The 56,570-nt window shown below is 34.5% G+C and carries 65 protein-coding genes and 3 pseudogenes (2 of these 68 cut by a window edge); 23 read left to right on the top strand and 45 right to left on the bottom strand.

Annotated features, from left to right (window positions below; translation table 11 throughout):
- On the bottom strand, positions 1 to 1,507 hold the 5' end (the start) of the coding sequence (locus MKY70_RS10900) for a nitrate reductase subunit alpha (protein WP_341024189.1). The gene continues 2,177 nt to the left of window position 1, outside the view; the window shows 1,507 of its 3,684 coding nt (coding positions 1-1,507); the start codon lies at positions 1,505 to 1,507; its stop codon lies off the left edge, out of view.
- Between the two features lie 710 nt (positions 1,508 to 2,217).
- Here MKY70_RS10900 and MKY70_RS10895 point away from each other — a divergent pair.
- From MKY70_RS10895 to MKY70_RS10885, 3 genes are read left to right on the top strand one after another with little or no spacing between them, the layout of a single operon-like run.
- Positions 2,218 to 3,180, top strand: a complete 963-nt coding sequence (locus MKY70_RS10895; RefSeq protein ID WP_341074508.1) for an AAA family ATPase — start codon at positions 2,218 to 2,220, stop codon at positions 3,178 to 3,180.
- Entirely contained in the window at positions 3,180 to 4,394 is a 1,215-nt protein-coding gene (locus MKY70_RS10890; protein ID WP_341026376.1) for a DUF58 domain-containing protein, read from the top strand. Before MKY70_RS10895 ends, MKY70_RS10890 begins: the two co-directional genes overlap by 1 nt.
- Entirely contained in the window at positions 4,391 to 6,619 is a 2,229-nt protein-coding gene (locus MKY70_RS10885) for a transglutaminase TgpA family protein (RefSeq protein ID WP_341024187.1), read from the top strand. The genes MKY70_RS10890 and MKY70_RS10885 overlap by 4 nt, the downstream gene beginning before the upstream one ends.
- A 96-nt stretch (positions 6,620 to 6,715) precedes the next feature.
- Here MKY70_RS10885 and bsaA read toward each other — a convergent pair whose 3' ends face one another.
- Positions 6,716 to 7,198, bottom strand: a complete 483-nt coding sequence (bsaA, locus tag MKY70_RS10880; RefSeq protein ID WP_341024185.1) for a glutathione peroxidase — start codon at positions 7,196 to 7,198, stop codon at positions 6,716 to 6,718.
- Between the two features lie 225 nt (positions 7,199 to 7,423).
- On the opposite strand from bsaA, the gene MKY70_RS10875 reads away from it, so the two are divergent.
- The 4 genes from MKY70_RS10875 (at position 7,424) to MKY70_RS10860 (ending at position 9,774) form a co-directional block, all read left to right on the top strand.
- A complete protein-coding gene (locus MKY70_RS10875; RefSeq protein ID WP_002127081.1) occupies positions 7,424 to 7,633 on the top strand; it encodes a DUF3925 family protein in 210 nt (69 codons plus the stop codon).
- Positions 7,634 to 7,729: 96 nt separating this feature from the next.
- Positions 7,730 to 8,701 carry an MBL fold metallo-hydrolase gene (locus MKY70_RS10870; protein ID WP_341024182.1) on the top strand — a complete coding sequence of 324 codons (972 nt, stop codon included), beginning with the start codon at positions 7,730 to 7,732 and terminating at the stop codon, positions 8,699 to 8,701.
- Between the two features lie 85 nt (positions 8,702 to 8,786).
- Positions 8,787 to 9,221 carry a hypothetical protein gene (locus MKY70_RS10865; RefSeq protein ID WP_078181557.1) on the top strand — a complete coding sequence of 145 codons (435 nt, stop codon included), beginning with the start codon at positions 8,787 to 8,789 and terminating at the stop codon, positions 9,219 to 9,221.
- Positions 9,222 to 9,531: 310 nt separating this feature from the next.
- The gene (locus tag MKY70_RS10860) at positions 9,532 to 9,774 is read left to right on the top strand and encodes a hypothetical protein (protein ID WP_131246654.1); all 243 of its coding nucleotides are present in this window, start codon (positions 9,532 to 9,534) and stop codon (positions 9,772 to 9,774) included.
- Between the two features lie 54 nt (positions 9,775 to 9,828).
- Here MKY70_RS10860 and MKY70_RS10855 read toward each other — a convergent pair whose 3' ends face one another.
- Together MKY70_RS10855 and MKY70_RS10850 are read right to left on the bottom strand one after the other, a co-directional pair.
- A complete protein-coding gene (locus MKY70_RS10855; RefSeq protein ID WP_341024180.1) occupies positions 9,829 to 10,509 on the bottom strand; it encodes a DUF3600 domain-containing protein in 681 nt (226 codons plus the stop codon).
- Positions 10,506 to 11,084 (bottom strand): sigma-70 family RNA polymerase sigma factor, encoded by a 579-nt coding sequence (locus MKY70_RS10850; protein ID WP_002165914.1) that lies wholly within the window; start codon positions 11,082 to 11,084, stop codon positions 10,506 to 10,508. Before MKY70_RS10850 ends, MKY70_RS10855 begins: the two co-directional genes overlap by 4 nt.
- Positions 11,085 to 11,290: 206 nt before the next feature.
- Between MKY70_RS10850 and MKY70_RS10845 the strand changes: the two genes are divergently transcribed.
- Both MKY70_RS10845 and MKY70_RS10840 read left to right on the top strand, forming a co-directional pair.
- Positions 11,291 to 12,277 carry a quinone oxidoreductase family protein gene (locus MKY70_RS10845; RefSeq protein ID WP_341074505.1) on the top strand — a complete coding sequence of 329 codons (987 nt, stop codon included), beginning with the start codon at positions 11,291 to 11,293 and terminating at the stop codon, positions 12,275 to 12,277.
- Between the two features lie 29 nt (positions 12,278 to 12,306).
- Positions 12,307 to 12,945 (top strand): zinc dependent phospholipase C family protein, encoded by a 639-nt coding sequence (locus MKY70_RS10840; protein WP_002135913.1) that lies wholly within the window; start codon positions 12,307 to 12,309, stop codon positions 12,943 to 12,945.
- 44 nt (positions 12,946 to 12,989) lie between these two features.
- On the opposite strand, the gene MKY70_RS10835 is transcribed toward MKY70_RS10840, so the two are convergent.
- From MKY70_RS10835 to MKY70_RS10810, 6 genes are all read right to left on the bottom strand, one after another.
- Positions 12,990 to 13,373, bottom strand: a complete 384-nt coding sequence (locus tag MKY70_RS10835; RefSeq protein ID WP_341024177.1) for a VOC family protein — start codon at positions 13,371 to 13,373, stop codon at positions 12,990 to 12,992.
- A gap of 70 nt (positions 13,374 to 13,443) precedes the next feature.
- Entirely contained in the window at positions 13,444 to 14,238 is a 795-nt protein-coding gene (locus MKY70_RS10830) for a sugar phosphate isomerase/epimerase family protein (protein ID WP_113734591.1), read from the bottom strand.
- 229 nt (positions 14,239 to 14,467) lie between these two features.
- Positions 14,468 to 15,637 (bottom strand): DEAD/DEAH box helicase, encoded by a 1,170-nt coding sequence (locus MKY70_RS10825; RefSeq protein WP_002012513.1) that lies wholly within the window; start codon positions 15,635 to 15,637, stop codon positions 14,468 to 14,470.
- A 19-nt stretch (positions 15,638 to 15,656) separates the two neighbouring features.
- Positions 15,657 to 16,184: a hypothetical protein gene (locus tag MKY70_RS10820; RefSeq protein ID WP_002065080.1), complete on the bottom strand. Its 528-nt coding sequence runs from the start codon at positions 16,182 to 16,184 to the stop codon at positions 15,657 to 15,659.
- Positions 16,185 to 16,274: 90 nt separating this feature from the next.
- A complete protein-coding gene (locus MKY70_RS10815; RefSeq protein ID WP_002031556.1) occupies positions 16,275 to 17,963 on the bottom strand; it encodes a formate--tetrahydrofolate ligase in 1,689 nt (562 codons plus the stop codon).
- A 93-nt stretch (positions 17,964 to 18,056) separates the two neighbouring features.
- Positions 18,057 to 18,737, bottom strand: a complete 681-nt coding sequence (locus tag MKY70_RS10810) for a class I SAM-dependent methyltransferase (RefSeq protein WP_341024174.1) — start codon at positions 18,735 to 18,737, stop codon at positions 18,057 to 18,059.
- A gap of 359 nt (positions 18,738 to 19,096) precedes the next feature.
- Here MKY70_RS10810 and MKY70_RS10805 point away from each other — a divergent pair, with 359 nt between their 5' ends.
- Positions 19,097 to 19,435: a hypothetical protein gene (locus MKY70_RS10805; protein WP_001253195.1), complete on the top strand. Its 339-nt coding sequence runs from the start codon at positions 19,097 to 19,099 to the stop codon at positions 19,433 to 19,435.
- 30 nt (positions 19,436 to 19,465) lie between these two features.
- On the opposite strand, the gene MKY70_RS10800 is transcribed toward MKY70_RS10805, so the two are convergent.
- The 4 genes from MKY70_RS10800 to ytfJ form a co-directional block, all read right to left on the bottom strand.
- The gene (locus MKY70_RS10800; RefSeq protein WP_002012518.1) at positions 19,466 to 19,678 is read right to left on the bottom strand and encodes a hypothetical protein; all 213 of its coding nucleotides are present in this window, start codon (positions 19,676 to 19,678) and stop codon (positions 19,466 to 19,468) included.
- A 69-nt stretch (positions 19,679 to 19,747) separates the two neighbouring features.
- Positions 19,748 to 20,068 (bottom strand): hypothetical protein, encoded by a 321-nt coding sequence (locus tag MKY70_RS10795; RefSeq protein ID WP_341024172.1) that lies wholly within the window; start codon positions 20,066 to 20,068, stop codon positions 19,748 to 19,750.
- Positions 20,069 to 20,119: 51 nt separating this feature from the next.
- Complete coding sequence (locus MKY70_RS10790; protein WP_002085994.1) at positions 20,120 to 20,896, bottom strand: hypothetical protein; 777 nt, start codon at positions 20,894 to 20,896, stop codon at positions 20,120 to 20,122.
- Positions 20,897 to 21,056: 160 nt separating this feature from the next.
- On the bottom strand, positions 21,057 to 21,482 hold the full coding sequence (gene ytfJ / locus MKY70_RS10785) for a GerW family sporulation protein (protein WP_002127061.1): 426 nt from the start codon (positions 21,480 to 21,482) through the stop codon (positions 21,057 to 21,059).
- Between the two features lie 131 nt (positions 21,483 to 21,613).
- Between ytfJ and MKY70_RS10780 the strand changes: the two genes are divergently transcribed.
- On the top strand, positions 21,614 to 22,399 hold the full coding sequence (locus tag MKY70_RS10780) for a GNAT family N-acetyltransferase (RefSeq protein WP_002141436.1): 786 nt from the start codon (positions 21,614 to 21,616) through the stop codon (positions 22,397 to 22,399).
- Between the two features lie 211 nt (positions 22,400 to 22,610).
- Here MKY70_RS10780 and MKY70_RS10775 read toward each other — a convergent pair whose 3' ends face one another.
- The 14 genes and pseudogenes from MKY70_RS10775 to MKY70_RS10710 form a co-directional block, all read right to left on the bottom strand.
- Positions 22,611 to 22,802, bottom strand: coding sequence for a hypothetical protein (locus tag MKY70_RS10775; protein ID WP_000476179.1), 192 nt, complete (start codon positions 22,800 to 22,802; stop codon positions 22,611 to 22,613).
- Positions 22,803 to 22,957: 155 nt separating this feature from the next.
- Positions 22,958 to 23,146, bottom strand: a complete 189-nt coding sequence (locus MKY70_RS10770) for a hypothetical protein (RefSeq protein ID WP_000516426.1) — start codon at positions 23,144 to 23,146, stop codon at positions 22,958 to 22,960.
- Between the two features lie 50 nt (positions 23,147 to 23,196).
- Positions 23,197 to 23,445: a DUF4176 domain-containing protein gene (locus tag MKY70_RS10765; RefSeq protein ID WP_000771626.1), complete on the bottom strand. Its 249-nt coding sequence runs from the start codon at positions 23,443 to 23,445 to the stop codon at positions 23,197 to 23,199.
- A 172-nt stretch (positions 23,446 to 23,617) separates the two neighbouring features.
- A complete protein-coding gene (locus tag MKY70_RS10760; protein ID WP_000477204.1) occupies positions 23,618 to 23,812 on the bottom strand; it encodes a hypothetical protein in 195 nt (64 codons plus the stop codon).
- A gap of 4 nt (positions 23,813 to 23,816) precedes the next feature.
- Positions 23,817 to 24,690: pseudogene (locus tag MKY70_RS10755) on the bottom strand (WXG100 family type VII secretion target).
- A 294-nt stretch (positions 24,691 to 24,984) separates the two neighbouring features.
- Positions 24,985 to 25,176, bottom strand: coding sequence for a hypothetical protein (locus MKY70_RS10750; RefSeq protein ID WP_001182258.1), 192 nt, complete (start codon positions 25,174 to 25,176; stop codon positions 24,985 to 24,987).
- Positions 25,177 to 25,291: 115 nt separating this feature from the next.
- The gene (locus tag MKY70_RS10745) at positions 25,292 to 25,471 is read right to left on the bottom strand and encodes a hypothetical protein (protein ID WP_000701193.1); all 180 of its coding nucleotides are present in this window, start codon (positions 25,469 to 25,471) and stop codon (positions 25,292 to 25,294) included.
- Between the two features lie 89 nt (positions 25,472 to 25,560).
- Positions 25,561 to 25,751: pseudogene (locus tag MKY70_RS10740) on the bottom strand (hypothetical protein).
- Positions 25,752 to 26,114: 363 nt separating this feature from the next.
- Entirely contained in the window at positions 26,115 to 26,483 is a 369-nt protein-coding gene (locus MKY70_RS10735; RefSeq protein ID WP_341024169.1) for a cupin, read from the bottom strand.
- A 12-nt stretch (positions 26,484 to 26,495) separates the two neighbouring features.
- Complete coding sequence (locus tag MKY70_RS10730; protein ID WP_002127033.1) at positions 26,496 to 26,981, bottom strand: GNAT family N-acetyltransferase; 486 nt, start codon at positions 26,979 to 26,981, stop codon at positions 26,496 to 26,498.
- A complete protein-coding gene (locus MKY70_RS10725) occupies positions 26,978 to 27,538 on the bottom strand; it encodes a 2'-5' RNA ligase family protein (RefSeq protein ID WP_341024168.1) in 561 nt (186 codons plus the stop codon). The genes MKY70_RS10730 and MKY70_RS10725 overlap by 4 nt, the downstream gene beginning before the upstream one ends.
- A 6-nt stretch (positions 27,539 to 27,544) precedes the next feature.
- Complete coding sequence (locus MKY70_RS10720) at positions 27,545 to 28,111, bottom strand: GNAT family N-acetyltransferase (protein WP_088032674.1); 567 nt, start codon at positions 28,109 to 28,111, stop codon at positions 27,545 to 27,547.
- Between the two features lie 231 nt (positions 28,112 to 28,342).
- The gene (locus MKY70_RS10715; protein ID WP_341024167.1) at positions 28,343 to 29,470 is read right to left on the bottom strand and encodes a metallophosphoesterase; all 1,128 of its coding nucleotides are present in this window, start codon (positions 29,468 to 29,470) and stop codon (positions 28,343 to 28,345) included.
- A gap of 150 nt (positions 29,471 to 29,620) precedes the next feature.
- Complete coding sequence (locus MKY70_RS10710; RefSeq protein ID WP_088032670.1) at positions 29,621 to 30,043, bottom strand: GNAT family N-acetyltransferase; 423 nt, start codon at positions 30,041 to 30,043, stop codon at positions 29,621 to 29,623.
- Between the two features lie 131 nt (positions 30,044 to 30,174).
- On the opposite strand from MKY70_RS10710, the gene pdxR reads away from it, so the two are divergent.
- Positions 30,175 to 31,575: a MocR-like pyridoxine biosynthesis transcription factor PdxR gene (gene pdxR, locus MKY70_RS10705; protein WP_341024166.1), complete on the top strand. Its 1,401-nt coding sequence runs from the start codon at positions 30,175 to 30,177 to the stop codon at positions 31,573 to 31,575.
- 46 nt (positions 31,576 to 31,621) lie between these two features.
- Here the strand turns inward: pdxR and MKY70_RS10700 are convergent, their stop codons facing one another.
- Complete coding sequence (locus MKY70_RS10700; RefSeq protein ID WP_098775941.1) at positions 31,622 to 32,479, bottom strand: YitT family protein; 858 nt, start codon at positions 32,477 to 32,479, stop codon at positions 31,622 to 31,624.
- Positions 32,480 to 32,648: 169 nt separating this feature from the next.
- The gene (locus MKY70_RS10695) at positions 32,649 to 33,857 is read right to left on the bottom strand and encodes a macrolide family glycosyltransferase (protein ID WP_002141425.1); all 1,209 of its coding nucleotides are present in this window, start codon (positions 33,855 to 33,857) and stop codon (positions 32,649 to 32,651) included.
- 383 nt (positions 33,858 to 34,240) lie between these two features.
- Between MKY70_RS10695 and MKY70_RS10690 the strand changes: the two genes are divergently transcribed.
- From MKY70_RS10690 to MKY70_RS10680, 3 genes are read left to right on the top strand one after another with little or no spacing between them, the layout of a single operon-like run.
- Entirely contained in the window at positions 34,241 to 35,119 is an 879-nt protein-coding gene (locus MKY70_RS10690; protein ID WP_002086010.1) for a phosphotransferase, read from the top strand.
- Between the two features lie 23 nt (positions 35,120 to 35,142).
- The gene (locus tag MKY70_RS10685) at positions 35,143 to 36,030 is read left to right on the top strand and encodes a GNAT family N-acetyltransferase (protein WP_088032662.1); all 888 of its coding nucleotides are present in this window, start codon (positions 35,143 to 35,145) and stop codon (positions 36,028 to 36,030) included.
- Entirely contained in the window at positions 36,023 to 36,736 is a 714-nt protein-coding gene (locus tag MKY70_RS10680; protein ID WP_002189385.1) for a class I SAM-dependent methyltransferase, read from the top strand. Before MKY70_RS10685 ends, MKY70_RS10680 begins: the two co-directional genes overlap by 8 nt.
- 20 nt (positions 36,737 to 36,756) lie before the next feature.
- Here MKY70_RS10680 and alr read toward each other — a convergent pair whose 3' ends face one another.
- Entirely contained in the window at positions 36,757 to 37,932 is a 1,176-nt protein-coding gene (gene alr / locus MKY70_RS10675; protein WP_002141421.1) for an alanine racemase, read from the bottom strand.
- Between the two features lie 171 nt (positions 37,933 to 38,103).
- On the opposite strand from alr, the gene MKY70_RS10670 reads away from it, so the two are divergent.
- The gene (locus MKY70_RS10670) at positions 38,104 to 38,565 is read left to right on the top strand and encodes a DinB family protein (protein ID WP_088039262.1); all 462 of its coding nucleotides are present in this window, start codon (positions 38,104 to 38,106) and stop codon (positions 38,563 to 38,565) included.
- 7 nt (positions 38,566 to 38,572) lie between these two features.
- Here MKY70_RS10670 and MKY70_RS10665 read toward each other — a convergent pair whose 3' ends face one another.
- From MKY70_RS10665 to MKY70_RS10645, 5 genes are all read right to left on the bottom strand, one after another.
- Positions 38,573 to 39,349: a Cof-type HAD-IIB family hydrolase gene (locus MKY70_RS10665; protein WP_113734611.1), complete on the bottom strand. Its 777-nt coding sequence runs from the start codon at positions 39,347 to 39,349 to the stop codon at positions 38,573 to 38,575.
- 6 nt (positions 39,350 to 39,355) lie between these two features.
- Entirely contained in the window at positions 39,356 to 39,946 is a 591-nt protein-coding gene (locus tag MKY70_RS10660; protein WP_113734612.1) for a histidine phosphatase family protein, read from the bottom strand.
- Between the two features lie 90 nt (positions 39,947 to 40,036).
- The gene (gene spoIIP, locus MKY70_RS10655) at positions 40,037 to 41,059 is read right to left on the bottom strand and encodes a stage II sporulation protein P (RefSeq protein ID WP_341024161.1); all 1,023 of its coding nucleotides are present in this window, start codon (positions 41,057 to 41,059) and stop codon (positions 40,037 to 40,039) included.
- 207 nt (positions 41,060 to 41,266) lie between these two features.
- Positions 41,267 to 42,229: an SPFH domain-containing protein gene (locus MKY70_RS10650; protein WP_113734613.1), complete on the bottom strand. Its 963-nt coding sequence runs from the start codon at positions 42,227 to 42,229 to the stop codon at positions 41,267 to 41,269.
- A 2-nt stretch (positions 42,230 to 42,231) separates the two neighbouring features.
- Positions 42,232 to 42,660 (bottom strand): NfeD family protein, encoded by a 429-nt coding sequence (locus MKY70_RS10645; RefSeq protein ID WP_113734614.1) that lies wholly within the window; start codon positions 42,658 to 42,660, stop codon positions 42,232 to 42,234.
- A gap of 351 nt (positions 42,661 to 43,011) precedes the next feature.
- Between MKY70_RS10645 and MKY70_RS10640 the strand changes: the two are divergent.
- A pseudogene (locus tag MKY70_RS10640) lies at positions 43,012 to 43,137 on the top strand (MFS transporter); the annotation flags it as partial.
- 224 nt (positions 43,138 to 43,361) lie between these two features.
- On the opposite strand, the gene MKY70_RS10635 reads toward MKY70_RS10640, so the two are convergent.
- Positions 43,362 to 44,837: an amidase family protein gene (locus tag MKY70_RS10635; RefSeq protein ID WP_341024160.1), complete on the bottom strand. Its 1,476-nt coding sequence runs from the start codon at positions 44,835 to 44,837 to the stop codon at positions 43,362 to 43,364.
- A gap of 253 nt (positions 44,838 to 45,090) precedes the next feature.
- Here MKY70_RS10635 and MKY70_RS10630 point away from each other — a divergent pair.
- Positions 45,091 to 46,286 (top strand): IS3 family transposase gene (locus MKY70_RS10630; protein ID WP_340780769.1). Its coding sequence is split into 2 segments (ribosomal slippage): positions 45,091 to 45,397 and positions 45,397 to 46,286, totalling 1,197 coding nucleotides; the frame shifts between segments, so codons are not numbered across the junction.
- A 58-nt stretch (positions 46,287 to 46,344) separates the two neighbouring features.
- On the opposite strand, the gene MKY70_RS10625 is transcribed toward MKY70_RS10630, so the two are convergent.
- The 4 genes from MKY70_RS10625 to spoIIP (MKY70_RS10610) all read right to left on the bottom strand — a co-directional run bounded on the left by MKY70_RS10625 (position 46,345) and on the right by spoIIP (MKY70_RS10610) (position 49,485).
- On the bottom strand, positions 46,345 to 46,791 hold the full coding sequence (locus tag MKY70_RS10625; protein ID WP_002141412.1) for an NUDIX hydrolase: 447 nt from the start codon (positions 46,789 to 46,791) through the stop codon (positions 46,345 to 46,347).
- Positions 46,792 to 46,814: 23 nt separating this feature from the next.
- Positions 46,815 to 47,555: a M15 family metallopeptidase gene (locus MKY70_RS10620; protein ID WP_002031537.1), complete on the bottom strand. Its 741-nt coding sequence runs from the start codon at positions 47,553 to 47,555 to the stop codon at positions 46,815 to 46,817.
- Positions 47,556 to 47,566: 11 nt separating this feature from the next.
- The gene (locus MKY70_RS10615; RefSeq protein ID WP_002141410.1) at positions 47,567 to 48,064 is read right to left on the bottom strand and encodes a GNAT family N-acetyltransferase; all 498 of its coding nucleotides are present in this window, start codon (positions 48,062 to 48,064) and stop codon (positions 47,567 to 47,569) included.
- Between the two features lie 266 nt (positions 48,065 to 48,330).
- On the bottom strand, positions 48,331 to 49,485 hold the full coding sequence (gene spoIIP / locus MKY70_RS10610; protein ID WP_088032658.1) for a stage II sporulation protein SpoIIP: 1,155 nt from the start codon (positions 49,483 to 49,485) through the stop codon (positions 48,331 to 48,333).
- A gap of 89 nt (positions 49,486 to 49,574) precedes the next feature.
- Between spoIIP (MKY70_RS10610) and MKY70_RS10605 the strand changes: the two genes are divergently transcribed.
- Together MKY70_RS10605 and MKY70_RS10600 are read left to right on the top strand one after the other, a co-directional pair.
- A complete protein-coding gene (locus MKY70_RS10605; RefSeq protein WP_044444214.1) occupies positions 49,575 to 49,871 on the top strand; it encodes a hypothetical protein in 297 nt (98 codons plus the stop codon).
- Between the two features lie 4 nt (positions 49,872 to 49,875).
- A complete protein-coding gene (locus MKY70_RS10600; protein ID WP_080466632.1) occupies positions 49,876 to 50,181 on the top strand; it encodes a permease in 306 nt (101 codons plus the stop codon).
- On the opposite strand, the gene MKY70_RS10595 is transcribed toward MKY70_RS10600, so the two are convergent.
- The 4 genes from MKY70_RS10595 to cbpA all read right to left on the bottom strand — a co-directional run bounded on the left by MKY70_RS10595 (position 50,154) and on the right by cbpA (position 53,523).
- Entirely contained in the window at positions 50,154 to 50,720 is a 567-nt protein-coding gene (locus MKY70_RS10595; RefSeq protein WP_088032654.1) for a DUF1572 domain-containing protein, read from the bottom strand. The two genes, MKY70_RS10600 and MKY70_RS10595, sit on opposite strands and share 28 nt — an antisense overlap.
- Positions 50,701 to 51,030: a chaperone CsaA gene (csaA, locus tag MKY70_RS10590; RefSeq protein ID WP_001263027.1), complete on the bottom strand. Its 330-nt coding sequence runs from the start codon at positions 51,028 to 51,030 to the stop codon at positions 50,701 to 50,703. The genes MKY70_RS10595 and csaA overlap by 20 nt, the downstream gene beginning before the upstream one ends.
- Positions 51,031 to 51,096: 66 nt before the next feature.
- Positions 51,097 to 52,434 (bottom strand): branched-chain amino acid transport system II carrier protein BrnQ4, encoded by a 1,338-nt coding sequence (brnQ4, locus tag MKY70_RS10585; protein ID WP_407707244.1) that lies wholly within the window; start codon positions 52,432 to 52,434, stop codon positions 51,097 to 51,099.
- Positions 52,435 to 52,875: 441 nt separating this feature from the next.
- Positions 52,876 to 53,523 carry a cyclic di-AMP binding protein CbpA gene (cbpA, locus tag MKY70_RS10580; protein ID WP_002186059.1) on the bottom strand — a complete coding sequence of 216 codons (648 nt, stop codon included), beginning with the start codon at positions 53,521 to 53,523 and terminating at the stop codon, positions 52,876 to 52,878.
- A 389-nt stretch (positions 53,524 to 53,912) separates the two neighbouring features.
- On the opposite strand from cbpA, the gene MKY70_RS10575 reads away from it, so the two are divergent.
- From MKY70_RS10575 to MKY70_RS10565, 3 genes are all read left to right on the top strand, one after another.
- Complete coding sequence (locus MKY70_RS10575; protein ID WP_088032652.1) at positions 53,913 to 54,782, top strand: hypothetical protein; 870 nt, start codon at positions 53,913 to 53,915, stop codon at positions 54,780 to 54,782.
- A 209-nt stretch (positions 54,783 to 54,991) separates the two neighbouring features.
- Positions 54,992 to 56,299 (top strand): hemolysin family protein, encoded by a 1,308-nt coding sequence (locus MKY70_RS10570; RefSeq protein ID WP_088032650.1) that lies wholly within the window; start codon positions 54,992 to 54,994, stop codon positions 56,297 to 56,299.
- Position 56,300: 1 nt separating this feature from the next.
- Positions 56,301 to 56,570: the 5' portion of a DUF456 domain-containing protein gene (locus MKY70_RS10565; RefSeq protein WP_000217328.1), read on the top strand. Its footprint extends 213 nt past the window's final position; the window shows 270 of its 483 coding nt (coding positions 1-270); the start codon lies at positions 56,301 to 56,303; its stop codon lies off the right edge, out of view.

Below are 56,570 nucleotides of genomic sequence, written 5' to 3'. Positions count from 1 at the left end.
CGGTCATTTTCTCTTGCCATGCAGGTGTAAACGGTACATCATCATTGAAATCTTTCGGTTCTTGCCCGCCAAGACCTCGGTTCACACCGTAATTTGCTAACGTTAAGTCATATACAGTTGTAACGCACACTTCGCCTTCTTCTGTCATAACTTTTTTCACTGGAATTGTACGTTCTAATATTGTATTTCCATCATCAGAGAAGTACGGAATTTGCACTGTTTCAACACTATCTTCCATTCCAAGTAAAGAAAGACGCGGATTAATCGTTTCACCTGTCTGTTCATCTTCTAAACGCAAGTTCCATTTCTTCTCGTTATCCCAACGTGATCCCATTGTGCCGTGAGGTGTTGCAAAATCATTCGTATTCTCGTTCCAAATTACAGGTTTCCATTCCCCTAACTTCGTTTCGCGTCCAATATCAGAAGCATTTAAGAAACGATCAGCAACGAATTGATCTCCTTTTTCTTTCAATGTGACAAAGAAAGGAAAATCAGTATATTGCTTCGCATACTTTGTGAAGTATTCCACTTGATTATCTACGTAAAATTCTTGTAAGATCACATGCCCCATTGCCATCGCAAGTGCACCATCTGTACCTTGTTTCACACTAATCCAATCATCTGCAAACTTTGTAGACTCGGCAAAGTCAGGACTTACAGAAACGACTTTCGTTCCTTTATATCGAACTTCGGCTAAAAAGTGTGCATCTGGCGTTCTCGTCATCGGTACGTTTGAACCCCATGTCATAATGTAACCAGAGTTATACCAGTCACTACTTTCTGGTACATCAGTTTGATCACCCCAAATTTGCGGAGAAGCTGGTGGTAAATCTGCGTACCAATCATAGAAACTAAGCATTGGTCCACCCATAAGTTGCATAAAGCGGCTACCAGCTGCATGACTTAACATCGACATTGCTGGAATTGGTGAAAAACCAACATTTCGGTCTGGACCGTATTTAATTACTGTGTATAGTAATGAAGCAGAAACGAGTTGTAATACTTCATCCCAATTCGCACGAATGAATCCCCCTTTACCACGCGCCTGCTTATACGTACGTGCTTTTTCAGGGTTTTCCACAATGCTTTTCCAAGCGTCTAGTGGTGACTCGTTATTTTGTAGTTCCTCTTGCCACATACTCCATAGAACACCACGTACATACGGATATTTCACACGAAGCGGACTGTAAATGTACCAAGAAAAACTTGCTCCACGTGGGCATCCTCGTGGTTCAAAATCAGGCATATCAGGACCTGTAGTCGGATAGTTAAGCTCCTGCCCTTCCCAAGTTACAATTCCATCCTTCACATATATATTCCAACTACATGAACCAGTACAGTTCACGCCGTGTGTAGAACGAATTACTTTATCATGCTGCCAACGCTTTCTGTACACATTCTCCCATTCGCGATCTTCATATGTTTCTTGTGTATGATTATCGTTATAACGATCTATTGGTGAAAAATATTTTAAACGTCTCATTAGTGCTGAAGGTTTCTTCTTCATACTGTTCACTCCTTTAATACGTCTCTCTTACATACCCTTACTATAAGAGAGGTTGTAAAATACAGATGTGACATTTCGCACAGTTCAAGAGATTGTCATAAATTCATTTGGAAATCGGTTTAAGGAGAAACATTTATAAGTAAAGATTACTTTGTTTTGTTGTGAAGATTTCGGTCAGCGGTGGGCTTATTAGGAGAATAGTATTTGGAGGATTCACCTTTTTTTGCATAAGAAAAAACGCAGGAGAAATTCCTACGTTTTTATATAAATATATTAAAAAGAGTCTTGATACTACTTCAATAATGCTATAAGGAATTTACTTTTCTGCAACGATACTATTATCAAGACATATTTTATATAAAGTGAAACTTTAATCAGCCCGCAAATAGAGGGATAAAACTACAAATCATTATTTACTGTATTGCCCTTAATTACGGAAACAATTATACTAGATGTTATCTACATGTATAATCTGAATATTCATAAAATTACGAGTAGGATTTCCTTTGGGGACATAGAAATTATAAAGTATATCACCATGATTTTTTAACATTTAAGTTTTTCCTATTTATATAAGTTCTCAATATGAACTTATATAAACCATTCCTACTTACCTCTTAGATTACTATTATACTGCATTAAAATGAAGGAACTCCTTTTCTTTAACATAAAAATGAATTAGAAAAGATAATAAAATTAGGAGGATTACGATGCCCCAGCTTGATTCATTACATCCCATAGTAGAAAAAATAATCACCAATATTGAAAAATTAATGGTCGGAAAACGAAAAGAAACACTCTTAGCTTTGACAGCTCTTTTAGCTGAAGGTCATGTACTATTAGAAGATGTTCCCGGTGTCGGGAAAACAATGCTAGTACGTGCTCTTTCTAAATCCATTGATGCCGATTACAAGCGTATTCAATTCACACCTGATTTACTGCCGTCAGATGTAACAGGTGTTTCTATTTATAATCCAAAAGAACTCCAATTTGAGTTCAAGCCTGGACCGATTATGGGGAATTTTGTACTTGCTGATGAAATTAATCGTACATCTCCAAAGACACAATCTTCCTTACTTGAAAGTATGGAAGAAGGCACTATCACAATAGATGGCATTACAAGATCGTTACCAAAACCTTTCTTTGTAATGGCTACACAAAATCCGGTCGAATATGAGGGAACATATCCTTTACCAGAAGCTCAGCTCGATCGTTTCTTGTTGAAGCTAAGAATGGGATATCCTACACCAGAAGAAGAATTTGAAATTTTAAACCGGATGGAAAAAACAAACCCACTCTCCCATTTACAAGCTATTACAACAATCAAAGAATTACTTTATTTACAACAAAGCGTACGGGAAGTAAGCATGGACAAAGCAATCAAGCATTACATTGTAAAGCTTGTTAGTCAGACTCGTTCTTATAGTTCTATACAGCTAGGTGCAAGTCCACGCGGCTCAATCGCTTTAATGAAAGCTTCACAAGCTTATGCATTCATCCATGGCAGAAATTATGTTATTCCAGACGATGTTAAATTTTTAGCTCCTTACGTTTTAGCTCACAGACTCATTCTAAAAATGGAAGCAAGATTTGAAGGAATAACAGGAGAACAATTTATCGCCAAAATCGTTGCACGAACTACCGTGCCGACTCAAAGGACGAAAAACCTTTGATGAAACGACTACTACGAGCACTATATCACGTTACGAAGTTATTGCTAATACCTTTATGCCTAGTCTTAACATTTGTATACGCTATGCTTCAAGGAGGATTTGTAAGTTGGTTTTTGTTTTACAGTACGATTCCTATTGGCCTTTATTCACTACTACTTCCCTTCTACGCTTTACGAGACGCTGAAGTAAAACGAATAACAAACCAAAATGAATATGCAGCAGGAGAACAATTTTTAAGCACTATTACAATAAAAAGAAGATTTCCTTTTCCCTTACTTTATTTAATTATAGAAGATGAACTGCCATCACAATTTACAAATTGTAGACAAACGAAGGTGAATAAGGTAATACTCTTTCCAGGATTGAAACGAGATATTTCGTTTCAATATGTTATTGACACAATCCCTAGAGGAGAGCACACTTTTTCAAGCGTACGTGTCAAAACTGGTGATCTATTCGGTATGATGGAGAAAGAAGTAACTTTTTCAGTTCCAGATACATTTTTAATCTATCCCCAGTACGTAGATATAACGTATCGACAATTGGAAAATCATTTCGAACAAGGAGCGCTTTCAGCAAATATAAATTTAGCAAAAGACTCTACAATCTCTGTCGGTGTCAGAGACTATAAACCTGGTGACCGCTTTTCATGGATTGATTGGAAAGCAACTGCCCGAACAAACAATATTATGACGAAAGAGTTTGAACAACAGCGCAGCCATAATATCATGATATTCATGGATAGAACTGAGTCCCCTCTATTCGAATCAGTCGTAACATTTTCCGCCTCTATTGTAAGGGCTGTATTGAAGCAAAATTCACCAGCGTCATTCGTGTCTGTCGGAAAAGAACGAACTTTTTTCCCTTTAGACAATGGAGATAGTCAGTTGCATCAAATCTTTTGTCATTTAGCGAAAGTGCAAGCAGACAGTGTATTCCCACTCTCCCGGAGTGTAGAAATGGAATTAAGAAAAATTTATGAGCCCGTAACGATTATACTCGTAACAAGCGATCTTTCTCCCGATATTCAAAAGGCGGCTGACTATGCCGCTATTAAAAATAGAAAATTAATGGTGTTTGTCGTGAAAGAAAAAGCGAATCAACTCTCTCATCGAGAACTAAGTATACTAGAAACGCTACAAAAACGAAAAATATTTGTAAATGTGGTTTATGAAAACCGGTATACAAACGTGTTTTTTGAGGTGAGCAAATGATAACATTACGAACAAAATACAAATGGGATATGAGCAGATTCTTCATGCATGTATGTGCACTTCTACTTTTACTAGAATGGCTAAGACCCCTTATAGGTATTACAAACGTAGGTAGATTAGATATTTTTGTAATATTTATAGGAATTTGCTTCACTCTCTCTTTTTTTCAAACAAGGTGGCAGATTCCAATAAAGATTGTCACGATCTTATTCATCATTCATTTCCTGTATTATAAAAATGCTTTTATAAATCCATCTTGGCTAACAAAATTTTTTGCTGATATTTCTCGAAATTCCTCTCTGTTTTTCCAGGGGGATTTGCTAGATATTTCTCCAGTTTTTCCAACACTTTTATTTTTTTTATCCTTTTGGTTTTTGAGTGCTTTCATCTCTTTTTGGATGATTCATAAAAAACGTGGGTTGTTATTTCTTATATTGACTATTATTTATATCACCATTTTTCATAACTTACATTTATACAATGCAAACTACGCTATTATTCGTACTATTGTCATCGGCTTTTTTATGCTTAGTCTTCTTCAAATAGAACGAATAAAAGAGATTGAACACTTACAAAATTATGCTAGAGTAATCTCAAAATTACTTAGACCTCTTACAATATTTATTGTATTGTCAGCAACCATCGCATACTTCGCTCCAAAATTTGGCCCTCAATGGCCAAACCCAATGAATTTTTTAAAATTCAACACATCTGAAGCAAGTAAAGAACAAGAAGTTTCTAAAATTGGGTATGGTTTATATGACTCGCAATTAGGTGGCCCTTTTAAGGCCGATAATACAATTGTTTTTACAGCACAAACGCAAAACAAACAATATTGGAGAGTAGAAACAAAAGATTTTTATACAGGAAAAGGCTGGGAGGTTTCTGAAAACCCGAAAAAGGTTTCTTTTAAAAATAAAAACGACGTCGTGAGTTGGTACGAACAAAATACAAAAACGGCGACAACCGAAGCAACAATCACCATGCAAAAAAGTTATCCTCACCTTACCTATCCAGCAGGATTAGTATCTGTTGATGCTTCTACTGATGTATCATACAGTGTTGACCCATTTTCAGAAAAAATCTATACGATGCATGGAGACTCTTCTACTACTTTAAATTCGTATAAAGTAACATATGAGATCCCGGAGTTTTCCATAGAAAATTTGAAAGCTGTAAAAACGAATGGAGGTCATGAAACAAGTTCTTATTTCATGACAAAGTACACACAACTTCCCGAATCATTACCGCAGCGAGTAAAAGACTTGGCTGTCAATCTTACAAATGATAAAGACAACCGATATGATAAAGTATTAGCTATTGAAAATTACTTTACAGACAATTCTTTTGTATACGAAACAATGAATGTCTTATACCCTGCCAAAAACCAAGACTATGTAGATCAATTCCTTTTCGATACAAAAAGCGGTTACTGCAATAATTTTTCGACATCTATGATCGTGTTACTTCGTTCTGCCGGGATTCCTGCTCGCTGGGTAAAAGGATTTGCAGAAGGAACTCTGGAGAATACACTTGCTAGTACAGAAGGTGAGAATGTTTATAAAATCGCGAACAATAACGCACACTCTTGGGTCGAAGTATATTTCCCAGGATACGGATGGATTCCATTCGAACCAACAAAAGGATTTACCAATCCCTATAATTTTACAAATAATACTCCTGCTTCTACTTCACAAAATAACGAAATAAATAATTCTAATAACGAGCCAATACACCAACGGAACAATGAAGCAAAGCTCAAAAGTTTAATAGAAAATACAGAAGAAGCCTCTACTAAAAAGATCACAAATTCCAAAAATGATTTTTCTTGGTGGTACGTATTCCTCTCTACGATACCGATTAGTATCATCGGATACATTCTCTTCACCACTAGAATGAAATGGATTACATTTTTTATTATTCTTTTCTATAAATACCGAAAAGATGATGCTGTTTATCAAAAAGCTTACGGTGCACTTTTAAAACAATTTGCGAGAATTGGCATACCACGGGGTGAAAGTCAAACATTCCGAGAATACGCTCTCCACATCGATACACTTTACAATTCGGCCGATATGCAACAACTTACTTTCAGTTATGAGAACGCTATGTATCAAAAGGAACAGGCCGCAGCCGAATGGAAGACATCCGTACACTTATGGGAAGTGCTTATGAAAAAAGCAGCTTCTCTGCCTAAATCAAACGACTACGATAGAGTGATTTAATCTTGATAATGTGAGTTTAAAGAAAACACCTCAAAGAGCTACTTTGTTCTTTGAGGTGTTTTTTAGTAAACATAATAAAAGATAGCTAACTCCTAATTATTCCCCAAGCACCTTCTCAATCTCAACCTCTAAATCCACCGGCTTCGTCTGCGGTGCAAAACGCCCTACTATTTTCCCGTCTTTTCCAATTAGAAACTTAGTAAAGTTCCATTTCACTGCTTTCATACCGAGTAAACCTGGTGCTTGTTCTGTCATGTATGTATAAAGAGGATGAGCCTTATCACCTTTCACATCAATCTTCGCAAACATTGGGAAGTTCACACCGTAGTTCAATTCACAAAAACTAGTAATATCAGCTTCTGTGCCTGGTTCTTGTCCCCCAAATTGATTACAAGGGAAACCGAGTATTTCTAGTCCTTCGTCTTTATATTTATCATATACTTCCTGTAACCCTTTATATTGTGGTGTAAATCCACATTTACTAGCTACATTTACAATAAGAAGTGCTTTTCCTGCGTAATCTTTTAACGATTTTTCTTCTCCTGTTATTGTTTTAGCTGAAAAATCATAAACTGTCATTGTTCCTACCCCTCTCTTCACTATCATTCTATGTTTATACTATACTACATTCGTGAATATACAGCTTTTATTACGTACTCACATACCGGAATGATAGCGCTTTATTTCCGTTCGAAAATTCGACACAATATACTAGACTTTTATGATGGAAAGTTTTACAATTAATTTGTGAACAAAATGTGACAGTTTATATTTCCATTATAATAGAAAAGGATGGTGTTCATTATGAAAACTGCACAACATGAAACGATTTCAAATCGCGAGTTTTATTTCGTACTATATATGATGTTATTGTATGTTATTGGCTGGGTAATCGATGTAAATGGTTTATTTTTAAGCTCCTACTTTAATTTAGCAGGAGAAATTATGCTTCCTATCGTTGGTGGCATTGTTGGACTGTTCGTTATGTCTATCAATAAAGAACAAACGAAATAACTACATTACAAAAGGGCAGAAGACGAGCTTTCGTTTTCTGTCTTTTTCTATTTTTAGCGTATAATAGATACATACCGTATATAAGGAGTGGTAAGTATGAAAAAAGTAGAACAACTATCTTCTCATCTATATCTTATTGATGATTATGACTTACAACATGATGAACGCACAGGTACATACGTTTTATTAGGTGACGATATTACTTTAATTGAAACTTGTGCGGCCCCTTCTCTTCCCTATATTTTAGACGGCTTACAGCAATTACATATTAATTTAAATGATGTAAAAAACATTATCGTTACACATGTTCATTTAGATCACGCAGGCGCAGCAGGGTTAATGATGGAAAAGTGCCCAAATGCTACTCTATTTGTGCATCCGCGCGGGGCTCGTCATATGATTGATCCAACAAAACTAATTCTTGGCGCAAAAGCTGTGTACAAAGAAGATTTTGATAAACTTTTTGATCCAATTCTTCCAATTGAAGAAGAACGTGTTCATATTGTACAAAATGGTGATACATTACAAATTGAAGAAGACCGTACACTCACATTTTATGATACACCGGGACATGCGAAGCACCATATTAGCATTCACGATTCATTAACAAACGGCATTTTTACTGGCGATACAATAGGAATTTATTATAGAGAACTCGCAGACCTTGATGTAGAACTATATCTACCATCAACGTCTCCTTCACAATTCCAGCCAGATGCGATGATTGCCTCTAAAAATCATATTCAAAGTATGAATATAGATACTATTTATTTCGGTCATTACGGCGCATCATCCAATGTTACAGAAGTATATAACCAACTTGAACATTGGTTACCTGTTTTCGTTCATACTGGTAAAGAGGTCTTTGAAAAGTATAATGATTTCGATGAGGCCACTAAAGCATTACAAACTTTATTAATGGATAAAATCTCTTCTCATCTTACAAAGTTAAATGTTCCATCCAATCATTCTGTTTATAACATTTTACATCTTGATTTAGAAATTAGCGCGATGGGAATTATAGATTATTTCACGAAGCAAGAAAAAGCAAACTCCACTATTAAATAACCTTAAAAGAAGAGATATACAACAGTAGTTATTGTATATCTCTTCTTTTTTTGAATATATTTTGAGTAAAGGATGGTGGAATGTAATGCAAAAAGTGATGCTATATCTCTGCTTCACCTTATTTATCGTCTTATTATTATTTGTCGGAGTGAAAATTCAATTTTATTTAGATACAGACGCGCAGGTGAACTTTAACGTTTATCCAAGATTATTCTACTTTACACTCTTCCCTCTTATAGTTGGCATTTTATTACGATTCCTTCAATCCATTAATCGCGAAACGAGTAAACAAAACTGGCGCTTTCAACCGGATAAATTTATCGCGATTACGTTGCCGACGCTATTCATTTCCTTTTCTCCAGCTCTACTCTTTTCACCAGTTGGTGCATACCTACCTTATTTAGCTAATATTATTCTTATAAATACAACTTTTGTTACGATAATAAGTTTAATAGCTGGCTATTCTCTTTTAGATTGTTTTATACAAAAAGACAAAGAGAATAGTAAGGAATATAACTAAGTGATTTCCCACTTTCACTTTATTAAGCAAATCAAGATAATTCTGCCCTGACATGTATGCAAAAGAACCTAATGTTCAATTTTTAAGTTTTGTTGGTTATGATAGTTTATTTATAAGTGTCATACTCCTTGTAAGAGTTGCTATACATGCGGTAAGGAAATTTAAGTAATAACAAAACGAGTATGAAATCGCATAGATTTTATACTCGTTTTTTATTGTTCATATATTTAATTGGTAATAGGAAATTTATGTTAAACTAAAGAAAGTCGCGCACTAAATCAAAATACATTTCAAACAAGGGAGACTTATTATGAAATTAGGGACTTTCTCGTTTCTAACGTTTATCACAAGTATATGTTCTTTCTTTATTTTAAGAGGACCTAATGCAAATTTAACATTAATTATTGTGCTTCTAAGTATTCTTTCATTACTCGGTATTATTTTTGCGATCGCATCAAAGAATTGGCTATTTAAAATAGTTGGTACGACATTAAATGGAGTCATAATAATATTTGTATATTTCTTATTGCTAGCAAAAGGAATAGGTGGTTAATATATTTACGTTTCAATAAGAAAAGCTCACAGCTTAAGCTATGAGCTTTTTTACTTATCTCACCTTTTCATCTACATACTCCATAAACTGTTCTGCTTTAATAAATCTTTCTTTATACGCTTCAGGTACTTCTTCTACTGTTATCCCACCACTCGATTTCGCTTTTACTAATACAGTTTGATATGACATTAACGCTTCCATATATCGTTCATACTCTTCTGAAGTTAATACTTCTTTACTAGATTTATGGCCATTTAATTTATCAAAATACGGCTGAAGTTCCATTTCTACCTTTTTCATTTCCTCTTTTTTAGCTGGTGATAATTGATCATAATCAATATTACCGTTCGAATCCCCGTACTCAAGCTTTGCATTTGTTAATTTCTTTAGTTCTTTTGTAAACTCTTCATATTCCTTCGCACCCATTTCGTCTTTCGCTTGTGATAACTTTGCATTAAAACGCATGTATCCTTCTAATGTTATAGCTCCGGCATGTTTTTTTAAGTTCTCAAAAGATCCGTATATACCCTCCGCCATAATAGATTGGTAAGCAAAACCAGTCGTTGGGATTAAAAATGCGGCTGCAAGCACTCCTGCGATAAGGCGCTTCTTCCTTTTACTTCCCCCGCTCTTCATTTTTATTTGAACAATTACTTTTTCTTTTAACTCCGGCGGGGCAATAATCCCCTTCGCTTCTTCTTGTATAGATTCTCTAACTCTATAATCTAAGCTCATTTCACATTCCCTACCTCTCCTAAAAAGATTTCTTCTACTTGCTCTTTTTGACGTAGTTTCTTTAATGCCGCATGAATTCTAGACTTCACTGTACCGATTGGAATATGTAATATTTGTGCTACTTCTTCTTGAGAGTAATCGTGTAAGTATCTTAAGATAATAACTTGTTTCAATTTATACGGTAACTTATGAATGAGTTCGATTAATTTTTGATTTGATATTTTACTTACAACATCGCTAGAAAAATCAATTTGTACTGGTTTTCTTTGCTCTTCTGCTTTTTTTACAATTCGTAGTCGCATCCACCTCTTTCTTCTATAAGAATGAATTTGTTTAATCGCAAGTCCAATTAGCCAAGGTCTAAATGGCTTCTCGCTATCATATTTACGAAGCGATTCATATAGCTGTATGTATATTTCTTGAACGACATCATCTACATCTGCTTTGTCTTCTATTAAAAAATGTGCTGTCTTATATATTTCTTGAATTGTTTTATCATACAATTCGCTATATGCTTCTTTATTGCCTGATAAAGTTAATTGGATTAAATCTGAATACACTGTTTCACCCTTCATGTACCATCCCTCCTTTGTCCTACACTATATATTGGCAAGTAATTGATATTTCGTTCGATTTTTTCAAAAAGTTTTTTATATACATTAATACAATGATCCAATGACTTCATAAGCTTCACTTATAACCTTGCATAACAATTATATAATTTTCCAATTTCTAATAAAGATTTAAAATAATATATATATTCAAATTTAGGAGGATGTATATGAAAGCTATCGTTGTAACTTCGTTCGGTGGTCCTGAAGTGATGAAATATACAGATGTGGATATGTCGACTATTTCAGACAATCAAGTGTTAATACGCGTTGTTGCTACTAGTGTTAATTTTGCCGATATTAAATCACGTTATGGCAAAAAAGGAAACAAAGCCTTACCTTTTATCCCAGGGATATATGCAGCTGGTATTGTAGAACGCGTAGGTTCTCATGTAAAAAACATTTATCCTGGCCAACGAGTCATTGCTTTTCCTCAAAATGGTTCATACTCTGAATATGTTGTCGCGAACGAAAATCTTACTTTTGTATTACCTGATGAAGTTGATTTCCAAACTGCAGCCGCTTGCCCTATCGTATCTTTTACAAGCTACAATTTACTTGCAAATGTTGCAAGACTTCAACAAGGTGAATCTGTTCTAATTCATGCAGCTGCTGGAGGAATTGGTACTACAGCGATTCAACTTGCAAAACTATTAGGGGCTAAAAAAGTTATCGGTACTGTTGGAAGTGAAGCGAAAAGAAAAATCGCTTTTGATGCAGGAGCCGATTATGTTATTTGTCATCAAGATGAAGATTTTGTAGAGAGGGTAAATCAGCTTACAAACGGAGAAGGCGTTAATATTGTTTTAGATTCTATTTCTGGTACTGTGTCCGAAAGAAGTTTAGAATGCCTTGCTTATTACGGTCGTCTCGTCCAATTCGGCAATGCTAGCGGAGAAGTTGGTATTTTTCAAACGAAAGATTTACACGCAAGTTGCCGTTCTATACTCGGTTTCAGCTTTGGCACTACACGGAAAAAACGTCCTGAATTGCTTCAAGAAACTGCGAATCAAGTTTTCCGTTATTTACGCGATGGAAGTTTACAAATTAAAGCTACGAAATCTTTTCCTCTTCAAGATGCAGGGAAAGCACATGAATGGGTCGAAAGTAGACAAAGTACAGGGAAAGTAATACTCCACGTTCAGACAGCTCCCTAAAATGAATACATGAAATAGAGGTGTTATTCATGGGATCACGAATTATGCATATCATTATCGCGAGCGGTATTGCAGAGAAACTATCTATTCAAGATAAAACTTCTTTCTTACTTGGCGGTGTAGCTCCTGATGCTGTTCATTCAAAAAAAGAAAAAGGAACTTCACATTTTTACGCTGGTACAACGAAGAACTATACGAGAAGAATAGATTATGATTCATTTATTCATAAATACGAAGATCATCTGGATTCCCCTTATATTTTAGGTTATTATACCCACCTCATTGCCGATGATAATTGGCTAAGCGGCTTTTTTCTACCTTGGCTTAAAAACAGAATAGAAAACGACGAAACTATCGCACCTATGTACTATAACGATTTTAAATTATTGAACGCACAATTGTTGCATCATTATGATAAAGAACAGCAGCTCTTCGCCCTACTTAATCAAGAGGCTAACATTGTGAATATAGAGGAGATTTCTAGAAAGAATGTTTTAGCTTTTCGGCAATATATTTTTGAAGATATGCTATATCCTGAGCAACACTTGCACGAAAACTTACAAGTGTTTTCATTTGATCAAATCGTTGGTTATATTGAGACTGCAATTGAAAAAGGAACATTTTTTATAGAACAACTCGTTAATAAAAAATTGACTTCAAATATTTAATCCCCCTCATTATTTACGAGGGGGATTTTCACATAACTATATAATTATTTATTTTTTCCCATTACTGCAAAGTAATTCCCTTCACTATCAGCAAAGTTAAACAATTTACCAGAAGGCATAGTTACCATTTCTCCAACAGTAACATTTTTATTTGTTAGCTCTTTATATAATTGATCAAGATTTTCTGAGAAGAACATTAAGGACGGTGTACCAAGATTTAATTCTGGGCTCATGTTCGAAATAACTTCTTTATTATGTAGTATAATACTCGTTTCTGCACCCTTAGTCGGAGCGATTTCAATCCATCTCATTCCTTGCTTGTTATCTTCCTCTGCAATTACATGAAATCCTACTTTTTCCTTCCAAAAATTTACTGCCTCATCTTGATTATTTACGTATAACATAATTTGTCCAACTTTATGGATCATTTGTTTTCCCCCTAATGGTTTTTATATTCTATGTAGGTTTCTACAAGTGCTATTGTTATTCCTTTTGAGTTTATATGTACCTCTTCACAAAATTTATCGACTGATTCATCCCGTCAAGTTCGTTAAAATAATCATTTCTTTCAATCATGTAATAACCGTCGAATCCGATTTCATCTAATGCCTTGAAGAATATATTGAAATCTACTTCACCGTTTCCTGCTGCGACTTCTATATACTTACTTGAACTATCGCTTTTCAATTCTTTACAGTCTTTAATATGCGTTTGTACTATATAATCTTTTAATAGGAATAAACTTTCTATCGGATTTTCATTTACATCACTTATTAAATTCGCTGGGTCAAAGTTAACTGCTAGTCCTTTTGAGTTTATATTTTCTAAAAATCTTTTTAACACTATTGCTTTTTCAGATCCCGTCTCAATAGCAAAGACTCCCCCTAATTTTAATGATAAATCCCCTATCTCATAACAAGCCCTTTGCATCTTTTCATATCGCTCGCTCTTTTCAACATCTGGAATCTTTCCAATGTGAGCCGTTATTATGTTTGCTCCTAATTCTAATCCCTTATCAGCAACACGTTTCAACTGCTCTATTACACTTTCATCTTCCGCCCCTACAATTCCACTTTCTCCAAAACTAATTGCTAATGATGGGACTTTAATCCCATTAAAAGATAAGCTATCCTTTAAAGTAATCCATTCTAACTTTGAAATATTAGCTAAATTGAAATTCTCATTCATAGCATATAGTTGAATATATTCTAAATCCCATTCTCTCGCCTTTCTTATTCCTTCGTTTACTTCAATATGTTTCGTATTTAAAAACATTCCTAATTTCCTAGCCATACATGTACCTTCTTTTTATTATTTCGTATCATGTTAATATTCGACTCTTTTTATGTTACTTCCTTGTACAAACTAAACTAGAAATGCTACACCTTTATCAATATTCCCTGTAGAATCGTTAATATTTTTAAAGTTACGATAGATGAAATTTTAATAGTCGTTAATAAAATTCCATCTATTATTCCACAAAAAAAGACGTAACTACGCATAGTTACGTCTTCCCAATTATTTATCTAGGCTTTTTCTTACCAGTAAAAGCTGGTTTCTTTTTCTTTGGTGCTGGTGGTTTCGATTCTACAAATGTTCCTTTGAACATTTCTTGTTTCGTAAACACGATACCTAATTTTTTCGCAAATTGAAGTAATTTACGCTCTTCTTGTTCTGTTACAAGAGAAACAACTGTTCCTTCTTTACCCATACGTCCAGTACGTCCTGAGCGGTGAATATATTGGTCTACTGTGTCTGGTAACTCTAAGTGGATTACGTGTGTTAAATCATCGATATCTAATCCACGTGCTGCAATATCAGTAGCAAGTAATATTTCTAATTTCCCGCTACGGAACGCGCGCATCGTTACTTCACGCTCTTGTTTGCTTGCCTCTGCATGAAGTGCTGCTGCTTTCATTTTACGGAACTTCAGTTTTTGAGTAATTTCATCTAAACGGAATGGATCATTTAAGAAGGCAACTGCTTTTACATTTCCCATATGCATAACTCTTCTAATATAATCATTTTTTTCACGACGCTCACAAACGATATACGTATGTTCAACTAGGCTCTGTGCCTCTGAACGTGTTACACGTACTAATTGTGGTTCAACTGTCAAATCACGTGCCGCATCTTCTGCAGCTTTTGTTATTGTCGCCGAGCAGAACACTAATTGACGATCGCGCATCGTTGATTTAATTACATCAAGTACAGCACCCATCATCTTTTGTTTTACAATTTGATCAAACTCATCAAATACAATCGTTTTCACTTCATGCATCTTTAATTTTTTCATGCGAATCAACTCTAAAATACGTCCTGGTGAACCGACAATAACTCTCGGATGTTTCTTTAATTTTTCAACTTGGCGCTTAATATCCGCACCACCAATTAAAGACGCACCTGAAATATCCGTTCCTGCTGTAAACTTTTGAACCTCTTCATGAATTTGCATAACAAGTTCACGAGTTGGCGCTAAAATTACAACTTGAGGTTGTTTAACTTCAGGATTAATTTTATGTAAAAGTGGTAATAAGTACGCTAATGTTTTTCCTGTTCCAGTTGGAGATTCAGCAATAACGTCTTGTCCTTCTAAAATAGTTGGAATCGCTTGTTTTTGAATTTCAGTAAATTCTTTAAAACCAGCCTTTTCCCAAGCTTGTTGTAAAAATGGTTGCATATCTTTTATCATTTGTTTTTCTCCTTTATCTCTATTTTTGAAGAAAATGTTGTATTGTTCGCACCGTTTCTATCATGTGTGAAATAACAGCTATTAAATCATCAACATGGTCTTCTGTAATCGATTTTTGAAATAGAACCTCTACCTTATTATGATATGAAATCGCTTGCTTATTATATTCGTATGAAATTTTTTGCGTAATCATTCGCTCTTTTCCCCATATAGAATGCAATAAAGTTTCAATTTCTTCGCATCCTATCTCTGGTTGCTCCATTTCGAACGAGAATTCCAGCTTCATTTCACAACCTGGTATAAACTGAGGTACTTCTAATATTTCACCTGATAAATTCTTTGCATCAACAGATAGTGAAAATGTCGCCTCTACCATCGTTTTAAATGTTTCTGTTAGTTGAAATGAAATACTATACATACGACTTAATGAAGCAAGGTCCATCACATCTTTTCGATCCGTTACGAGAATATCACCGTGTAAATCGAAATCATAGACAGCTCCTTCCACAATTACCTTTAAATTTTCAAAAGCAGTTGGATCAAACATAATTTCCTCCAAAAAACAGGCGCCTTTCGATGGAAAGGCGCCACTTGATGTATATATAGTTTACAGATAAACGAGATGAATTACAACCTTTTAGAATAAACCTACTGCTTTTCCATCTTCATTTACATCCATTTGCAGCGCAGCTGGCTGTTTTGGAAGGCCTGGCATTGTTAACATTGTTCCTGTTAACGCAACGATAAACCCTGCACCGATAGATGGTTTTAATTCACGAATTGTAACGATAAAGTCAGATGGGCGACCTAATTTTGTTGCATCATCTGAAAGAGAGTATTGTGTTTTCGCCATACAAATCGGTAGGTTACTCCAACCTTCTCCCTCATATTGAGCTAATTGCTTACGTGCTTTCGGAGCAAATTCAATATCTTTTGCGCCGTACACTTTTTGAGCAATTGTACGAATTTTTTCTTCTAATGGTAATTCTAATTCATAAAGTGGTGCGTAGTTGTTTTCACCTTTTTCAATTTCTTTTAACACTTTCTCAGCAAGGTCAACTCCGCCTTGGCCACCTTTCTCCCAAACTTCTGTTAAGGATACTGCATAGCCACGCTCATTGCACCATTCTTGTAAGTATGCAACTTCTGCATCTGTATCAGTAATGAATTTGTTAATGGCAATTACGAAAGGAACACCGAAGCTTTGAATTGTTTCAACATGCTTCTGTAAGTTCTCCATACCTTTTGCTAACGCATCTACATTTTCTTCTTTTAATTGATCTCTCGCCACACCACCGTGCATTTTAAGCGCACGAATAGTCGCAACAATAACTACCGCTTCTGGTTTAATACCAGCTGCACGTGCTTTAATATCTAAAAACTTCTCGGCACCTAAATCTGCACCGAATCCAGCTTCTGTAATAACATAATCACCTAATTTTGCTGCCATTGTCGTAGCGATAACGCTGTTACAACCGTGAGCGATATTCGCAAATGGTCCGCCATGAATGATAGCTGGTGTATTTTCTAATGTTTGTACTAAGTTCGGTTTTAATGCATCTTTTAATAGAAGTGTTAACGCTCCTTCTACTCCTAAATCTTTAACTGTTACAGGTTGATTTGAAAAATTATAAGCGACAACAATGCGAGATAGACGTGATTTTAAATCTTGAATATCTGTTGCAAGGCAGAATACGGCCATAATTTCAGATGCTACTGTAATATCAAAACCGTCTTCACGTGGTACACCTTGAACCGGTCCACCAAGGCCAATTACTACGTTACGAAGGGCACGATCATTTAAGTCAACACAGCGTTTCCAAACGATTTTACGCGTATCAATTCCAAGTGTGTTTCCTTGTTGGATATGATTATCAATAAACGCTGCTAATGCGTTATTGGCAGTTGTAATCGCATGAATATCTCCAGTAAAGTGAAGGTTAATGTCTTCCATTGGTACTACTTGAGAATAACCGCCACCTGCTGCTCCGCCTTTTAATCCCATTGTTGGTCCAAGAGATGGTTCGCGAAGTGCAATTACTGTTTTCTTACCAATTTTATTAAAAGCTTGACCTAAACCAACTGTTACTGTTGATTTACCTTCTCCTGCTGGAGTTGGGTTAATCGCTGTTACTAAAACAACTTTACCGTCTTTCTCATCTTGTAAACGCTTAAAAATATCAAGAGATAACTTGCCTTTATAATGTCCGTATGGCTCTAGTTCTTCTTCTAAAATATTTAAATTAGCTGCAATTTCTTGAATCTTCTTCATACTTGCTTCTTGTGCGATTTCAATATCAGATTTAACTGTTGTAGTAGTTGTCATATACCCTAGTCCCCCTTTAATTGATTCTGATGATATTGTATCAGTTTTTTGTATTTTCTGCACTTATTTACCTCCTAAAATTCTTCTATTTCGTCATACGCTTTTTAACATAAATACCCATAAAAATGTTAACGCTTGTTGTAACTCTGTAGGTAGCTGACCTAACATCTTCTCATTTACTCCGCGCTTATATACGCCGGTACCATCTACAACTTCAAATCCTTGTTCTTTTGCTAACTGTTCAAATTCCCAAGGCATCATCGTATTGCAAACAACGTCTTTGCCATATAGGCGTGGATAACTGTTCTCTCTCGGTTTTGCTGTCGGTCCTAAAATTGCAATACATGCGTATCCATCTTTCTTTAAAACACGCTTTATTTCATTTAATGCTCGCAACGGCTCCTCGGTCCATTCTAAAGAATTAATTGCCATAATTGCTTCAAATTTCTCATTTTCAAATGGTAATGAAGAAAGATCACCTTTTATAAAAGATAAGTTTGGGTCTTCTCCGCGCTCCTTACCCTTTTGAATCATAACTTCCGATAAGTCCACCCCAACCGCTTTGTAGCCAGTAAGACTTAATTTATATGTACCATACCCATCACCACAGCCAACATCTAACACTTGTACTTCCTTTTCCACGTACTGCTCAAAAAATGGAATGATTGTACTCCTGCTCCCGCTATCCCACATTTCTTGACTATTTTGATTCCAAAACTCTGCATTGTTATCCCATTTTTTCTCTGCCGATTCATGCCAATTAAACTTCGCCATACATTCCCCTACCTTCACGTATTATCATTCATTTCATTCTACATCATGTTCCAAAATCCCTGTTTATCTTCATAAGGAGATAAAGTGAAACTTTAATCAGTGGGGGTGTTTGTTCGTCCCCCACTGATTATTATTTGAACCAATCGGGCTTTTACTGGCAGCCCGACTCCCATCTAACTTCTTTGCTCCAGCCGAATTTTGAGGTGGGGGTCTTACTGCACGGCAAATAGCGGGATAAACAGGATAACAACGGAATCTATTTTCTCCAATTTTTGCTTTACTTGGGTTTAACTCATACTCATGTTCTGCTCCTTATGAAAGATACTATAGATACACCCAATTGAAAGAGAGGGATGTACATGCGAAGAAAGAGAAATCATCATTTTAAAAGTGGTGAAAAAAACGAAGAGTATGCAGCTGAAATATCTCCGGCTGGTATTCCGATTAGACATGAGCGCAAAGAAATTGCAAATGAAATAGAAGGTACAAATACCGGTGCAATGATCGGCTATGTCGCATTATTTCTTTCGTTATTCTCCATTGCTTTTTATCCTGTTACACTCGGCTCCCTTGCTATTTTAGTTGGCTTATTAGCTGTCAATTTTGGAGCGAGAACACTTGGATATACCGCAATTGGTTTTGGTAGTTTTTCTGTTTTATTTACTTTACTCTATCCGCTTGCTTTGTCAGCGTTTTAAAAAAAACACACCAAGTTATACTTGGTGTGTTCATTCGTGATACAACATAATATGACCGCATCCACAACAATGCTTCGCTGTAATTTCTTGAAAAACTGGATAATTTTCTTCATCTCTATGCTCAATAAACACCTTTTCAAATCGGTACATGTTTGGCGCATATGCCCAATCTTGTTTCGTACGTGCATATAATGTTGAAGAAAAAAACTCCTCACCACCACAAACGATACATCCCTTCTTCATCAATACCCCTCCTATGCTTGTCTTACTTCATCTATATGAACATAAGCATAAAAAAAAGACCTTCTATTACTAGAAAGTCTTCTCTGAAACAAAAAGAAATGTACCGAATATACCTACTCCGCTATATTCTTTCGTAACACCAGCTTCTGTTTTATACGTTTGCTTTACAGTCATAAAGAAAACACCATTTCGTGCATCAATACTTTCAAACTGTAATTTCTCTTTTTTTTCATCTACATTTTGCGTGCATTCAAAGCTACTCTCGTCACATTTTAATGCATACTTATCCTCTAAATACAATTTAAAATCTGATTCTTTCGGACAAGTTATAAGTAATATTGCCACGAGAATAATACTTATAATACCCACAATTGTATAATATTTCTTCATTTGTTCTCCTTTCAAAAGACAAGAAAACTTGACTTCATGCGCCAAGTTTTCTTAGTCTACAACCCATTGCCACTCTTGTTCTTTCTTATCAAAAATGAGCCAACCCGTTTCTGTTGCTTCCGCTTTCAATTCATCGATATTATCTAGTACCTCATCCGTACTTTCGAATGATCCTACTACATATACCGGAATTTCAAGACCTCTTCTCGACTCAATTTTCCCCGCTAAATCAATGTATAATCCATCTTCCATTAACGGCATAAGCCCAAGGATAACTTCCTTTGAAATTGCTGGGAAAATTTTTGATTTTTGGAAGAAAGTAAAACGTTTCTTTCCAAACGAACCGAGTTTATATGGAATCACTTTACTCAGCATTCCTACAAAATCACCGATTCTACGGTAATACACTTTGTTGTACCAACCGTCATCATGTGAAAAATAAACGAATCTATTCTTCAACAATGGGAAGAACGTTCTTCCAAGTGGTTCTTTTTTGTGAGCCAAATATAATAATTCTGCAATTTCTTTTGGCTCTAACTCATCTAAATCGCTTGCATCATCGAAATCTACCCAACAAAATTCATCAAATTCATCAATCTCTGCTTGAATGAGTTTATGTATGTTTTCTTCCTCAACATATTCAAATAAAGTATGATAATGAAAATCTGTCCACTCAAAATTATGCTTTAAAAGCAATACTTGATGAAGCGGTGAAGGGATGTTACTTGCAAACTCTTTAAACGTAATTCCAGATGTAATAAAACAATGACCCCGACGATTACCATTAATATATATCATATTGTTTACTTGGTCAGATCCTCCAGACAAAGCACCTAGCCACCTTCGTTTTATATGTTTCAATTCTATAGCATATTTTAACATGAAAAATTTTAGAAACATAGAAAAAACTTCAAAAACTATTTACAATTTCATGTGTTTTATTACATACTGATTACAAGAAAAAACGCCTGCTTATGAGCAGGCGTTTTTAAAGGATTTCATCTGGGTTTTGAGGGTGATGATTTCCCTCTTTCTTTTCATCTGTTTGGAACATCGATTGAATTTTATCAATTGTTTGTGGAGCTAATTCAATTATTTTTTCTGCTAAATGTGTCGCATTTTGTAAATGAAGAATATTTACCCCGTCTTTATTCACGACTAGAAATGCTACTGGTGTAATAGAAACACCACCCGCGCTACCGCCACCAAATGCAGGGTTACCGTTCGCTCTTTGTCCATCATTCGTTTGGAAATCAGAACCTCCTGCTCCAAAACCGAACGCTACTTTAGAAACCGTTAACACTACACCACCGTCAGCCGTTTGAACAGGCTCTCCAACAATCGTATTTACATCGACCATTTCTTTTAAATTTTCCATTGCCGCTTTCATTAACCCTTGAATTGGATGATCCACCGTTCATAACCTCCTTTGTCATATCTTTCCTAGTTTTTCCGAAAGTTGGTGAACTAAACATAAAATTTTATATTGATTTCAAAAAACTTAAGTTGTAATATTTAGAAAAATAAAAAAGAGGTCGATTTTTTATGATGAGAAAATTAACAAAGAAAGATCATGAACAAGTATTCGCTTACCTAAAAGAAGAAGCAGCCCTTAACTTGTTTATTATTGGGGATTTAGAAGCTTTCGGTTATGAAACAGACTTTCAAGAATTATGGGGCGTATATAAAGAGAATGGAACATTAAAATCGATTTTACTTCGCTTTCACGATACATTTATACCGTATAGTAAAGAAGAGTTTGTGGTTACTGACTATGAGGCACTTCTTTCCGCATATAAGCCGCTTAAACTCTCTGGCAAGTCAACTATTGTAGAAAGATTTGAAACTGCTCCAAGTGTACAACTAGGCGCCAAAAATGAAATGTATTTTTGCGAATGTCTAAATGACAGCAACTTACCTAGCACACCAATTCATGAAACAATTAAACTTGCCTCACTCGATGATATAGAACGAATTATGAAATTACGAAGTGACATCGCTGAATTCCCGACTGCTAATGAATCAGAGAAAATATTAAGACAAGCTCTCGAAACAAATACAGGACGTACATATTATATTGAAAAAGACGGTGCTATTATCGCATCTGCTTCTACTTCCGCTGAAAATTCACTATCCGCTATGATAGTTGGTGTATGTACACACCCAAATTATCGCGGGAATGGATATGCTTCGCTCATATTACAGAAAATGATCCAAGACTTTACGAAAGAAGGCCGAACGCTTTGCTTATTTTATAACAACCCAGCTGCTGGACGGATTTATAAACGATTAGGATTTAAAGATATTGGGATGTGGACGATGTATCGATAATAATGCATAATACACGCAGAAGAGGCTGCCTATTATAAGTAGCCTCTTCTGCGTATAACTAATATCTATTCACATGTACTCCGCTTGTCGTTACTATATGATATACTATGCTTGTTAACTCTTGTTAATTTCTATAACATAAAAAAACAATTTAAATCTTTTATCTTTACAACTGAACCAATTAGGAACGCTTTATCGTTATTCTCTGTTCTTATTTAGATATATTTTTCGACTTGCTACTGAAATTTTCTAATAAATAGGAAATTCCAATACCTACTCCACCAATAATTAGAGCAACAATAGCTGTTAAAACCCTTTTTCCCATTGGCTGCGGAAAGAAGAAGGAAGAAAAAAATAACACTGCGGTAAAAATACACATTAAAATGCGCCCTTGTTTAAACATGCTTGATTGCTCCTTTTTTCTTTGTTAAATAAAAAATCAGCCCTCCATTACCAGGGAGATAACGTTAAAAGAGGCGACCAGTAGGCCACCACCCAAGTAAAGCTATTAGTCATACATGTTATATATTTTCAACTGATATTCCATGCAATCTATCTCTATTTTACCCTTTTCTTTTTTCGATTTCTAAATATAATCTCTAATACAATTACCGTACTGAATCCTACAGTTAGTTGTAAAACTGTAAACAGCAATTTATCATTTAGAGGCATTGTAGGTACACTCCACAGCAGTACTGGAGGGATAAGTATGCCAATGATTACAAGGGTTCTCATTATTTTCCCCATTTTATTTCCCCTATCTTATTTTTTAAATCTATATGTATTTTTCAACTAATCTACAATTCTAATAATTTCTCACGTAGAACTAATTCACTCTCAGTCATATACCCTCTATGCATTTCCTCTACAATCTTATCATGATTAAAACAAAGTACTTTTTCATCACCTAGATAGCCCACTGGATAAGGAACGCCCACATAATCAAAATCACGTTTATCTGCTGATACAACCATTCTTCCAATGATCATAATAATCGGTTCTACCTCTTCTAGTTTTACTACTGTTCCGATGGGTAAAAGTTTCATTTATTCATTCCCCTTTATATATTTTTTGATAAAAGTGTTCAATAAGCAATTAAGACCACATAGCTATTACACCAAATAAAAGTATTACAAATACATTTATAATTTTTATATTAATGTCTGCAGTTACCATAAAACTTGCAATTACTCAATTATACTTTCTTATTTAAGTACATTAATTATCTCTATTCTTTTTAAATTTATTAGTGATGTATTCTAATAAATTTGTAGTCCCAAGAGACATTACACCTAATACAAGTATAAAAGTGAAAATAATAATTTTCCCTTTTAAATCTAAAGGAAAAAACAAACTAGCAATAGCCATTGCTATAAACCCAACAATTTTAATAATTTTTGACGATTTAAACATTCTCTTATTCCTCTTCCCCACGCTTTTTGAATTTTGCAAATAGACCACCACCAACATACGCACCAGTTTCTTGACCTACATGAAACTTATAACCAAACGTCCCCAAACCAAATTGAGCTCGCACTTCGAGATCGTGATCTTTAAAAAATGGAATAATATTTGGAATATCAATTCTATCTAGCTTTGCTTCATATTTTTGTATTGTCACTTCTGCATCATCTTTAAACGTATAATCCTCAACCCCGTATACAACTGAAGCATCTATGAATTTTTGTGTTACTGATATTTCTGAAACATAAGGGTTTTTAAACGAAAGACTATCCTCGAATCCTGTAACTCCGCCCTTCACTCCAAGAATCTTTCCTGTCAATACATCTTCTTTTATCGTATCAAATTTATAAGGAAGTCCCACCTCTAGCTCTGCATGCCCAGCTTTGAACCCTAGCTTACTATTCTCAGAAAGTTCATATTCTCCCTCTAGTAATGACCCTTCTGTTTTAATACGATAGCGATCCTCTTGTATTTACTTTTGTTGAACCTGTAAGTGTTTTATAATCCCCTTTAAAAGGTTTCCCCGTTAAAATGGTGGAAGCCATCGCAATAGCAACATCCATATTATCTACCTGCTCAAATTTATTAGCAGAATCAAGAAGAAACTTCTCAAGTGGCTCTAATATGGTTATAAATTGCGCCATCTTAAAAGATGAATCGCGAAAATCCATATTAAATTTCATATAAGTTGAGCCCAACCAATTACTAGAAATCATATCAATATCTCGTTTTAGTCGCTCCTGTGTTGCAGTTGCATTCGTGATAGTTGATCTAATAGTCCCTGCCACTTTTCGCAACTGTTCAGGAGTAACTTTTATATCTCCCATAGTCATTCCCCTTTTAAATATTTATATAGGATATTTTACCATTGAAAATTAATTTTACAGAATAATATTTTTTATACTCTTAAAAATCCGAAAGCTCGCTCTCCTCAAGAGAAGCAATTTTAATCAATACTATTAAATGCACAGATAGCTGATAACGAGACGGAAGCAATTCCTAGTATTCTTTTCCTAGATTATTTGTACATAAAGAAAAGAGCAACCTGTGTGGGCTACTCTTCCTGAAATCGCTCTTCATGGGAAAAATTATCGTGATAATTTTTTCCTATTTTATTAGTCTTATTTATTATTAAGTTTACTATACATCCGTTCGTAAAGTTTATTAGTACCAAGTGCACATGCTCCTAAAATAAGAACACCTATAATAAAGCCAACCTTTTTAGGTAATTCATACGGAGACATAATAGCAACTACAAGAAATATAGCAATCGCGACATATGTAATATATTTTCCAACCTTAAATGGCTGCATAATAATATGCTCCTCTCTTAATCCTCAAACTTAATGGTACCACCTAGTCCATAACTATCTCTAACATATAATCCCGTTTCTTATCCTAATTATTATTCCTCCTTCAATCTAAGTTTCATTTACTCATCCTCCTTTTAATATACTCCATTAAATTAATTGCTCCTATCGCCATTGCTCCCCAAAAGATCACACCAAATGTATATATAATCTTTTCTTTTATTGAATATGGCCCCATCAGCCCGACAGCAACTGAAATTACAACTAGTATTACCATTATAATTTTCGGAATCTTCATCACCTTACTACTCCTTATCTGTCTTCTCAAATTTTACAAATCTACAACTTTGGACTTTACTACTGTTCCCACTTGTAAAAGCTTCATTTTCATTCCCTTTTATCTTTTGTTTTTCCAATAAAGTCCATTAAATAGGTAAATCCAATTGCTAATCCGCCAAAAACAAGTACAAAAAAGAAAGTATACGATCTCCTAATGACTGCGGAAAAAATAATGAGAGTAGTGCAATAATAGGTACTGTTATTAAATATATAGTTCTCATTCGCTTGAAAGGTAGCATTTATTTACTCCTTTTTCCATTGAATTTCTCCATAAAATTTATAATTAATGTGTTCCATACTAGAGAAAATCCAGTAAATATAAGAACAGCTAGCGAAATAACAATTTTATCCCGCATTAACGGGCAGTAAGACTCCCACCTCAAAGTTCGGATGGAACAAAGAAGTTAGGGGGAGATCAACTGCCCGTAAGCGCCCGATTGGTTCAACTAATAATCCGTGGGGGATGAACATCCCCCACGGATTAAAATTCCACTTTATCTTTCCACGTTTCTCCATTTATCATAGCGAGTGTGATTAATAGTACTGCTGCACAGATTACTATTTGCGTAACTTTGTGCATAGTAATCTCCTCCTTACACACCTTAATCATCAAACTTTCCCACTTCTTTCATTAAAACTCCTTTCTCAAGTCCCTCCGACTCAATTACAATTGCCATCAAGCCCTTTTCCGTACTCGTCTCATGTAACTCACCCTTCTCCCAAAACACAGCTTGTCCAGCTTCTACCTTCACTTTTTCTTTATCTGCCCCGCATACATATCCTTCACCATCCACAATAAGAAGCAGTTGAGATACAACTGCTTCTTGATATCCGATGATTCCATTCTCTTGTAGATGCATAGAACCGATATGTATATTCCCTTGATGTTTTAATATTTTTGACATTATAAAGTTAGATTGAAATGCTGATATATGCTCTCCCACTTTTTCACTGAAATCAAAAATTTTCATTTCTGATCCTCCTTATATGTATAAAACCATTCTCACTGTTTGCAGCATATGTCCTTCGAAATCTTCTTCAAATTGCTCTAAAGCCGCAAAACCTTTTGCTTCATAAAATCGTTTTCCTTTTTCATTTTCCGCTTCTACATGAATGTACATTTTTCGAATCCCTTTTAACGTCGTGATCCCTTTTTGTAACAAAGCTGTCCCTATCCCTTTCCCTTGCTGATCTGGCAACAAATAAATTGCACCTAATTCTGCTTCGTTTTGCAGTCTAATTGGTGAAAAATTTGCAAAGCCAATTACTTCTCCCTCTTCTTCCGCAACAAATAAATGTGTATTTTCAAGGCGATATTTCATTTTTTCATCGGAATACGCTTCATTTAAAAAGTTGTCTTGAATCTCTCCCGGAATAATTCCTTCGTAAGTATCATGCCAAGCTATTTTCGCTACGTTTTGTACAGCATGAATATCTTCTTGCTTCATTTCTCTAATTACATATGTCATCTCGATGTCTCCATTCTCTTTAAATTACACTCTGCTAAAATACTAGAAGAAACGGCAAAACCATCTTCATAATTTACCTTAATTAATTTTAACTTCTCAATCGAAGCTAGTGTAACATCAAACTTTTCATATATATATTCCATTACACTTAAAAATTGATTTGAATTTAACCCATTAGCAATCGTGCAATGTGGAACCCATTTTCCTGGTACGTAATATGACTGTAGATTATCATGAAAAACTTTGAAATAATCATGATAAGAATGATGAAGTCTTAATAACTCATCGGTAATGGTTGGTGCTAGAAAGATCGTTCTATTAGTAGGAAAAGTTCCAACAGAAGGAAAAGTTACAGCAGCAATGTTCTCTTGAAAAACTACAAACTCCTCTAACTTCTCAGTATATAAATTAACATCTAACTCATTATAATCAGCCAATGTAATATGTGGTTCTACTCCGGCTAGTGGATTTGTTCCAATTATATTTGTTAATTCATTTTGCAATTCTCTAATTTTATTAGTGAACACACAATCAAATGTAGCAATAATAGCGTACATGCTTCCTCACCCCTTCGTTACACATAGCACTTCCCATTCTTCACGAATCATTCCCATTCGAATAGAATCATAGTATGTCCCGTTATAATATCGGCATTTTCGCATTCTACCTTCTAAGCTCATTCCTATTTTCTCCGCTACTTTCATCATTCTTTCATTGCCAGACCAAGTTGTGAGCCCAACTCTACCAATCTCCATATTTTCAAATAGCAAATCTCTATATAGTGTTAATGCTTCTGTACCGTAGCCACCATTCCAGTATGTTGGATCATAAATAACAATCCCCATCTCCAACCAACGCGTCGGTTTATGTTCCCAATAAAAACTTACTGCCCCAATAATTTGACCATTATTTTCCACAATAAGATTTGATAACGGTTCTTCTTTTAAACGTGATTGTAATTTCTCTTTGTATGATGAATATTCCTGAATTGAGAACGGAAAGTATGGTGCATCCCATCTTTTCCACTCTGGATGCTCTTCCTTATATACAATACTCCATAATTCTTTTATATCTGATTCTTCTATTGTACGAATTGTAACTTTGTTCCCCTTTAATATAACGTTTTGCATAATTTCCTCCTACATTCCTCTTTATTTCATATACAATTATAATATTTTTTCAGAAAAATCAAAACAAAACTCCACTCTATTTTGTATAATTTTGTTATAAGATACGAATTATTTATGTAAATTAACCAATTTTTTCGAGTTTAATTTAGAAACGGAACTTCGGAAAAAATTAGATGAAGTACGAACTCGTAACATAGTTAATAAAAAATAGGAGGTTATATCCCTCCCATTTTAGCTAAATATTGTATTCCCCTTCTTTTCTACCTCAAGTAGAATTCCTTTCTCTATCCAGCCTTCTACACCATCTTTTTTAATTAAATCATATCCGGCACAACTACCATCAATGAGAGAAACAACATCCCCGTTTCTAACGCTTAATTGTGCACAAGAAATATCCGTTTTCACTGTATACTCACCTGATTCAAGTTGCTTTATATACTCGTTTTTCACATGAAGTAATTCATTTGTTCCTAGTTGTTTACATACGGTAAAACCTTTCATTCTCTCCACAGGCTCTATATAATAATGCGGATATGTAACCCCGCCCTGCATTACTGAATTCGCATTAAAATCGGCCAATACTTCATACTGCGGAAAATGATCTACATATGTATAAGAAAACGTATCACCTGAAGTTGTCCTCTGAATAATAAATGCATTTAATTGCCCTGCTTCTTTAATCGCATTACCACCATCAATCGCAATAATTTTTTTCTCCTTATCAATAACTGGATTGTTAGACGGCGCCTCCTCGGAATAGTTCACAACAGGCCAATGTCCAACAATTACGTACTTATCCGCTCTATGTGACTTATTAAAAAACTCCGGCATTGCAATTGCATTTTTCCTGTCTGTTTGTCTCCAATTCTCTCTATCTTCAAGACCAGCATGTACAAAGATATAATCTTCTGTTTCAATCGCTGTCGGCAATTCTGTTAGCCACTTTATTTCTTTTGAAAAATAGCTCATCAATATGTTTTTCACTTCACAAATATCACTTTCTTCATTAACTGTAACGTTCAATTGCCCTAGCCATTCATTAAAAATTGTATTTTTTCGCGTACATAAATAATTTATTAGCGCAGGATTTTCATTTACAAGCGCTTCAACTACAACTTCACAATTCCCTTCAACTACATAAACATTTGGCTTGCTAACTACTAAATCCATCACATAGTTTACGACGCCAATGCTATCGTTCCCCTTCTCACAAAGGTCACCATTTATAAATAAATAATCATCATCTTTAAAATTAACTTTATGTAATAATTCCTTTAAAAGATTTAATTCGCCATGAATATCAGATATTACGATAACTCTTACACCTTTTGGGATTAATAGTTTCTGAATTTTTTCCAAGTATAAACTCCCCTAACCTTCTTTTAATTCCATATTATCGTCTCAATTATAAAGAGACTATTCGACAAAATAAGTAATTAACCCTCCTCATTCTTCAATTCTAAATTAAAAGGGGTTCCATATGTTCTCACACATAGAACCCCCTTACTATTATAATTCTTTATAAAAAGAATAGCTTACCTTATCATAGCCTTCTCTTTCATAAAAACGATGTGCATCAGCTCTTGGAAACGCTGATGTAAGAACGATAGAACTGCACCCTTTTTCTTCCCCCCATTTTTCTACATATGACAGCAGAACCTTACCATATCCTTTTGATCTGTGAGCTTCTGCAGTTACAAGATCATATACGAAAACATGTTTCTCATTATAAAAATTCGTACAAATCGCTACACCAGCTAGACTAACAACTTCGTCATCTTCATTCTGTAACGAAAGTAGTTTATAATTTTCTTTTTTCATTTTTTGAAATAAAGAACTTGCTTCTTCTCTTGAAATTTTTGTTCGTAATTGCTGTAATACAGGGAATACATCATGTAAATCAGCTTCTGTTACTATTTCTCTAATATTCATTTTGATTCTCCCCTTTCTATTTATTAAATTTTCTAAATGTTGTATCATCATTATAAAAAGTAACTGCCCTTAACTTAAGTGACAGTTCGATTATTTTTTATATGGCCAGTTTTTAAAGGAGAATTCTTAAAATGGATCTTACTATCCCATTACAATTAGAAAGTAAAACACCAATTTATTTACAAATTTACGAATATATGAAACGAGAAATCTCTCAGGGATCACTGCCTGCCGGTACACGCCTTCCTTCTCACAGAAATTTAGCGATACAACTTAATGTTAGCCGTATTACTGTTGAATCTGCTTATCAACAATTACTAGCTGAAGGTTATGTAGAAAGTAAACCGAAACGTGGGATTTTTGTTGCAGAAGTTGATATTGATGTCATTAAAAATAAACAACAAGTTGTGTCAAACAGCGCTAACAATATAAAAAAAGAACAATATGACTATGATTGTAGCCAAGGGCTGATTGATCAAAAAGCTTTTCCAATTACAAACTGGAAAAGAGCATTACAAGAAACTTTATTCCAGTATGAAAATGAATTATTTGCTAGAGAAGATCCTCAAGGTGAGTTCGTTTTACGAGAGCATATTTCAAAATATTTATACCATGCCCGCGGGGTACATTCTTCACCTGATCAAATTATTATCGGAGCCGGTACGCAGCCTCTTCTTTGGCTACTACTTCAACTGCTTGGTTCAAAAAAAGAATACGGAATCGAAAACCCTGGATTTCACCGTATAACTGCCATGATTCAAAGTTCTGGTCTCCCTGTTCACCCTATTTCATTAGACGATAAAGGGATTCGTATTTCAGCTTTACGTGAATCACGTTCCAATGTAGCATACGTCACTCCATCTCACCAATTTCCTCTTGGAATGATTATGCCATTATCTAGAAGGCTCGAATTATTAAGATGGGCCAATGATTGCGAAGGATATATTATTGAAGATGATTATGACGGGGAATTTCGTTATATAGGAAAACCTATCCCCTCTTTACAGGGACTAGATTCAAATGAACGCGTTATTTATATGGGAACTTTCTCGAAATCCTTTTTACCTTCTTTGCGAATGGGGTATATCGTTTTACCACCTCATCTTTTAAAAATCTATAAAGCGCTTGGGGGCATGTTTAAACAAACTGTTTCTACCCTGCAGCAACTTGCCTTTGCAACCTTTATTCAAAATGGGGATTGGGAACGCCATATTAATCGAAGTCGTACGTTATATAAAAGAAAACATATTTCTTTAGTTAAATCTATTACAAATGAAATGGGCAATAACGTTCATATACTCGGTGAACAATCAGGGCTTCATATCGTACTTCATGTTCATAATGGGATGAACGAACAAGAACTTATTCATGCTGCTGCAAAACAGCGAATCAAATTGTATCCTCTCTCCACATACGATTCTGTTCACAATTTAAAGAAGGCATCGTATGTATTACTCGGTTTCGGCAGTATTCCCGAAGATAGTATCGAAACGGTTGTCAAATTACTGAAAAAAGTCTGGTTCCCTAACTAAAAATAACTCCACGTAAGTATAACTTACGTGGAGTTATTTTTAGTCACTATTTTTCTGATACTTGCCCTGATCTCGCTGTCCTTCCTGGACGCTTTACACCAGTTGTTTCTGTTGAATAAGAAGCTTCAATTATAGCACTTGGATCTACAGAGAGAACGAGATCTTTCATTTTTGGATAAATGAAACGGTTTGTAATACAATAAATAATTCTCTGGTGCTCCCCTAAAAAACCACCTTCTCCATGTAGATACGTAACAGACAATTGTAATTCTTTCATAAGCAGTTCGCCAATTTCTTTATTTTTGTTCGAAATAATCATGACGCTCTTTCCTTGATTAATACCGTCTAATATGAAATCTATCATCTTCGTAACAATATAGAAAATTGCTAATGAGAACATCGCTTGCTCAATTGAAAATAAAATAGCAACAAATACAAAAATAACCGCATTTACAGCAAGTAAAAATGTACTAATTGGTACTTTAAAATGCTTGTTCATCCAAACAGCTAACATTTCTGACCCATCAATTGCTCCACCCATTTTTACAACAATCCCAACACCAACTCCAAATAGAACTCCTCCATAAAGTACAATTAATAATTCCGAAGTTGTAATTGCTGGAAATGGCTTTAAATAAATCAATCCAAGTGTTGTAACAACATTTGCATAAGACGTACGGATAAAGAACTTCTTACCCATTACTTTTGCAGTAAATAGTAAAATTGGGATATTAAGTCCTAAAAATACTCCATAAAGCGGTAATCCAGCAACTTTATTTGCCATAATAGCAATGGCCGTTACCCCGCCATCTACTAATCCATTAGGTGCTAAAATAAGCTCTAATGAACCCGCTACAATAATCGATCCAATTGTTAATAATACGTATTCAAATACTCTTTTCATTCATTACCCCCAAAACATATATATTTTCTTAGTATTATTTTAACGTAATTTTACTACTAATTCAAAGATATCAGTTTATATACACAAAAGTTTCACCTTTATAGTGATTTTTTATGTAATTTATTTATAAAAACACACTTACGTATTTCAGTAAGTGTGCTCCAAACATTTATTTAAGTTTTAAGTATGAATTCACTTTCATTTTAAATATTTCATCAACTGCTCTATTATACCCACCAGCATTTCGAAGTGACTCTCCAACTTTACGACTATTTTCCTTAAACGTTACATCATACATTACTTTCTTTACAGTCTCACGTAACAATTCAGAAGTTAATTCTTTACGATTAAGCCTTATTCCAGCTCCTACTTCACTCACTCGTTTCGCAACTAAAGGCTGATCTCCTGTTACCGGAATTACAACTAACGGGACACCGTAATATAGTGCTTCACTCGAACTATTCATACCACCGTGTGTCACGAATACATCAGCGTACTGTAATACTTCTAATTGCGGCACATAATTATACAACTTAAAGTTATTCGGAATGTTTTCAAATTGACTTATATTTATCTTCTTACCAACAACTAATACGACTGTCGCTTCTACATCTTTAAACGCTTCAAAACATTTTTCATATAACTCAGGTTGTTCATTAAAAACTGTTCCCATAGAAATGAAAATCAATTGTTTATCTTTTAAATCTTCCATAGGAAAGCTATCTACTTCTTTTCGAGTAGCAATTGATGGACCGACAAACTTATACGATTCATCGAATACATCTGAACGCGGCTGATATTCCTTTGAAGTATATACAATAGTAATATCACCAGGATGATTCATAATATCATACATATTAATACATTTCATTCCATACTGCCTATTCCATTTTTCCATTCCCGCTAAACAAGATTGATATAATGGATTAGTTTCATCTACTTGTCTCGATTCTTGTTCATCATTAAAAGTAATGTACTGATTAAAAGCAAAAGTTGTACAAGAAGAAACGCTAGGTAATTTTAAAACATTCGCTATAATACGTCCTACTGGAAAATGATTATCGTATATCAAGTAATCGTACTTTTCCCCTTTTGTTTCTTCTACAATTTGAGTAACAATACGCTCTGATGCTTCAATCATATGAGATAGCATCGTCAAAGGACTCCCACCTTCATTTACTCGTTCCATAATATTAATTTGAGAGAGGAAATTCTCAAACACTCGGAATTCTGCACCTGTTGCTTCAATCTTCTTTCTATAATCTTCAATACAATACGAAACAACTGTTTCCCCTCGCCGAATTAACTCACTTACAATAGCTAAAGTCGGATTTATATGACCTTCTCCAGGGAAATTTATTACGAGTACATTTGCCATAATATTCTCTCCTATCTAATATAATTAATAGTTAATCATATTAATTAATTTAAAACTATTAAGTAATCTATTCTACTTCTTCATATTTTTCTCTTCATTTTATTATTGAGAAATATTTTTCATAACCTACATTATAACTCTTATAAAAGTAGGCTTAACCTTTCATTTATTGAAAAATACGGGATTTACATTCAGGCATTTTTACAGATTTATCATCAGAAACATTATTTTGATAATTCATACAAAAATAGAAAAATATAATTTCCACACTGATTTCTCACCATAAATTTATTTAAGTTCTATGTTGTCCCCATCATTATCCACTTGGTACATATTCTGTTATATAATGAATTTATAGAATTTACAGAAAAAGGAGCTCTTTCATGCTACAACAATTGTTTACTTCACCTATTTTATCCGCTCAAGCTTTGCATCCAGGCTATGAAGACCATGCAAGCGACGTGTTTCTTGTTAAAACAGAAGCTGAAGAAGTTATTGTTCGCTCTTCAAAAATGACTGAAGAGCCCAACAATGATTTTTGGTGGGGATGTAAAAATCTTTTTGGAATTGATCCAAGGCATGTACATCATTTAGAAACAATACACGCATTATTGAAAAAGCATACTACCTTACCCATCCCGACTATTTTGCAAAAACATGTTTTAAATGAGCGAGAGTATGTAATCGTCGAAAAACTAACCGGAAATACGCTGCAATCATTTATCGGACAACCTGATTCTATTTTATTCAGCCTTGGAAAAGGACTAGCAGAAATTCATTCGTTTCAAGCAGAGTTTATAGGAAACCCATCAAATACTTTCCACATTCCACTAGAAGAATTTAAGTCTCACATATTAAAAGTCAGTAAAGATCTTGTAAATAAGTTCTATTCCGATAACGCGAGCATCCAAAACGCATTTCATACTTTTGAGTCACAGCTCTCTTCCTTGCCGTCACCGAAGGAATCTACACTTGTTTTAATTGATATGGATCCTACTCAGTTTTTATCAGATGGAGAATCTATTACTGGTTTAGTAGATACAGAGGCTTATGCAATTTCTCCACGAGAGTTTGATTTTATTGGATTAGAATATGTACTTACAGAAAAAGAGGCTCATGCTTTTAAACAAGGTTACGAAACCATTATGCCCATTCCTCGTCTTGAAGAATGTAGACATCCCTATCGATATTTGTACCGGTTATTATCTGTTCAGGGCAGTGTAGAGTTAGACAAGTGGTTGCGTCATCCATCCTATTTTTAAATACGAATGAGAGGGATTATGAAATGAATATTGAACAAAAGAAATCTTTAACAGCAAACGAAATTCAGCAAATGAAAGATTTATCTCATATTTGCGGACAACACGATCAAATTGATTACTCGTCAGATTTACATATAAACTTTTTAACTGCCCGTAATATAGAAATGGTAAATGATTTTCTATTTTATGATGATACTCAATTAATCGGTGCATTAAGTATGTATGACTTTGAGAGACCAACAAAACTGGAGTTAATAGGGTTTGTTCATCCGAACTATAGGAAACAACATATAGGCACTACTCTTTTACAAACCGCAATGAAAGAAATACAAAAAAGAGAGGCAGATGGAGCCCTTCTTATAATTAATGGTGACTCTATTTCAGGGAAATCATTTGCAAAACAAATGAACTTTCCTTATTTATACAGTGAATACGGTATGGAGTTCAAAACAAACGAAGCACAAAAAACAATGAAAAATAATATTAATCTTACCGTTGCATCTTCTGAATTACTTCCTGATCTTATAGAAATCGCTAGTGAAGCTTTTGGAGATTCGGCAGCAAATACATCCACATGGTTACAAAAGATGATGAATTCATCTTCCCATCAAGTTTACAGTGCTCTTATCGATGAAAAAGTGATAGGAACGATTACAGTTACTGAGCAAGAGCAATCTACTACACTATCAGGATTTGCAGTTCATCCTTCTTATCAAGGTAAAGGATATGGTAAAGATATTCTTAGTTATATGGTACATACACTTATTACAGAAGGAGTTTCAACAATTGAACTAGACGTCGAAACGAAAAATAACAATGCTTTAAAACTATATACACAATGTGGTTTTGAAATTAAAAAGAAGCATGACTATTATAATTTAATGAATTTTGAGCAGAATACATATGTCTAAAAAACTAATTTATTCTGATTATGATATTTTTGCAGACATTTATAATAAACATTGGGGACATTTTGCAGAACACTCCTATCCAGCCTATCATAAATTTGTTTTACAAGATGCCGCTTCCCACTCCCGTATATTAGACCTTTGCTGCGGGACTGGTCATCTTACTAGGAAACTAATTGATAATAATTTTATAGTAACTGGTATAGATGGTTCTGCTCAAATGATCGAACACGCACGTCAAAATGCGCCAGATGCAACCTTCATCGTCGATGATGCTCGCTATTTCAATATAAATGAGCAATTCCACTACGTCATCTCAGCCGGTGATAGCTTAAATCACATTATGAAATTAAACGAGCTAAAAGACGCTTTTCATCATGTTTATTCGGCATTATATGATGGAGGTACATTCGCATTTGATATAAATACAGAAAAAGGATTTCTTGAAAACTGGAGTGCTTCGTTTCATATTTCAGAACGAGAATATGTTTGTACCATTGATTCCACGTATGATAGTGAAAGTAACAGAGCAGAAATGAACTTCATACTATTTAAACATGACATAGATGATAGTTGGAAAAGAAGTGACTTTTCTTTTGAGGAAGCCTGTTACTCCAATGAAGAAATAATTTCTTCGTTGGAATCTGTAGGATTTAAAAACATTCAACTACATGGTGCAAATAGAACATTTTTCATTTGTCAAAAATAAAAAAACTGAATCATATCGATTCAGTTTTTTCTTAATATATTTACAATTGCAGTCGTTTCATCATTTTCTTTATAGACACGTGGAATTCTTCTGTCCAACATACATGTAACTTCATAGTTAATTGTACCTAGCATATCTGCTATTTCTTCTACCGCAATCTCTTCTTCATCTTGTTTGCCGTAGAATACAACTTCGTCTCCTACTTGTACTGGCATTGCATTTGTAACATCTAGCATAAGCTGATCCATACAAACACGGCCAATTACAGGTACTCGTACTCCGTTTATTAGTGCATGCCCTTTATTAGATAGCTGACGATTATAACCATCAGCATAACCAATCGGTACAGTTGCAATCCATTCTTCGCCCGTTGTTACATAAGTATTCCCATAGCTAACACCACGATTTTTCTTCGCATGTTTAACATGAGCTACTTTTGATTTTAAAGACAACGCTGGCTGTAAGGAAGCAACTGTATGATCCACTTCTCTTGAAGGATACATACCGTAAATTCCAATACCGACACGAACCATATTTTGAAATGTGTTACTAAGTTCCATTGATCCTGCACTGTTTGAACTATGAATATATGGAAAATGAATTCCTAATTCTTCCGCTGTATTTACAGCTTTCTCAAACAAACTTGTTTGCATATTTGTATAAGTTTTATCTATTTCATCAGCGGTAGAGTAATGTGTAAACATCCCTACTACTTCTACATATCGCATACGTTTTAACTCTTCAAAAAACGGTTTAACTTCTTCTTCCTGTAAACCAATACGGCTCATTCCTGTATCAATTTTCACATGAATTCGCACTTTCTTTTGAAGATGGTTTGCAACTTCATCTATACCTTGTAAATCTTCTACTCTATAAACAGTCATCATAACGTCATATTGAATTACATCTTCTACAGCTGCTACTGGTGTATATCCTAAAATTAAAATAGGTACAGTGATTCCAGCTTCTCTTAATTCAATTGCTTCATCTACAAATGCAACTGCAAGTTGGTTTATTCCTGCTTCAATAGCCGATTTTGCAACTTCAACTGCCCCATGACCATACCCATTCGCTTTTACAGCAGCCATCATTGCAATATTTTCATCATTCACACGTTTTTTAAATTCTTTTACATTATGTTTTACCGCATTTAAGTCAACTTCAACAATTGTATCTCTTCCATATTTCAAGCTCATTGGTCTAACTCCTAACTCAATAATTACATTCCATTCTATTTCACGTTTCATATGACCTTTTACAATATAATACTTTTCACTATGCTAGTCAAACTACTAGAATTTTCGGAATTTTGAGTATGATATAATACCCTTAAGAAACTATTATATACGGAGGTGAGAATAATTACAATGTTTGTTCCATCTGCATTGAATCAAGTTAAAATTGCTATCGATACTTCCATTCAAATACTGAACCAATATACTGAAAGTGATTTGAAAATAAAGTCGATTGAATCAAAGCGGTCATTATTTGAAATGTGTACACATCTTTCCCTTATTTGCCACGCTGATTTACTCATATTAAATGGTATTACGGAAAAAGACTTACATACCTTTTATATAGAACAAACACCAGAAACAATTACTCAAATACAGCAAACGATGATACAAGGGTACGATTTACTTTCTAAAACTTTTTTATCCTATTCCAATGAAGAATTAGCGGAAATTATGACTGCTTATTGGGGTATTTCTTACTCTCGATTCGAATGGTTGCTTGAAATCGTTGCACATTTTTATCATCATCGCGGGCAAATTCATATTTTATTATGTGAGCACGTTAAAGATCCTAACATACCTTTATTTCAATAAAGGTATGTTAAACGACATTAAACTTTTTTAAGGCAAATAAAATACCACCTTCACTCGCCTTCTTTGTAACGAAATCTGCTCTTGTTTTTAACTCTTCTCCGCCATTCCCCATCGCAATTCCTAGTCCTACATACTGTAACATCTCAATATCATTTCCACCGTCACCAAAAGCAATTGCTTCTGATTTACAAATTTTCAGATGTTCCAATACCTTTTGAATTGCAGTTAGTTTCGATACTTTATTATCTTCCAACACATTCATAACGTAACCATGAAAACGTTCAAACGTAAGCATTGGATATCTTTTCAAAAATTTTTGAGTTTCTGATTCATCAGCATACAGACATACACAATAAACCTCTTCTAACAAGTTTCTGACTTTGTCAGGATACTGCTCTAAATTTAACGTTTCGTTTAGTGCTCGTATTACACGTTCATCTTTCGAGGCAACACCATTCATAGCAAATTCTTCTGTAAAATAAGAAACACTATGACCATGTAATTCAGCGAAATTTGAAATATCATGAACAATTCCACTTGAAAGTACCGATTTATGTATAACTTCTTCCCTACATTTTATATGTGCACCATTTGCAGAAATAAACGTGTTTATGCCCAGCTCTTTAAATTGTGAACATAAGCTATATGGTCTCCCGGTTGTAACAACTACGTGAATTTCTTTATCTATTAACCTTTGTATCGCTTCTTTTGTGCTTTCATGCATACTTCTATCAATCTCACTTAAAAGAGTACCATCCACATCGAAAAATACAACTTTGTACATATCCTCTTACATTCCCTCTAAATGATTTGTATCATTTATAAAATGAATAGTTTTCTGTTTATCCGTAAGTTCAATCAAACTAATTCCCGTATCTCCCATTTTAAAATAATAGTCCATGCTAATTGGCATTTGGAAAAACGCTCGTAAAATACTATTTATTACACCACCATGTGCAACAATTGCAATTCGGTCATATGTATTCTCTGTCACGATTTTAGAAAAAATTCCTTCTATTCTCATTCTAAATTCAATAAATGATTCCCCGTTTTCAAACCGGTCATGAAGAAACTTTGGCTCTGGATATTTTTTCGCTTCTTCAAATGATAAACCTGCTTGCACTCCATTATTGAACTCCATTAATTCCTCTTCTAATTGAATTGGGCACTGAATCGCTTCCGCTAATGTTTCAGCCGTTTCTCGAGCACGTTTTAATGTGCTTGCCCAAATAAAATCTGGTGGAAATTCTGCTTTCACTTTCTGTACAAGTCTTTGCACTTGCTGTCTTCCCTTTTCTGTTAATTCAAAGTCAGCTCGACCTTCATGTACATTTAAAATATCAGCTTCTGATTCACCGTGACGTATTAATATTATTTGCATATTTCCCCTGCTCCCTCATTTAATATTCACAAGATTCCATTATATCACATTCTTACCTTTCCATAACAAAAAGGAACGGTTTCCCGTTCCTCACCCATTCACTTTCTCCGCATTGTTCCAATAATATTTACTAAACGCTTCCGTCAACACATCAATTGTGTTATATAATTCATCTAATGTATTATCAACACCACCAACTTCAATTAACATCGCATTTTTAGATAAATCTTGATTATAAACGCCATTTCCATCTTTTTTATACTTTGGAAAGATCCCTCTGCTTAATCCGTAATAGTTTTCATCTAAATAACTATTGATTGCTCTTGCAATTTTTTCATTTTCAGCACGCCCTTCATTTTCCATCCCAATTATAAAATATAGTCTTGCATACGATTTCCCGTTAATTACTTTTGTTGTTACCTTCTTCCGCTGATCATCACGGTGTATATCAATCGGAAACGCAATTTTATTATTTTGTGCTAATGTTTCTTTTACATATTCATGAGACGCTTTATATGATTGCGGCCATTTCCATTTTTTACTCGCTAATAAATCCCCCATATTCGTTTTATCATGAACTACCGGAATTCCTTGTCCTTCAAGTTGTTCTTTCATACGTTTCCCTAGTAAGGACACATTTACATCTGGACTTGATGGATCGGTAGCCCCTGGTAATAACGGAAAGAAAGATTCCCAGCTATGTGTATGATAAATATATACTGCACTTTCACCTTTTTTCGCTCCGTTCTTTTTCTGAACCGGATTATTCTTTTCAGCTTCTGTAACTTTATCTTTTGCTACTTCTCGCTCTTTCGTTACTTCTTCAATCGGTACACTAGATTCATTTGGGATATTCGTAAAGTTTGTCCCTTCCCCAGCTACGATAATGTTAGAGTAATACTTTGACATACCAGGCACTTCTTTACCGACAAACGTTCTTAAATCTTTAATTTTCAAATCCGTCGCCATCGAGAACATTAAATTTCCAAATGACTCCCTTTTATTCTGCTTAAAATAATCAAATCCGTAATAGCGATTCTCACTTTCTATCATTTGAACAAAACCTTGCATCGATACTTTTCCAAACCATTGATTCGCGTAATTCGATTTCATTGTATGTAAAAGCGACGTCAAAATCGACGCAATAATAATTATGACTAGTGCATATAGAAAGAGTAACGAGATTAGTTTCTTCCCATGTATACGGATTGCATACTTTTCAATGTATCACCTTCTTTATACATGGATATGTACAAGCCTTTCGTAATATACGCACAAAAAAGAGAAATGGCATCCCATTTCTCTTCCTCACTCGTATAGTTATTTTTCTGTATCTGACGAAGGTAATTTCTTCGCTTGTTTCTCTTTGAAAATTTCCCCAATCGCACCAAGAGTACCAAGTGTTTCAATTGCATTAGACGGAATAAAGACTTTATTCGCTGGGCCTTTTGCAACCTCAATCAATGATTCAAATGATTTATAAGCAAGAACGCGTTCATCTAAATCTGCTGCTCGTAGTAATTCAATTCGACTTTGTTCTGCTTTTGCGATTTCCACAATCGCTCTTGCTTCCCCTTGCGCTTCTAATTCTTTTGCTTCTTTTATACCTTCAGCCTCGCGGATACGAGCTTCTTTATCCCCTTCGGCCATTAAAATCTTACTTTGTTTTTCCCCCTCAGCACGAAGGACTTTATCTTGTTTCGCAGCTTCTGCTTCTAAAATAATCGCACGTTTATTACGCTCTGCTTTCATTTGTTTTTCCATCGATACTTGCACATCTTTCGGCGGGTTAATATCAACTATTTCGACACGTTCAATACGAACGCCCCATTTTTCCGTCGCTTCGTCAAGCGCTAAACGGATTTCCATTGAAATTTTTTCACGGCCTGATAATGTTTCATCAAGTTCCATGTTACCAATAATTTGACGCATCGTTGCAGATGTAATATTACGAACACCATATTCATAGTTTGAAATACCATATGTCGCAAGTTCTGGCTCAACAATTTGATAGAAAATAATTGTATCAATTTCTACTTGCACATTATCTTTCGTAATTACCTTTTGCGGTGGTACATTCGTTTGTTGAATACGTAGATCGTGATATACACGTACGCGGTCTACAATTGGAATTAAAATATTTAATCCTGGGTGCATAATACGTTGGAATTTACCAAATCTCTCAACAACCCCAACCTTTTGCTGTGGAATAATTTTAATTGTTAACGCAATAAATACAACGACAATTAAAGCAAAAATAATCGTTAATGTTAATGCTACCATATTTATTCACTCTCCTTTTTCACTTGTAACACAGTACTATGCCTCTTTATAACAACGACTTTTTCTCCGGCATCAATAGAAACATCTGAAATAGCTGTCCAAGTATCTCCATCCACTTTCACAATACCGTTCACTTCACTTGTAATCGCTTGCATGACAATCCCTTTTTTACCAACAAGTTTATCTACTGTATCAGTAAAACCTCTTGCTTCTCGAAAGTTTTTTGAAATTCTTTTCGTAAAGAAGGTCAATGTTAAACTTACAATTGCCCCGACAACCAATTGTAAAAACAGTGCATCAGGAGCAAACAAAGCAATAAGACCTCCGACAACAGCCCCAATTCCAAGCCAAAGCATGTAAAACGTAATCGACAACATTTCTGCGATAAATAAAATACCAGCTATTATAAACCAAATCACCCATCCAGCCATATGCAACCCTCACTTTCTTTCTCATTTTCTATATGTATATGAAGAAAAGAATGGTTTATCCGCCCTTTCTCATAGAGGGGGCGTTTGCTACAAGCTATTATATGTATTCGCTGTTACAACAAGCATTAATATAATGCTATATTAATATATTCTTCATTATACACGAAAACCCCTTTCAAAAAATGACAAAAAATTTAATTCTTTCAAAAATATATTTTTCTGATTATAATTTGAAAAATATTATTGATTTGAAGGTGGGCTTCTTATTGCAGAAACGTTCACTAGCTTACTATTTAGGCTCCAAAATGTGTATTATCCTCGCTGACATTGTATACAACTAAATCAGCTACAATTACCGATATTTTCGGTGTTCGTACTATTTATATTATCGCTTCTTTTCTTATTTTATGTTCTACTTGTTTGTCTTTTCGTTTATTAAAGCATCAGAGATTGCAAAAGAAAGAGATTTCTATTTAACATATTGTATCTAAGTGATTTATTTCTTATATAAGACTTCCAACTAAATAGTCCAATGAATTTACATCAACGATTTTTCAATTATATCTATTACAACTTACAATATATCAACGATTCGATATGAGATATCGATTCATCAAAAGAAATCGACAATACTTTTAGCTATTAATAAGAGAAGGCTGGCCTCCATAAATCCATTTCAGGCAACCTTCTCTCGTTTCTATTTACGATAAGTTTGGCATCTTCCTATGTTTTGTCGCTTGTTCAAAAGCATATGCTAGTTTAATTAATGCCCCTTCACTAAAAGCAGCACTTGCAAGAGTAATTCCAAAAGGCCTCCCATTATCCATATATCCCGCAGGTATTGCTATAGACGGATAACCTGCTTTCGCACATATAGTAGATCCTATATAAGAAGGGAACAGTATCGCATCCAGATTATATTTTTCCAACGCAAAATCAATACCTTGTTTTTGCGAAAAATATATATCTTCTAATCTTGCGTTTAAATATTCTGGATTTCTTAACGTATTAGGAAAATCTTTTCTTCTTTCTAACTTAGTTTGTCCATATTTCAAAGCTCTTTCTACTATGTTTTTATTAAACTCCATTAACTCCGAAATAGAATGTACTGGAATAGTAGAAGGTAATTTAGAAAGATAGTTATCCAAGCTGTGCTTCAGCTCATAAAGTGGAACTCCCCAACTCCATTCCCTATGAAAAGACGGAATATCAATATCTTCTACTACTGTCGCTCCCTCACTACGTAATACTTGGATCGTTTCCTCAAACAATTTTTCATCGTACTCACCATTTTCGTAATAATCTTTTGGAGCATTGCTATAAACACCAATCTTCGCTCCCTTTAAACCATTAGCATCAAGATAAGATGTATAATCTTGATATGCCATGCCTTCACTTTTATGAGTAGCTACATCTTTTTCATCCACCCCAGTTAGACTCCCTAGTAAAATAGCAGCATCTGTTACCGTTCTAGCAAACGGACCGGCTGTATCTTGAGAATATGTGAACGGAATAATTCCACTACGGCTAATTAAACCAACTGTCGGCTTAATACCTACAACCGAGTTTTGAACAGCTGGACTTAAAATAGAAGCATCTGTCTCTGTTCCAACGGATAATACAGTAAAGTTAGCAGCAACTGCAACGGCAGATCCTGTACTCGATCCACCAACAAACATATCATCCTTTCCTTTACCGTAAGGATTAATCGTTTGACCGCCTCTAGCGCTATATCCAGCCCACATTTCAAAAGACATTCCGTTTGCTAACTCTGTCATATTTGCTTTCCCTAGTATAATCGCACCTGCTTCTCGGAGCTTTTTAACAAGAAATGCATCTTCACTACTTATATTTTGTTCCAGGGCAATCGTACCTGCACTTGTATGCATTGAGTCATTCGTTTCAATATTATCCTTAAGTAAAACAGGTATACCATGTAATAGGCCTCTTACACCTTTTGTCTTTCTTTCATGATCTAGCGCTTCTGCAATAAAGATAGCATCCGGATTGATTTCTAAAATAGAATTGATTTTCGGACCATCTTGGTCATACTTTGCGATTCTATGAAGATAATACATGACTAGTTCTTTTGAATTTAACTTCCCAGCTTCCATTTCCTTTTGAATATCATGAATTGTTAATTCTTTTTGCAATAATGTATTAAACTGAATTTCCATTTTCATTCTCCTTTTATAAGCCCTTATATATATGACGTGTATCTATTACTTTTTCATTTTCTCCGCTCCTCGCATAAACAGCTACAATCCCTTTAAAGAAATTCAACTCACCAGTTTAAAAACCTTTAATTTCCAGAGAAATAAAAAGAGTCTGAAACGAATACAATATTGATATTATCCCCTTTAGGTAGACAGTGTGAAAAAGACCATGTAAACACATGGATGTTACACTATTACTTGGAGGGGATTTTTCATGGCAAAAAAAGGCACAACATTTCATACATACTCAGAAGAAGTAAAGTTATCAGCTGTTCAAAGTTATTTAAACGGAGAAGGAAGCTACGATATGATAACGGAGAAATATCAGATTAAAAGCTCTACACAACTTAAAAATTGGGTGAAAAAATATAAAGAATGTGGTGAAATTACAGATACTCGTGGGAAAAATAGTGGAATGAAAGGTATACCAAATCCTTTAAAAGGAAAACGCGTTCATTTTAACACCGTTGAAGAGGAACGTGACTACTATAAGGCTCAGGTTGAATATTTAAAAAAGCAGTATCCAAATCTGTAAATGGGGGCGTACTAAAATATAAAGAAAGATATCATATCATTGAATCACTAAAGAGAAAATATCCCGTTATATGGCTTACTAATTTTGCGAATGTACATCGCTCAAGTTACTATAAGTGGATTCATACAAAAAGTATGAAAAACATGCGACTAGAATCCGATAAACAATTAAAAAAGGTAATTCAATCTATTCACGTAAAGCACAAAGAATATGGTTATCCACGTATGAAAATCGCCTTACAAGAGGAGGGTTATTTTATAAATCACAAAAAGGTATATCGCTTAATGAGCGAGCTTAACATTCAGTCTATTATTCGGAAGAAGCGTCGCTTCTTTAAAGGGAATTACTCCAATACTTTTCCAAATGTTTTAAACCGTGAATTCAAAGATCGCCAACAAAATGAAGCGCTTGTTACAGACATTACCTACCTACGATTTCAAGAGGGATTCCGCTATCTTTCTGTCGTACAAGATATTTATAATAACGAAGTTGTTTCTTGGAAAATTTCCAAGCGTAATGATAATGAACTTGTATTAGATACAATTGAAATGTTGGCACAAAAAAGAGATGTGCGTGGAACCATTCTCCATTCAGATCAGGGATTCCAGTACACATCTCATGCCTACAACAAACGACTTTTAGATTTAGGTATCATTGGCAGCCACTCTCGCAAAGGAAACTGCCATGATAATGCCTGTATCGAGTCATTTTTCTCCCATTTTAAATCGGAGATGTTGTATTTGAATCATTTTAAAACAGAAGAAGATTTAATACAAGCAATTGAAGAATATATTTACTTTTATAACTATAAACGGTTCCAAAAACGACTCAACCATCGAGCTCCGATAGAATATCGAATCTCGATGGCTGCTTAGTCTTTTTAATACTGTCTACTTGACAGGGATAAGACCATATCGCCTCAGACTCTTTTTATTATTTTACATATACTTCTTCTAACAAATGTAAAAACTCGCCTTGTTTACCTGCTAATTCAGGGCATTTGTTAATATCAATCCATTCATAACAAAATACTAAACCTTTGTCTTCCTCACCAGCACTTACTATATGTTCCCACGTATCTTTCACATCTGTTAATAATGAAATGTGGAAAAAATGACGTTTTTGATATTCCTTTTTTTCTTTCATATAAATAATGTAATCAGAAAGGAAGCGCTCGATACAAAAATGGCGTAGTCCTGACTCTTCTTGTACTTCACGTAAAATTGCTGCCTCTAACGTTTCGCCTTCATCTACCGTCCCGCCTGGAACTTGGATACCAGCCTCTCGTATATCACGATGTTTAAAAACGAGTAGTTGCATAGCCCCTTCTTTTTCTCTCGTAATATATGCATGTACCTTTTTCTTATATAACATCGTCATCTTAGCCCTCTCCCCTCAATTCATTACTGCGTTACTTCTTCAATCGTCAGTTGGTTTTCATATAAATATGTAGCTTGCGGATTCCCAACATACCGTACATGCCACGGTTCATAACGATAACCGGTAATCCCTTCTTTCTCTTTCGTATATCGAATAACAAAACCAAACTTATGGGCATTTTCAGAAAGCCACTTTCCTTCTTTCGTCTCCCCAAAAACAGTTTCTAGCTGAAATTTAGCAGATTGAGATGTAATATCCATAGCTAGTCCTGTTTGATGTTCACTCGTACCAGGGACTGCACTAGACATCGCTGTCTTTGCTTCTCCATCTTGTCTTTTATACATTGTATTTAATGCTTTTTGTCGATCAAAAGATCTAAATCCAGAGACTGCAAAAAGGAAAATCCGCTCATTATTGGCTTGCTGAAACATTTCCTCAAGTGCCACCGCTGCCTCTTTCCTCATCTTTTTCTTCTCTTGATCACCTTCACTAGAGTAACGTACTTTCGGAACAACTAAATCTGGCGGTCTATACCCATCTGGTAAACGCCTATTTTTATTCACAAGTACAAGCATCGAACTTGGATTACTAATGACTGCGATATCCCCATCCATATTAGCAATCGTTTCTTTAGCTTTCGGAAATATATTGTTTACATTTACTTCCTTCGCCTCTTGCTCCTTGTACATCTTATAATTTATTCCTGCTACTCCAATGATCAGTATCATTGCTACGATACCAAGTAGTGCCCATCTTTTTTTCATATAACGACCTCTTATTTTAATAATTTGGCCATTTCATACTCATCGATACCTTTTCCATCGATGATAAGAGCAGATTTTTTGACACCTTCTTGTTCAAATCCAATTTTGCTATATAGTGCCTGAGCTCTTGTATTGTGGGCCATTACCGTTAATTCTAAACGCCATACATCATGTAATCTTGCCCACTTCTCCACTTCTTTAAACAAACTCGTTCCAATACCTCGGCCACTATACTCTTGCAAAATACCAATTACAATGCCTGCCACATGTCTCTTTCTTTGAATATTATTTCCATTAACTAAAATAAACCCTACTATTCTCTCTTCTTCAACTGCTACAAATATTGTCGCATATTCATTTTCAATAAAACGGTGGACCATCTTTTCTTGTTGCTCTACTGTAGTTTTTCTTTCTCCTAGTTCGTATAACATAAATTTCGTTTCTTCGTCCAATTGCTTATTTAATTGCAAAAACGATGTTGCATCTTCTACTCTAATCTCTCGTATCACCTTGATCCCCTACCCATTCTGTTAGTTAAAAATTTTCCTTGTAAAAAGATTTTCTCTATTTTTGCGAAAATCCCTTTCTAATTCTCCTATTATAAATAGACAAATTTCGATATTACTATAGCAATTACAAATTATGTCTATAATGTGACATCTTATCATCCTCATTTCATGACAAACAAAAAACGTAAGCTGTACACTTACGTTTTCCCCCAATTGATGTAGGCTGATAACCATCGGCAATGCCTACCACTAATTCAAATTTCACTTTATCCATTCACTTTTTCTGCTTGCCAAAAATATTCACCAAATGCTTTAGCAAGTGCATCAATTGATCGATTTAATTCTTCCTCTGTATTATCTACCCCGCCAACTTCAATTAATATCGCTTGTCCTGATAGGTCTTGATTGTAGACTCCATTTCCTGTTTGGAATCCTTTTTGAATTACACCACGGCTCATTCCCGGATATTTCTTACTAATCGTCTCATGTAACGCAGTTGCTAATTGTAAGTTTTTTTCATAGTTTTTGTTACCTTTCCCAATTACAAAAGCAAGCTTAGCATATGATTTATCTCCAATTGTTTTTGTTGTTACATTTTTCCGTGCACTATCACGGTGTAAATCGAAGAAGTATTGTAATTCTTTATTACCAGCCATCGCTTCTTGTACAATTTCCCGTGACAGTTTATAAGAACTATTACTATTTAATCCTTTACTTATTAATTTTTGACCGACATTAGTCTTATCATTAGTAGCACCTATCCCTTCACTTGCCAGTTGTTCACGAAAGCGATCTCCAACTATTGAAATATTCGTTACAGAACTCGTTGCTTTATTTGGATTAGGATCATTTGTTAAGTTAAGTAACGGCAAATAAGATTCCCAGCTATGTGAATGATAAATCAATGCAACTTGTCTTTTTCCAGTCGTTTGAGCTGGTTGTTTCTTCTCTTTATTCGTATCAGGCTTTGGCGCTTGTCCACCTTCTCCAGTCCGTTCTTTCACTACTTCTTCAAGAGGAACACTCGACTCTATCGGTAAGTTAGAATAATTTGTTCCCTCACCTGCGATAACGATTTCTGTATCGTACTTACCAAAGCCAGGAAGCTCTTTCCCGACAAAACTACGTACATCATCAAAACGAATATTCGTAGCCATCGAAAAGAGGAATGAAGAAATAGAAAAGTCTTGATTCAAATTCCGGTACTCCTGTGTAAAATAATGATTCTCTTTCCCAATAACGTACATGTAGCCATTCATCGATAACTCATTTAACCAATTATATAAATACGTTGACTTTGTCTCTTTCATAGAGGTTACCATCATACTAATAAGAAAAAAAGTCGCCAGTACTGTAGTAATAATAAATAAAACTAACTTACGTACACTTGTGAACTTCACGTAAAAAAAGCCTCGATTCATGCTATCACCCTCTCTATTTCAAGTTATGTACAAGCTCTAGAGAATAGACCGCTTAAATTCCGGCTATATTGTTAATGAGGTGAAATGAATTGAAGCTACTAATAGGAACATTACCAATCGTCTTATCATTTATTTTTTATTTGTTTGCTTTACATCCTAAAATTCGTATTGTGCTACATATTTCTGCGTACTTTGCACTGTATGTACTCGGTACAGTTATTTCCATTAATATATACGATGTTTTAATACAAGATTTAGTTTTCATGACGAGCATTCATGGAATTTTACTGAATCCATTTTTCCTTATTGCAGGAGCCTATATAGGAACATACACTTTATACTTACTTTTGTCTTACATTATTACAAATATAAAAAATGGAGCGTAATGAAATGCAACCACCGTTCATCTGTCATACATGCAAAAAAAGAATTGCGCGAAAGAAAGATCTTATTACCTCTACACGGCATTTCCGCTTTTATTTGTTTCATAACACTTGTTTCAAAAATCAGCAATTATTTGTCTCACGTTTTATTCCTATAAATACACTCTTCGGTTTCTTTCTTATTACATATGGGCTTATTGCTGGCAGCATTCTAATGTTCACGGAGCCCTCTATCAATTGGCTTATTTTTTTGCTTCCTATTTTATATCGGTTTCTTTCATATTATTACGTTGAACGTTTTTTCTGTAAATAACTAGTAGATTGACCTCTAGGAATGCTTAAACACTCCCATTCATTTTCTTTTAACATTTTACCAATGTAAATGATTTGTCCAATATGTAAAGCATAATGAGAAATTTGCCTTTCGATCGCTTGCATGACAGTGTGTTCTTCTCCACGAATGTATACTTTCTGCAAAATCTGCTCTGCTGTTAAAGTATCCATCGTTTTAAAAACATACTCCCACCCTTCTTGCCACGCAGCAAGCGCTTCTTGTTTTGAATTGTAGCCACCTTCAAATTCACCATCTCGGTTACGATCTATTTTTTCGCCATCAGACGTTAAAAATTTCGTCCATCTTGAACGCATATTACCATGCAAATGTTTCATTATAATCGCTATGCTATTTGTTTCTTCATGAGAAGACCATTGTATTTGTTCGTATGATAATTGAGAAAGTACCCGTTCTCCTTGTTGCTTTGTTGTTTTGAAATTAGAAATGGCACATTGTAAATATTCTCGTCCGATATCCATATTACCCCCTACCTTCACACTAACTAATTTTTGTTCCATTTGGCAGTTCCATATTAGGCTGAAGCAACACAACATCACCAGCTTCAGGAACTCCACCTAATACAAGCACTTCCGATTTAAATCCAGCTACACGCTTTGGCGGAAAATTTACAACAGCAACAATTTGCTGACCGATTAAGTCTTCTGGATTATATCTCTTCGTAATTTGAGCACTTGACTGCTTGACCCCAAGCTCCCCAAAATCAATTTCTAGTTTAATCGCTGGCACTCTCGCTTCTTTAAATTCCTCTGCCTGTGTTACTGTTCCAATTCTTACATCAAAAGTTAAAAAATCTTCAAAATTAGCCATTTTATCATTCCTCCCAATTATTACTTAGACAAAATACAAAAATCCCCTTTAAAAAAAGAAAGGCGCCTAAGCACCTTTCTTTTGTAATTCACTTAATTCATTTGATTTATAGAAGAAGAAACCGAGAATCCCGCCAATACATGATGGGATTAGCCATCCTATTCCTTCTTTATATAATGGTAACATTTGTAGCACATTAGAAATCGCATCAATTTTAATGTTCGCACTTTCTAAACCGTTAAAGAAACTAATTAACAACGCACCTAAAATAGCTCCAATATATATTGTATTACGCTTCCCTATCCATTTATGGAAATATGAAAGAACGATTAATACAATTGCAACTGGATAAATGATCATTAACACTGGTAATGTTACTGTGATTAATTGTGTTAACCCTAGGTTAGATACAATTAAACTAAATACACATACCATAGTTACAATCGTTTTATGCGAAAGTTTTGGGAATAAGTTTGTAAAGAAGCCAGCACACGCAGATGTTAATCCAACAGAAGTTGTTAAACAAGCGAGTATAATTACAAGTCCTAATAAAATTTTGCCACTTGTTCCATATAACTCATTTACAACATTCGTTAAAATAAGACCACCGTTCTCCGACACACCAAGTGATGTACTTGTAGATCCAAGATATGCAAGTGATAAATATATTAACGTTAAGCCTAATACAGCAATAATCCCTGATACAACTGTTATTTTTGCGATTTGTCCGCTCTCTTTTATCCCTTTTGAGCGAATAACTTGTACAACAACAATCCCAAACACAAGTGCACTAATCGCATCCATCGTTAAATATCCTTGAATAAATCCACCAAAGAAAGCATTCTCTTTATAAGCAGCTAAAGGTGCAGCCGGTTCTCCAATTGGATCAATAATTGCTTTTCCGACAATAACAGCAACAATCAATACTAACAATGGTGTAAGAAATTTCCCGAACCAATCCACTAATTTAGATGGATTTAATGATAAATACCACGTTATTCCGAAGAAAATTATAGTGAAAAGAAATAGCATGTACCACTCAGAAACCAATGCCTCTGATAAAAATGGCTTCATACCCATTTCAAATGAAACGGCTCCAGTACGCGGAATTGCGAAAAATGGTCCAATCGCTAAATAACTAATCAATGGGAAAATAAACGCAAATATAGGGTGAACTCTAGAAGATAGCGCTTTCAAGTCCCCCTCTACAAACGCGACAGCTGTCACAGCTAATAGGGGTAATCCGACTCCCGTTACAAGGAATCCAATTGTAGCAACCCAAACATTCTCTCCAGCTTGTTGCCCTAAAACTGGTGGGAAAATTAAATTTCCTGCTCCTAAAAATAGTGCAAATAACATTAAACCAATTGCTACTGTATCACCTGGCCTTAAACGTCCCTTCATAATTTTCATTTGCATAGCACTTTTTCATTGTTTATATCTCTTTTCACAATATGCTATGCATCCTCCTCTCTGCTCAAGATGATAAAATATGCCCCTTACAAAGCAGTGTCTTTCTCCATAATTTCTCCATTCCCCTTATTCTTACTCTAATTATTAATTTTTGATTTTTTTGAAAATTTAACTCATTAGAGTGGTATTGCGTGGAGTATAGTTGTCAGACCTCTTTGTTTTTATCACACATATAGTAACATATTTAGTTGAAAAATAAAAACATATTTTCAATTTGATTTTTTTGAAAATCAAAATTATCTACATATACTTCCTTTATTTATTCTATTACACAAATATTTTTTAAAATTTACGATTCATATATTTTAATATATTTAGATATCTTTATGTGAAAGAAAGTAAAAGCCATCAAAAATAAGATGGCTTTACTTTTTAGTCTATCGTTTCAACTTCACGTGGATTATTCATCTCTTCAACATACACAACTCTAAATCCATGGTCTTCTAAATCCTTTAGCAATGTTTCTAATTCACTATCTTCAAACTCTTCTCCCAATGTAAACATTATTCTACGTACTAATAAAGCATCATTATCAAAAGTCATTAAGCTTTGAATACCAGTGTATTTCTTTAGCACTGTCGATAATTTTTGAATGGCCCCATTATAATCTTGTGTTCCAATCATGACAGAATATTTACTAGAATGGACTCCCCATGCATCTTCTAATAGTTCAAAAACTTTTTTATGAGTTAAAATACCAAGGAAGACCCCTTTTTCATCAACTACTGATAAATACGGTAGTTTTTTAATTGTAAAAAATACTTTAAAGAAGGAAGAGTCTTCTCTCACGTACCCATTTTTATCGTTCAATAATTGTAATACATTATCTTCAAGTGAACCTTTATATTCTAAAATATCTACTTTGTATACATTCCCTAAAAACTTCTCTTTTTTTTCATCTAAAACTGGTACACAACGATACCCCGTTTTATTTAAATGTTCCAGCGTTTCCCCTATCGTAATTGAACTTGAGCAAAACAAAACTTCCCTTTTTGGCACATAATTCCCTTTAATCCTCATAAAAAAGCCTCCTTATGCTAAAATACTTTCTGTGCCATAACTATATTATATTTTCAGAAAAAAATAAATATATTATTTTATTTTTCTGAAAATTATTCATTTTTCCGTCATAATTTATTCATTAATCATACACTTATTTAAATTGAAACTTTAATAAGTGGGGATTTCCCCCCCACTTATTATTAGCCTTCACCAATCGGGCTTTTACTGGCAGTCGATATACCCACCTAACTTCTACGCATTCGCCGCATTTTGAGGTAGAGTCTTACTGCCCGTTAAAGCGGGATAATCTCTCTAACTTACTTCGAGAAAAATATGTTGTAACTTTATCCGAAAAAAGCTAAAATAAGAATAAGAATTTTCTGAATATTCAAAGAGTAGGTGATTGTATGTCCTTATTGCGCTCACATATATGTAAATTTATAGCCGGTGTTTTGATTATTTTTGTCATAAGTCCCCTTCCAGCATTATTCATTACACATAATTACTCCTACTTAACTGGATTTGTAAGCATTTTTCATAATTTAGCACAGCCTTCTTCCATTTCAATTCCAACAATTGATTGGATGCATGAGCCTATCCTTTTCTCAGCAAATCAGCTTGTACATACCTCTAACCATTCGTCACCACTGTTCCCCTACATATGGGAAATATATTTTTTATCAATCGTTCGTTTCACATTCACTCTTGTAATCGGTTTCTTTATAAGTCTAGGAATTGGCCATCTATTTTTAAAAGCACCAAACTCATTAAAAAAGTGTAGTTCTTTATTTCGCTGGATACCGTATTCTTTTGGCACTGTGATATTACAATGTTCAGTCCTATTATCACTTCTCTACATATCTAAATTCATAAAGTTTCCTTTCTTCTCTTCTTTTATCATCGTATGTAGCACTTCTATGATAATCGTTATGCAAGCAATTAAAAAATGGCTACCGTTCTTAAATACTACTAATGAATACGAAATAAAAAATTCATCTTTCCTTGTTGATACGTTATTTATTGCGCTTACTTCCAATCATAAATCTATTTTGAGTTCCATTATTCTTTCATTCGTTTTTATGGAATGTATTTTTCATACAAACGGACTATTACAATTTATCGTCCAATTTGGTAGAAATGCACCTATAGTTGTCACAATTGGTTTATTACTACTTTATATTCCATATAGCATCTTATCGTTTCTCCAAGCTTTATGGACAACAAACCACTCTAAACAAAACACGTATACTTTAACTAGAAGTATTTCGAAACCATAACATAGAATAACCGTCTACTTAAATTAAAAGTAGACGGTTATTCCTATTATATAGAGGACAAAATAACAGCAAATTAAAAAACTACTATAGAAACCTACCATTATTTACCCATTTTCTTTGACTAATCTTTTCATTTGGATTTATTATAAGAGTATAACATAATTACAGGAGGTGACATCTTTATTCCAAATTAGGAATAAAGAACACACTTGGACATATTAAATATTTTTCTCATCTTTATACTTATCCTTATTTCTGGTTTTTTCGTTGCTTCAGAATTCGCTGTCGTAAAAGTACGAAAAAGTCGAATTGACCAGCTTGCTAATGAAGGTAATAAACAAGCATTAGCTGCAAGAAGCGTTTTATCTAACTTAGACGTTTATTTATCCGCTTGTCAGCTTGGCATTACTATCACCTCTTTAGGACTTGGTTGGCTTGGTGAACCAACTGTGGAACATTTACTGCGACCACTATTTGAAAAAATCAATATTACTGGAACAATGGCTAACACGTTATCCTTTATTATTGCTTTTAGTGTGATTACTTTTTTCCATGTTGTATTAGGCGAGTTAGTTCCTAAGTCTTTCGCAATCCAAAAAGCTGAAGCAATCACATTAAAATTTGCAAAACCACTTATTTTATTTGATAAAATTATGTATCCGTTCATTTGGCTTCTCAATAGTGCAGCTATATTTTTCACAAAATTACTCGGTTTAGAGCCTGCGAAAGAAAATGAGCTTGCCCATTCCGAAGAAGAACTACGACTCATTTTAGGTGAAAGCTATAAAAGCGGCGAAATTAATCAAACCGAATATAAATATGTAAATAATATTTTTGAATTTGATGATCGTGTTGCTAAAGAAATTATGGTACCTAGAACTGAAATGGTTTGTTTATCTACTGAAAATACGTTAGAAGAAAATATGAAAATCGTTGCAACTGAAAAGTATACACGTTATCCTATTATAGAAAAGGATAAAGATGATATTATCGGAATGATAAATACGAAAGAGATTTTTCATAATCAAACAAAAGGCATTTACAAACCACTTGATGCTTACATACATCCTGTTTTAACTGTATTTGAAACAGTTCCCATTCGTAAAACGTTAATACACCTCCAAAAGAACCGCGTACAGATGGCGATTGTTATGGATGAATACGGCGGAACTGCTGGCCTTTTAACGATGGAGGATATTCTTGAAGAAATTATCGGAGAAATTCAAGATGAATTTGACGCAGACGAATCACCAATGATTGAAAAGCGTACTCCTAGGCTTACTGTTTTAGATGGGAAGGTACTCATTTCTGAAGTAAATGATATGTTTGGCCTACATATCGATGAAAGTGATTTAGATACAATTGGTGGTTGGCTTCTCTCTCAATCAATTGATTTAAATATTGAGGCTGGCTATTCAGTTGAATATGGTGGTTTTCAATTTAAAGCATTAGAACTTGATGGGCATCAAATTAAAAAGATTGCTGTACATAAATTAGATACTACAAAGGAGTTATAAAGTGACTGTTTTACTAACAATTTGTATCATTGCTTGTTTCATTGTTTCATTTCTTGCCTTTATATACCCCATTATCCCTGGCATCCTTGCCGTATGGGCTGGCTATTTCATTTATCATTTTGGAATAAACGGCGGAGAGTTAACGACATCTTTTTGGATTATTCAAGTCATTTTTACACTCTTCATTTTCGTTGCTGACTTTATTGCAAATGGATACTTCCTAAAAAAATACGGAAGTACAAAATCGGGCGAACGTGTTGGTATGGTTTCT

This window comes from Bacillus sp. FSL R9-9492, assembly GCF_038007365.1.
GTDB lineage: Bacteria > Bacillota > Bacilli > Bacillales > Bacillaceae_G > Bacillus_A > Bacillus_A mycoides.
This window is presented reverse-complemented; position numbering and strand designations above follow the sequence as displayed.

Excerpts from the sequence above, each read along its gene's own strand:
- MKY70_RS10895 (WP_341074508.1), top strand. The coding sequence starts at position 2,218 with ATGCCCCAGCTTGATTCATTACATCCCATAGTAGAAAAAATAATCACC.
- MKY70_RS10890 (WP_341026376.1), top strand. The coding sequence starts at position 3,180 with ATGAAACGACTACTACGAGCACTATATCACGTTACGAAGTTATTGCTA.
- MKY70_RS10885 (WP_341024187.1), top strand. The coding sequence starts at position 4,391 with ATGATAACATTACGAACAAAATACAAATGGGATATGAGCAGATTCTTC.
- bsaA (WP_341024185.1), bottom strand. The coding sequence starts at position 7,198 with ATGACAGTTTATGATTTTTCAGCTAAAACAATAACAGGAGAAGAAAAA.
- MKY70_RS10875 (WP_002127081.1), top strand. The coding sequence starts at position 7,424 with ATGAAAACTGCACAACATGAAACGATTTCAAATCGCGAGTTTTATTTC.
- MKY70_RS10870 (WP_341024182.1), top strand. The coding sequence starts at position 7,730 with ATGAAAAAAGTAGAACAACTATCTTCTCATCTATATCTTATTGATGAT.
- MKY70_RS10865 (WP_078181557.1), top strand. The coding sequence starts at position 8,787 with ATGCAAAAAGTGATGCTATATCTCTGCTTCACCTTATTTATCGTCTTA.
- MKY70_RS10860 (WP_131246654.1), top strand. The coding sequence starts at position 9,532 with ATGAAATTAGGGACTTTCTCGTTTCTAACGTTTATCACAAGTATATGT.
- MKY70_RS10855 (WP_341024180.1), bottom strand. The coding sequence starts at position 10,509 with ATGAGCTTAGATTATAGAGTTAGAGAATCTATACAAGAAGAAGCGAAG.
- MKY70_RS10850 (WP_002165914.1), bottom strand. The coding sequence starts at position 11,084 with ATGAAGGGTGAAACAGTGTATTCAGATTTAATCCAATTAACTTTATCA.
- MKY70_RS10845 (WP_341074505.1), top strand. The coding sequence starts at position 11,291 with ATGAAAGCTATCGTTGTAACTTCGTTCGGTGGTCCTGAAGTGATGAAA.
- MKY70_RS10840 (WP_002135913.1), top strand. The coding sequence starts at position 12,307 with ATGGGATCACGAATTATGCATATCATTATCGCGAGCGGTATTGCAGAG.
- MKY70_RS10835 (WP_341024177.1), bottom strand. The coding sequence starts at position 13,373 with ATGATCCATAAAGTTGGACAAATTATGTTATACGTAAATAATCAAGAT.
- MKY70_RS10830 (WP_113734591.1), bottom strand. The coding sequence starts at position 14,238 with ATGGCTAGGAAATTAGGAATGTTTTTAAATACGAAACATATTGAAGTA.
- MKY70_RS10825 (WP_002012513.1), bottom strand. The coding sequence starts at position 15,637 with ATGATAAAAGATATGCAACCATTTTTACAACAAGCTTGGGAAAAGGCT.
- MKY70_RS10820 (WP_002065080.1), bottom strand. The coding sequence starts at position 16,184 with ATGTTTGATCCAACTGCTTTTGAAAATTTAAAGGTAATTGTGGAAGGA.
- MKY70_RS10815 (WP_002031556.1), bottom strand. The coding sequence starts at position 17,963 with ATGACAACTACTACAACAGTTAAATCTGATATTGAAATCGCACAAGAA.
- MKY70_RS10810 (WP_341024174.1), bottom strand. The coding sequence starts at position 18,737 with ATGGCGAAGTTTAATTGGCATGAATCGGCAGAGAAAAAATGGGATAAC.
- MKY70_RS10805 (WP_001253195.1), top strand. The coding sequence starts at position 19,097 with ATGCGAAGAAAGAGAAATCATCATTTTAAAAGTGGTGAAAAAAACGAA.
- MKY70_RS10800 (WP_002012518.1), bottom strand. The coding sequence starts at position 19,678 with ATGAAGAAGGGATGTATCGTTTGTGGTGGTGAGGAGTTTTTTTCTTCA.
- MKY70_RS10795 (WP_341024172.1), bottom strand. The coding sequence starts at position 20,068 with ATGAAGAAATATTATACAATTGTGGGTATTATAAGTATTATTCTCGTG.
- MKY70_RS10780 (WP_002141436.1), top strand. The coding sequence starts at position 21,614 with ATGATGAGAAAATTAACAAAGAAAGATCATGAACAAGTATTCGCTTAC.
- MKY70_RS10775 (WP_000476179.1), bottom strand. The coding sequence starts at position 22,802 with ATGTTTAAACAAGGGCGCATTTTAATGTGTATTTTTACCGCAGTGTTA.
- MKY70_RS10770 (WP_000516426.1), bottom strand. The coding sequence starts at position 23,146 with ATGGGGAAAATAATGAGAACCCTTGTAATCATTGGCATACTTATCCCT.
- MKY70_RS10765 (WP_000771626.1), bottom strand. The coding sequence starts at position 23,445 with ATGAAACTTTTACCCATCGGAACAGTAGTAAAACTAGAAGAGGTAGAA.
- MKY70_RS10760 (WP_000477204.1), bottom strand. The coding sequence starts at position 23,812 with ATGTTTAAATCGTCAAAAATTATTAAAATTGTTGGGTTTATAGCAATG.
- MKY70_RS10750 (WP_001182258.1), bottom strand. The coding sequence starts at position 25,176 with ATGCAGCCATTTAAGGTTGGAAAATATATTACATATGTCGCGATTGCT.
- MKY70_RS10745 (WP_000701193.1), bottom strand. The coding sequence starts at position 25,471 with ATGAAGATTCCGAAAATTATAATGGTAATACTAGTTGTAATTTCAGTT.
- MKY70_RS10735 (WP_341024169.1), bottom strand. The coding sequence starts at position 26,483 with ATGAAAATTTTTGATTTCAGTGAAAAAGTGGGAGAGCATATATCAGCA.
- MKY70_RS10730 (WP_002127033.1), bottom strand. The coding sequence starts at position 26,981 with ATGACATATGTAATTAGAGAAATGAAGCAAGAAGATATTCATGCTGTA.
- MKY70_RS10725 (WP_341024168.1), bottom strand. The coding sequence starts at position 27,538 with ATGTACGCTATTATTGCTACATTTGATTGTGTGTTCACTAATAAAATT.
- MKY70_RS10720 (WP_088032674.1), bottom strand. The coding sequence starts at position 28,111 with ATGCAAAACGTTATATTAAAGGGGAACAAAGTTACAATTCGTACAATA.
- MKY70_RS10710 (WP_088032670.1), bottom strand. The coding sequence starts at position 30,043 with ATGAATATTAGAGAAATAGTAACAGAAGCTGATTTACATGATGTATTC.
- pdxR (WP_341024166.1), top strand. The coding sequence starts at position 30,175 with ATGGATCTTACTATCCCATTACAATTAGAAAGTAAAACACCAATTTAT.
- MKY70_RS10700 (WP_098775941.1), bottom strand. The coding sequence starts at position 32,479 with ATGAAAAGAGTATTTGAATACGTATTATTAACAATTGGATCGATTATT.
- MKY70_RS10695 (WP_002141425.1), bottom strand. The coding sequence starts at position 33,857 with ATGGCAAATGTACTCGTAATAAATTTCCCTGGAGAAGGTCATATAAAT.
- MKY70_RS10690 (WP_002086010.1), top strand. The coding sequence starts at position 34,241 with ATGCTACAACAATTGTTTACTTCACCTATTTTATCCGCTCAAGCTTTG.
- MKY70_RS10685 (WP_088032662.1), top strand. The coding sequence starts at position 35,143 with ATGAATATTGAACAAAAGAAATCTTTAACAGCAAACGAAATTCAGCAA.
- MKY70_RS10680 (WP_002189385.1), top strand. The coding sequence starts at position 36,023 with ATGTCTAAAAAACTAATTTATTCTGATTATGATATTTTTGCAGACATT.
- alr (WP_002141421.1), bottom strand. The coding sequence starts at position 37,932 with ATGAGCTTGAAATATGGAAGAGATACAATTGTTGAAGTTGACTTAAAT.
- MKY70_RS10670 (WP_088039262.1), top strand. The coding sequence starts at position 38,104 with ATGTTTGTTCCATCTGCATTGAATCAAGTTAAAATTGCTATCGATACT.
- MKY70_RS10665 (WP_113734611.1), bottom strand. The coding sequence starts at position 39,349 with ATGTACAAAGTTGTATTTTTCGATGTGGATGGTACTCTTTTAAGTGAG.
- MKY70_RS10660 (WP_113734612.1), bottom strand. The coding sequence starts at position 39,946 with ATGCAAATAATATTAATACGTCACGGTGAATCAGAAGCTGATATTTTA.
- spoIIP (WP_341024161.1), bottom strand. The coding sequence starts at position 41,059 with ATGAAATCGAATTACGCGAATCAATGGTTTGGAAAAGTATCGATGCAA.
- MKY70_RS10650 (WP_113734613.1), bottom strand. The coding sequence starts at position 42,229 with ATGGTAGCATTAACATTAACGATTATTTTTGCTTTAATTGTCGTTGTA.
- MKY70_RS10645 (WP_113734614.1), bottom strand. The coding sequence starts at position 42,660 with ATGGCTGGATGGGTGATTTGGTTTATAATAGCTGGTATTTTATTTATC.
- MKY70_RS10635 (WP_341024160.1), bottom strand. The coding sequence starts at position 44,837 with ATGGAAATTCAGTTTAATACATTATTGCAAAAAGAATTAACAATTCAT.
- MKY70_RS10625 (WP_002141412.1), bottom strand. The coding sequence starts at position 46,791 with ATGACGATGTTATATAAGAAAAAGGTACATGCATATATTACGAGAGAA.
- MKY70_RS10620 (WP_002031537.1), bottom strand. The coding sequence starts at position 47,555 with ATGAAAAAAAGATGGGCACTACTTGGTATCGTAGCAATGATACTGATC.
- spoIIP (WP_088032658.1), bottom strand. The coding sequence starts at position 49,485 with ATGAATCGAGGCTTTTTTTACGTGAAGTTCACAAGTGTACGTAAGTTA.
- MKY70_RS10600 (WP_080466632.1), top strand. The coding sequence starts at position 49,876 with ATGCAACCACCGTTCATCTGTCATACATGCAAAAAAAGAATTGCGCGA.
- MKY70_RS10595 (WP_088032654.1), bottom strand. The coding sequence starts at position 50,720 with ATGGAACAAAAATTAGTTAGTGTGAAGGTAGGGGGTAATATGGATATC.
- csaA (WP_001263027.1), bottom strand. The coding sequence starts at position 51,030 with ATGGCTAATTTTGAAGATTTTTTAACTTTTGATGTAAGAATTGGAACA.
- brnQ4 (WP_407707244.1), bottom strand. The coding sequence starts at position 52,434 with ATGAAGGGACGTTTAAGGCCAGGTGATACAGTAGCAATTGGTTTAATG.
- cbpA (WP_002186059.1), bottom strand. The coding sequence starts at position 53,523 with ATGAGGATTAAAGGGAATTATGTGCCAAAAAGGGAAGTTTTGTTTTGC.
- MKY70_RS10575 (WP_088032652.1), top strand. The coding sequence starts at position 53,913 with ATGTCCTTATTGCGCTCACATATATGTAAATTTATAGCCGGTGTTTTG.